We start from the raw sequence: 56,830 nt of genomic DNA, 5'->3' as shown, positions 1-56,830 counted from the left end.
GAGATGAAGCGCGGCGAGGTCGCGGGCGATCTTCTGGGCCGGGGCGGTCTCGGTGTTCGAGAGCACGATCACGGTCAGGCGATCGTCGGGATAGAGGTCGTTGATCGACAGGAAGCCGGGGATCGACCCGGCATGGCCGAAGACGCGGTGGCCGCTCCCCGGCACGCCGGGCTTGCCGAAGGCGCGGGCGACGAACCAGCCGAGGCTGTAGCCGGTGCCGCGGTCGTCGAACATCGCCGCGCGCGAGGCCTCCGACAGCAGACGCGGGCCGGAGAGTGCCTCGTCCCAGGCGAGCAGGTCGTCGACCGTCGCGTAGAGCGCTCCCGCGGCAAAGGCCGAACTGGCCGCCATCGGCACGGCGTTGCGCCACTGCGCCCGGCCGCGGCGGTAGCCGGCCGCCCGCCGCGGCAGGATCACCGTCAGGTCGTCGTAACCGGTCTCCTTCAATCCCAGCGGCGCGAGGATCGTTTCGCGCAAGTAGGCTTCGTAGGATCGGCCGGAGGCGGCCTCGATCACCATGCCGAGCAGCACGTAGTTGGTGTTGCTGTACTCGAAGCGCTCTCCCGGCGGGAACAGCAGCGGATCGCCCGCCGTCAGCGCCACGATCTGCGCCGGCGTGTGATCGACCCGCGCGATCTGGTCGTAGTAGTTCGGCAGCGCCGTGAAGTTGATGATGCCGGAGCGGTGCTGGAGCAGGTGCCGCAGGCTGATCCCGGCCCAGGCCTCCGGAACGGAGGGGACCCAGCGCCGGATCGGGTCGTCGAGGCCGAGCCGGCCGGCCTCCGCGAGCTTCAGGACGGCCGCCGCGGTGAAGGCCTTGGTGAGCGAGCCGATGCGGAAATGGGTGCGCGGCGTGTTGGGGATCTCCCATTCGCGGTCGGCGAGGCCGTAGGCGCGGCGGAAGACCGGCTGACCGTCCTTGGCCACGAGAATGACACCGGAGAACAGGCCGGCCTCGATGTAGGGCGTGACGAGGGCGTGGGCCCGCTCGGCGAAGTCCTCCTCGGCGCGCGCCGGAGCGGCGGCCCCGTGCGCGAGCGCGGCGAACAGGGCGGCGATCAGAACGGCGAGGCGGGACGGCCCGCGGGGCGGTCGGGCGCCGGGCCGCCGGCAGGCCGGTTTCGGGGCGGTCTGGCTCACGGGGCTCCTGTCTCCTCTCGGCCTTCCGTCGGCCTCCGGTCGGCGGGGGCAGCGAGCAGAGGCGGCCTTTGCGGCCGGGGCGTGGCGCGTCCGGCCCGGCCACGGTGCATGGGCCTGCGCCGGGCATGCGATCACGGTTTCGCCGCGACCCGTTGCGAGAAGCGCGCCGCCCGGGGCCGGAGCCGCATCAGGCTGTGCGGAACGGTGCCGGGCGCAGCCGACGAGACATCAGAGGCAAACGATCATGACGATGCTTTCGCGCGCCGTTCGCGCCGCTTCCCTCTCCGCCCTCCTCGCAGGCGCCGTGCTCGCTCCCGGGGCCGCGCTCGCGCAGGCCAAGCCCCCCGCCGCCCCGCAGGACCGCGTGCCCGCCGGCGCGCCGGAGCCGGGCAAGGAGATCGCGCTGACGCAGGTGCAGATCGACGGCCTCCTCGCCGCGCAGCCCGAGCTCGCCAAGCTGTCCGGCGGCGCGCCCGACAAGCCCGATCCGAAGGCGGAGGAACAGGCCCAGGGCCAGGCCGAGGCGATTGTGAAGCGGAATGGATTCGCCAGCCTCGAGGAGTTTCAGGATGCCAGCGACACCGTCGATGCGGTGCTCGGCGGGATCGATCCCGAGACGAAGAGCTATGTCGGTCCGACACCGCTCCTGAAGAAGCAGCTCGCAGCAATCCAGGCCGACAAGGGCATGCCCGCCAAGGAGAAGGCCGAGGCGGTCAAGGAGATCAAGGAGGCGCTCGCGGCGGGCGAGCCGGCCAAGCCGTCGCAAGGCAACATCGCCCTGGTGACGAAGAACTATGCGCGGCTCAGCGCGGCGATGGGCGGCGAGGACAAGAAGTAGAGGCGGCCGCTCTTTCCCTCTCTCTGGCAGGAGAGGGAAAGTGCTCCGTCCCTGAACGTTGACGACAGCCCGTTGAAGACACCGGCATCCGAGCCCGGCCGGCACCGATCCTGAGAGCATTCCCGACCGTGAAACCCTCGCCCCGGCCCTCCCCCGGCAGCCCCGTCTCCGAGGCCGCGCCGGGCGCAACTCCGAGTGTGCCGCCGTGGGTCGGGCCGGGATTTGCCGAATTCGTCGGCATCGTCGCCCTGATGATGGCGGTCACCGCCATGTCGATCGACAACCTGCTGCCGGCCTTCCCGCTGATCCAGGAGCGGTTCGCGGTCGCCGACCCCAACAGCCTGCAGCTTCTCGTCTACGTCTACATGATCGGCTTCGGTGTGGCGCAGATCGTCTACGGGCCGGTCTCGGACGCACTCGGCCGCCGGCCGACGCTTCTGATCAGCCTCGGCATCTACACCGCCGGCTGCATCCTCTCGATGCTGGCGCCGAGCTTCGAGTGGCTGCTCGCCTCCCGCGTCATCCAGGGCATGGGCGCGGCCGGCGGGCGCGTGCTCTCCACCGCGATCGTGCGCGACCGCTTCTCGGGCCGCGAGATGGCGAGCGTGATGTCGCTCATCATGATGGTGTTCCTGATCGTGCCGATGCTCGGGCCGGCGATCGGCGCGACCATGCTGCTGCTCGGCTCGTGGATCTGGGTGTTCGTGTCGATGCTGGCGCTCGGCGGCGTGCTGACGCTGTGGTTCGCCCTGCGGATGCCCGAGACGCTGCACCCGGAATACCGCCGTCCGCTCTCGCTCACGGCAACGGGGCAGGCGCTGCTGACGGTCCTGCGCACCCGCGCGGCGATCGGCTACGCCACGGCCCTCGGCCTGCTGACCGGCTGCATCATGGGCTATGTCGGCTCGGCCCAGCAGGTGTTCGACACCGGGCTCTACCATCTCGGCGGGCTGTTTCCCGTCGCCTTCGGCGTGGTGGCGGGTGCCATGGGCGCGGCGACGCTGATCAATTCCCGGCTCGTGCGCCGGCTCGGGATGCGCACGCTCTCGCATGCCGGCGTCACCGCCTTCACCGCCGTGGGCTTGGTTCAGGTCGGAATCGGCCTGCACTACCAGGGCCATCCGCCGCTGGTGCTGTTCCTCTCGGTGCTGGCGCTCAACCAGTTCCTGATCAGCTTCGCCCTGCCGAACTTCAACGCCCTGGCGCTGCAGCCGCTGGGCGCGATCGCCGGCACGGCCTCGTCGTTCCTCGGCTTCTACACCACGATCCTGGGCGCCTTCTGCGGCTTCCTGATCGGGCACGCCTTCGACGGCACGGTGATGCCGGTGGCCTACGGCTACGCCGTCCTCGGCGGCCTGGCCCTCGTCACCGTCGCCTGGACCGAGCGCGGGCGCCTCTACCGGGCCGGCGTTTCCGGCTGAGACCGGCGGCCCGGATCGCATCCGGGCCGCCGCCATCGATCAGGCGTTCGCGCCGCCATCGACCGTGAGAGTGGTACCGGTGATCTGCCGCGCGGAGGGGCTTGCCAGGAAGGCGACCGCGGCGGCGATATCCTCCGGCCGGCCGTAATGGCCGAGCGCGGTCATGGAGCGCTGAAGGTCCGACTGCGCGCCGTCGGACGGGTTCATGTCGGTATCGGTCGAGCCCGGCTGCACGAGGTTCACGGTGATGCCCTGGGGCCCGAGTTCGCGGGCCAGCCCGCGGGTGAACGACAGCAGGGCGGACTTCGTCATCGAGTAGACCGTCACGCCGGGAAACGGCACCCGCTCGCCGAGGCACGAGCCGATGGAGATGATCCGTCCGCCCTCCCCGAGATGCGGGATCGCTGCCTGCGAGGCGAGCACCACGGAGCGGACGTTCACGGCGAGAAGCGCGTCGATGTCGGCGAGCGCCATCTCCGCCACCGGGCCGCCGCGGGCGATGCCGGCATTGTTGACGAGGATGTCGAGGCCGCCGAGTTCCCCGGCGGCCGCGTCGACCGAGCGCTTCACCGCCGCCGCATCGGCGCTGTCGGCCTGAAGGGCGAGGCCGCGCCGGCCCCGTCCCTCGATCGCCCGCACCACCTCGGCGGCCCGCTCGGCCGAGCGCTCGTAGGTGATCGCCACGTCGGCGCCCCGCTCCGCCAGCGCCAGGGCGATGGCCGCCCCGATCCCGCGGGAGGCGCCGGTGACGAGGGCGCGCTTGCCTGCCAGTTCACTCATCGCTTCATCTTTCTGTATCGAACGACACAGAAATGGCTATGAGCATTGCGAGACCGGGTCAAGCGATTTATAGAACGATCGATGCAGAATTCAGAACCGGCCTCCTCCCCCGGCGCCGCGTCGCCCCGCGGGCGGGGCCGGCCGCGGGCCTTCGACCGAGACGAGGCCCTGACCCGGGCCATGCACCTGTTCTGGCGCAAGGGATTTGCGGCGACCTCGATCGCCGAACTGACCGCGGCGATGGGGATCGGTTCGCCGAGCCTCTACGCGGCCTTCGGCTCGAAGGAAGGGCTCTATGCCGAGGCCGTGCGCCACTACCGCGCGCGGTACGAGGCGCATGTCTGGGGCAACTTCGCCGCGGCTCCGACCGCCCGCGCGGCCGTCGAGGCGCTGCTGATGGACACGGCCGCCGCGCTGACGGACGTGTGCGCGCCCGAGGCGCCGCGCGGTTGCATGGTGACGCTCTCGGCAGTCGGCGGCGAGGGCCAGGCGGAACTCGGTGAGTGCGTGCGGGCGGCCCGCGCCCTCGGATACGAGCAGGTCGTGAAGCGGCTGAGCCGCGCCGTGGCGGCGGGCGAGATCGGCGCCGCGGTCGATGTGCCCGCCCTCGCCCGCTACGTCATGACGGTGCAGGGTGGCCTGTCGCTCCAGGCCCGCGATGGCGCGAGCCGGGCCGAGCTGGAGGCCGTCGCCAGGCTGGCGATGGCGGGATGGGACGCGCGGATCGGCGGCTGACCGCAGCGGCCGTCAGGCGGCCTCGTCCTCGGGGATGACATCGACCTCGACGGTGAGCTTCTGCGCTCCGGCCGAGGCGACGATCCCGTCGATGGGGGCGACGTCGCCGTAGTCGCGGCCCCGCGCCACCACGATGTGGTCGTCGCGCACGACGCAGGCATTGGTCGGGTCGAGGCCGATCCAGCCCCCCTCGCCGATCCCCTCCCCGGCTCCGTGATCCGCGCCGCACCACAAAGCGACCCAGGCGTGGCTGGCATCGGCCCCGCGCAGGCGCGGCCGGCCGGGCGGCGGCCGGGTGCGCAGGTAGCCGCTGACATAGGCGGCCGGCAGGCCGAGGCCGCGAAGGCCCGCGATCATCACGTGGGCGAAGTCCTGGCAGACGCCCGCCCGCAGAGCGAAGGCCTCCGCCAGCGGCGTCGAGACGGTGGTGGCCTTGGCGTCGAACCGGAAATCGTCGCGGATGCGGTGCATCAGCTCGACCGCCGCCCCGTAGGCGCTGCGCCCGGGCGAGAAGCTTGTCCGGGCGTAATCCGTCACCTCGGGCACCAGCGGCACCCGATGGCTTGGGAATTGGAAATGCGCCGGCCCGTCCGGCCCGAGCGAGGGCAGCGCGAGCGCCGCCTCCCGCACCCGTTCCCAGGCGAGGCCGGCCTCGGGCGGCGGCGGGACCGGCCGCTGGATGGTGACCTGGGAGACGGCCTCGACCGAGAATTCGCGGTGAGGCTCGTCCAGCGTCAGGGTCAGGGTGTCGACACCGAAGAAGTCGCGCCGCTCCAGGCGGCGGGTCGGCTCGGGCGTGACGTGAACCGCGCTCTCCAGCACCCGCTGCCCGTCGCCGTCGCGGGGGCGCAGGCGCAGGTTGCAGCGTGCGAAGCGGACGGTCCGCGCGTAGCGGTAGGTCGTCAGGTGACGCAGGGTATAGATCAAGCGAGACCCGTGAGCTTCTCGGGCCGCAGCGCGTCGGGGCCGTTGGGAAAGTAGCGGCCGGCGATCCGGTCGGCGAGGCCCTCCAGATCCGTCTCGAAACGCTCCAGGGCTTCGGCGTCGAACTCGTCGGCTTCCGCCGTCTGGAGCGTCGTGGCGAGGGCCAGCGCCCGGCGGCGGTGCGGCTCGGGCAGCCCGTCGGCGGCGAGCGCCGGCAGGGCGTCGAGATGGGCGGTGATCGCCTGGAGCTGGTAGGCGACGGAGCGCGGATTGTTGGGATCGAGCACCGCCATGTCGCAGACGGCGTTGCGGCTCACACCGACGAGGTAGCGCGCGCCGTAGGCGATCTGCGAATCGGCGAGCGAGAGCATCACGCCGAGATCCTCGGCGCTGGCGTCCTCACGGCAGAAGCGCAGGGCGAAGGTGCAGGTGTTGATCGCCCGCTCGATGCGCCGGCCCATATCGGCGAAGCGCCAGCCGGCGGCGTGGCCCATATTCTCGTGGATCAGGCCGGTCAGCGCGGCGAGATGGCCGAGCGCCCGCTCGGCCTTGCCGAAGAGCTGCGCCTCCGTCGGCGCCCAGGCCTCGGCATAGACCAGGGTGTCGCGCAGGTCGGCCAGCGCCCGCCAGGATTCCTTCGGCAGCCGCTCGCGCAGGGAGGCGGCGATGCGGCGCGCTTCCATCACGTGCGACAGGGCCGAGCCGTGGACGGTCTTGCCGGACAACGCCTCCTGGGCGAGCGCGGCGGGGCCGAGATCGGCGGCGCTGACCGAGCCCCAATCCTTGAGAAGGGCGCGGATGGCGAGCGCCGTCGGCGCGCCCTCCTCGCCCGAGGCGTCGGCGGCGACCGCCTCGCTGAACACGCCGAGATGGGCCTGGACGAGCCGGATCACGGCCTCCGCCCGCTCCAGGTATCGCCCGAACCAGAACAGGTTGTCGGCGGCCCGGGACGGCAGGTGACCGGCGATGCGGCGGATGCGCGGGGTGCTCGCATGCACCAGGGTCGGCGTGTCGACGGGGGTGTCGGACAGGACCCAGACGTCGGCCGAGCGGATGCCGGCGCGCATCTCGCTCGGATCGGCGCCCTCCCGCTCGGCGACGCGGCAGAAGGCGCTCGGCAGCACGCGCCAGCCCTCCGGCGTCGCGGCGGCGAAGACGCGCATCACGAACGGCCGGGCGACCAGTCGCCCATCCTGCCAGGCCGGCATCGTCGAGAGCGGCGCGGGTTCCTGCGCCACCCAGTCGAACGGGCGCTCACGCAAGGCGGCCACGGCCTGGGCGCGGGCGGCGTCGAGGGCCGGGCCGGCGAGCATCGCGTCGCGCTCCGGGCCCCGGACCGGCGTGGCGGCGGGCCGCAGCGTCAGGCGGTCGAGGTTGGCGAGCGCGTGGGCGAGCCCGTCGGCATCGCCGCACCACCACGTGCGCGGGCCGGTGAGCCGCAGCTCCTCGCCGGTGAGCCGCCGGGCAATGGCCGGCAGGTAGGGGCTGAGCGCGGCCGATTCCAGCACGCCGGAGCCCGGCATGTTGCCCATCACCGCCCCGCCCCGGCGCAGCACCTGCAGGATGCCGGGCACGCCGAGGCGCGAATCCGAGCGCAGCTCCATCGGATCGAGATAGTCGGCATCGATCCGGCGCCAGATCGCGTCGGTGCGCTTGAGCCCGGCAATGGTGCGCACGTGCAGCAGTCCGTCGCGCACGACGAGGTCGTCGCCCTCGACCAGGAGGAAGCCGAGATAGCGCGCGAGCGCGGCCTGCTCGACATAGGTGCTGCTGTAGGGGCCGGAGGTGAGCAGGCAGATGCGCGGATCGCTGCGCGCGCAGGAGGCGGCCAAGCCGGCGCGGAACGCCTGGAAGAAGCCGGGCAGGCGCTCGACATGGAGGTCGGCGAACAGATCCGGGAAGGCGCGGGCGAGCACCATCCGGTTCTCCAGCGCGTAGCCGAGGCCGGAGGGGGCCTGGGTCCGGTCGGCCAGAACCTGCCAGCGCCCGTCGGGTCCGCGCCCGACATCGGCCGCATAGATCGGCAGCCAGCGCCCGCCGGGCGGCGCGATGCCGTGGACGGGGCGCAGGAATTCGGGATGCCCGGCCACGACGCCCGCGGGCAGGAAGCCCTCCGCGACGAGCCGGCCGGACCCGTAGATGTCGGCGACGATGCGCTCCATCAGACCGGCGCGCTGGACGATGCCGGCGGACAGCTCCGCCCAGTCGGCGGCGTCGATCACGAGGGGCAGCGAGCCGAGCGGCCAGGGATGCTCGCGCCCGTCGCCGTAGACCCGATAGGAGATGCCGGCGTCGCGGATATGCCGCTCGGCGGAGAGGAAGCGGACGGCGACCTCGCGGTCGTCGAGCGCGGCAAGGCGCTCGAGGAAGCGGGGCCAGCCGCCGCGCAGGGTGCCGTCCGCCTGCATCAGCTCGTCGGCGAGGCCGGGCCGGGGCGCGTAGCCCTCCGTCCAGCGGCGCATGCGCGCGGCCGGGTCGTCGGCCGCCCAGGCGGAGGCGTCGGGCAAGGACCCGTCCGCAAGGGCGGCCGAAGAACTCATCGGGGTGCGGGCGTGCGCAGGTCGAGGGTCAGGGGGAAGTCTCCGGTGCGCTCCTCGGCCGGCATCGCCACGCGGCCGGGGGTGTGGCCCATGGCCTCGAAGCGGGCGAGGCGGCGCCCCTCCGCCTCGTAGGCGTTGACCGGGAAGCTGTCGTAGTTGCGCCCGCCCGGATGGCTGACATGGTAGCGGCAGCCGCCGAGCGCGCGGCCGCTCCAGCTGTCGAGGATGTCGAAGGTCAGCGGCGCGTGCGGCGGGATCGTCGGGTGCAGCGAGGAGGCGGGCTGCCACGCCTTGAAGCGCAGGCCCGCGACCGCCTCGCCGCTGGCGCCGGTCGGCGTCATCGGCAGGCGCCGGCCGTTGCAGGCGATCACGTGCCGGCCGGGGACATAGCCCTCGACCTTCACCTGAAGCCGTTCGACGGATGCGTCCACGAAGCGCACGGTTCCCCCGGCGGTCCCTTCTTCGCCCAGCACGTGCCAGGGCTCCAGCGCCTGGCGCAGTTCGAGGCTCACGCCGCCCTGCTCCACCCGGCCGAAGACGGGGAAGCGGAATGCGGCCTGTGCCGCGAAGGCCTGAGGGTCGAAGTCGTAGCCGCCGGCGCGCAGGTCTTCCAGCACCGAGAGGAAGTCGGCCCAGAGGAAATGCGGCAGCATGAAGCGATCGTGCAGGGCCGTGCCCCAGCGGACACAGCCGCCCGTCTGCGGCTCGCGCCAGAGCCACGCCACGATCGCCCGCAGCAAGACTTGCTGGGCAAGGCTCATGCGCGCGTCCGGCGGCATCTCGAAGGAGCGGAATTCGAGGAGGCCGAGCCGCCCCGTCGGTCCGTCGGGCGAGAACAGCTTGTCGATGCAGATCTCGGCCCGGTGGGTGTTGCCGGTGACGTCGGCGAGGATGTTGCGGAACAGCCGGTCGACGAGCCAGTGCGGGATGTTGGCCTCGTCCGGGCCCGGCACCTGGGCGAGCGCGATCTCCAACTCGTAGAGCCCGTCATGGCGCGCCTCGTCCATGCGCGGCGCCTGGCTCGTCGGGCCGACATAGAGGCCGGCGAACAGGTAGGACAGGCACGGATGCCGCTGCCAGAACAGGACGAGGCTCTTCAGCAGGTCCGGCCGGCGCAGGAACGGCGAGTCGGAGGGGCTCGCGCCGCCGAGCACGACGTGGTTGCCGCCGCCGGTGCCGGTATGGCGCCCGTCGATCATGAACTTTTCCGCGCAGAGGCGCGTCTGGCGGGCCTCCTCGTAGAGGCCGGCGGTGATGTCGACCGCCTCGCGCCAGGAGGCGGCGGGGTGGACGTTGACCTCGATCACGCCGGGATCGGGCGTGACCTTGATGACCGAGAGGCGCGGATCGTAGGCGGGCTCGTAGCCCTCGATATGGATCGGCTGGCCGACGCTCTCCGCGGCGCGTTCCAGATGCCCGACGAGGTCGAGATACTCGTCCACCCGCTCCAGCGGCGGCATGAACACGCACAGCACGCCGTCGCGCGGCTCGACCGCCAGCGCGGTGCGCACCGCCACGCCCTCGATGCCGGCGCCGTTCGCCCGGTCTTTCCCCTTGGGGAGCGGTGCGCCGGGCTCGGCGGGCAGGTCGCCGCGGGCCTCCATCGGGTCCTGCGGGTGGTAATAGGGGTAGGAATCCGGCGGTACGTAGGGAAGCGAGCCGAGCGGCAGGCGGAAGCCCATCGGCGAGTCGCCGGGGCTCAGGTAGGCGCCGCCGCGGCGGAAGGCCCAGGCTTCCGAGATCCAGGCGCGGCCATCGTCCACCGCGAGATTGGCGAGCGGCAGCACGTAGCCGACGGGGGTGTCGAGGCCGCGCCCGAACACGCGCTTGAACCGCGCGTCGGCCTCCGGGCTGCCGGTCTGGGGCGCCGCGGTCGTGACGTTGACCGGCAGCTCGCTCTCGCGGCTCTTCCAGTAGACCGCGTCCTCGTAGGCCGGGAAGACGAAGCGGGCGAGTTCGAGCCGCCCGGCGAGCGCCCCGATCAGGCGCTCGGCATCCGCGATGGTGGCGGTCTTCGGACCGTCCTCCACGGCGATCAGGTCGGCGTTCTTCCAGACCGGCCCGCCGTCCTTGCGCCAGTACAGGGCGAAGGCCCAGCGCGGCAGGCTCTCGCCGGGATACCACTTGCCCTGGCCGTAATGCAGCATGCCGCCGGGGGCGAAGCGGTCCCGAAGGCGGCGAACCAGCGTGTCGGCGAGGCCCCGCTTGGTCGGGCCGACCGCGGCGACGTTCCATTCGGGCGATTCGAAGTCGTCGACCGAGACGAAGGTCGGCTCGCCGCCCATGGTCAGGCGCACGTCCTGCGCGGCGAGATCCGCGTCGATGCGCTCGCCGAGCCGGTCCATCGCCCTCCAGATCTCGTCCGAGAACGGCTTGGTGATGCGCGGGGCTTCAGCCACGCGGCTGATCGTCATCTCGTAGGTGAACTCGACCTTGGCCGGTTCGGCGAGCCCCGAGATCGGCGCGGCGGCGTTGTAGTGGGCGGTGGCCACCAGCGGGATGTGGCCCTCGCCGGTGAGCAGGCCGGAGGTGGCATCGAAACCGATCCAGCCGGCGCCCGGCAGGTAGACCTCGGCCCAGGCGTGGAGATCGGTGAAGTCGGTGCTGGTGCCGGTCGGCCCGTCGACGGCGGTGGTGTCGGGCACGAGCTGGATCAGGTAGCCCGAGACGAAGCGCGCCGCGAAGCCGAGGCGCCGCAGCACCTGCACCAGGAGCCACGCGGAATCGCGGCAGGAGCCGCTTTTCAGCGTCAGCGTCTCGGCGGCGGTCTGCACGCCGGGCTCCATCCGGACGCCGTAGGCGACGTGCGAGCGCACCCTCTCGTTGAGGGCCACGAGGAAGGTGACCGTGTGCGTCTCGTCGGGGATCTCGGCGAGGAAGGCGTCGATTTCCGGCCCCTGCGCCTCGTCGAGCACGAGGTAGGGTGCGAGCGCGACCTTCAGCTCCGCTTCGTAGTCGAAGGGGCGGCGCTCGGCGTAGGGCTCGACGAAGAAGTCGAACGGGTTGATGACCGCGAGGTCGGCGGTGAGATCGACCTCGACGCGCAACTCCGTCGTCTTCTCCGGAAAAACGAGGCGGGCCAGCCAGTTGCCGGCCGGATCCTGCTGCCAGTTGATGAAATGGTTCTCCGGACTGACCTTCAGCGCGTAGGCCGGCACCTTCGTGCGGGCATGCGGCGCCGGGCGCAGACGGATGGTCTGCGGCCCCAGCGCGATGGGCCGGTCGTAGCGGTAATGCGTGACGTGGTGCAGGGCGGCTTGAATCGACACGGAGGCTCCGGACGTTTTCGAGGTCTCTCGACGCGATGGGGGCGGCGCGCTCTGCCGCTGGTTGCGCGCCTTATACATCCCGGTGACCGGAATGGAGGGATTGGAAAAGCAAGAACCATGCAGCCGGCAGGGCGCGCGTGGCCGCTCGGGAGGGTGGAACCTCACCCAGCTCACGACCCTTGGTCTGACTGCGGCCCGGTTCTTGTCTGGTCCCCGCCGCAGCCGGAGCGGGGCGTTCCATGAAGATCTTCCAGTGTCAGGCCTGCGACCAGCCGCTCTCCTTCGAGAGCATGGTCTGCGAGAGCTGCGAGCGCCGGCTCGGCTACGTCTGCGACCGGCACGAGGTTTCGGCGCTCGAGCCCTGCGGCGAGGACGAGCGCGGCGCCCTCTTCCGCGCCTACGCGCATCCGGGCCGGAAGTATCGCCTCTGCGCCAACGCGGCCCATCACGCCTGCAACTGGATGGTGCCGGCGGAGTCCGGGGAACGCTATTGCATCGCCTGCCGCCACAACCGGGTGGTGCCGGATCTCAGCGTGGCGGCCAACCTCGACCGCTGGCGCCAGATCGAGGCGGCCAAGCACCGGTTGTTCTACTCGCTCCTGCGCCTCGACCTGCCGCTGGTGACGCGGGCACAATACTCCGACGGCCTCGCCTTCGACTTCCTCGCCGATTCCGCCGGGCCGCCGGTGATGACGGGCCATCTCGACGGACTCATCACCCTGTCGATCGCCGAGGCCGACGACGTCGAGCGGGAGCGCCGTCGCAAGATGTTCGGGGAATATTACCGCACCCTGCTCGGCCACTTCCGCCACGAGATCGGGCACTATTTCTGGAACCTGCTGGTGCGCTTCGATGCGAGCCTGCCGGCCTTCCGCACGCTGTTCGGCGACGAGAACATGGATTACGGCGCCGCGCTGCGGCGCCATCATGCCGTGGGGCCGCCCGCCGATTGGCAGGAATCCTTCGTCTCCTCCTACGCCACCGCGCATCCGTGGGAGGATTTCGCCGAGACCTTCGCCCACTACCTGCACATCATCGACACGCTGGAGACCGGCAGCGCCTTCGAGATCCGCCTGCGGCCGAAGCTGCGCGGCATGGCCGAGCCGGCGGCGTCCTCGACCTGCGTCGATTTCGATCCCTACGAGACGCCGGATTTCGAGCGGGTGGTCGAGGCGTGGATTCCCCTCACCTACGCGGTGAACTCCCTCAACCGCTCCATGGGCCAGCCGCCGCTCTACCCGTTCAAGCTGACACCCGCGGTGATCGCCAAGCTCGCCTTCGTGCACGAACGGATCTACGCCGCGCGCACGCCCGGCGGCCTCTCGGAGGAGGCGAGCGCCGAGATGCTGAAGGCGGTGATCGCGGGCCTGCGTCAGCGCGTGGCGGCGCCGACGGTCTGACGTCCTTCGGACGCTCTGCGGTTTGTCCGCGACCGCCATTTCCGGGTCCGCGAGGCGGAACCCGGAATCATACGGGCTGTGGTGCGGGGCCGCTTACTGCGCCGGGGCCGGAGCGGCCGGGGCCTTCGGCGCGGCGGGCTTCGGAGCCGGCTTGGCGGCGGGGGCCGGGCCGGTGGTGCCGGTGGCGGCGGGGCCGTTGGCCGTCGCGCCGGGAGCGGTCTTGGGCGCCCACTCGGCGTCGGCGCGGGGGCCGTTCGGCCCGTTGGTCGGGCCGGTGAGCTGGCCCGGCAGGGTGTCGCCGACCTTCTTCCAGGTCTGCGACTGGCACAGGAAGGCGATCAGGCAACCCTTGACCGTCAGCTCCTCCGGCTCATCCGACCAGATCGTGACGTCGTAGAACTTGCCGTCCTCGGCGTTGTAGATCTTGCCCTCGTAATGGGCATCCTCGTTCAGCTTCAGGCCGAGGATGAGCTGGTGGCCGAGCGAGGCGCGGGCGCGCTTCTTCGGATCGGGGTTGCGGAAATCGACCCGCGGCTTGCCCTCGTCGTTGAGCGGGGTCTTCAGCCACACCGCGTAGCCGCAGAGGTTCTTCTCCTGCGGGCCGCACTTCTCGACGCGGATGCGCGCCTTGCCGTCCTGCGTCAGCCACGTACCGCTCGGATCATGCGCCGGAGCGGCGGCCGTGGCGGGAGCCGCCGACAGGACGCCCAGGGCCGCCATGCCGGCGGCGAGGGCCGCGGTGCGGCCGGTGCGGAGGAAAGGCGCGCGTGCACCGATCGGTCCGAAGATCATGCAATCATCCCCACTCGGGCGCGGCGGCACGTGCCGGCCGCGCCGTTCAACCTGACGACCGGGCCGTCCGCTCACGGACCGTTGCCCCTTCGCCGCAGCCATCGAATCGGAAGGTGACCGGATCATGACCGCCGCAGGGCGGTTGCGACGCAATTCGCCGGCGTTTGCGCGGCGCATGCGAAAAGGGCCGGTGCGCGCGGCACCGGCCCTCGTGGACGCGTCCTTTCGGACGATCCTTTCTTACTCGGCCGCGGTGACGTCGGCGGTGAAGTGACCGCACCAATCCTTGGAGGCGACCACCGGCCACAGGCCCTGGCTCTGCGGGTCGGGCTGGCTCACCGGGGGGTTGTACCGGCACAGGCCCTGATCGCCCGCGGCCTGGGCGCCGTTGGTCTTGTGATCGTCGAAGAAGCGGCAGCTCTGGCAGGCGGCGTTGCTCGAGGTGGCCATGATCTCTCTCCGGTTTCCGTTGCGTCGTCCCTGGCGGTCATTTCCGCAGTCCGGATCCTTCCGGCCCCGGTTGCCCCGCCGTCACGGTTCTTAATTAGAACAACTCCAAACTTGCGTCCAGCTCTTTAGAACGATTCCGATTTATGAGCCGGCGTCGGAAGCATCCGGGGTCGGTTCGTTCGAAACAGCAGCAAAGACAGAGGATTAGGATCGGCGGCGCCCTGATCGGAACGAGCGCGACGGGGATCTGCGCCTGTCACGAATGCGTGAAGCGGCGGAGAGTCGTGCCTCTCCGCCGCTCCAACCCCGTCGACGGATGGGCGTGTTCTAGGCCGCAGCGGCTCGGTCGAGGTCGCTGGCGACGAGGCCGGCCAGATCCGCCGCCTCGTTGCGGATGTCGGGCACCGCGGTGCATTCCCACAGGACGCCGCGCAGGAGCGGCCCGAGAATCCAGAGCGGCCCCCCGCCCTCCCCGACCGATCCACCGACGGCCCGGTAATCGGGGCCGGCATCGAGGCCGAGCCCGAACGGGCCGGGGCGCACGAAGCCCCGCTCCAGCAGGCGCCGCAGCAGCGGGTCGCGGCTCTCCCTCAGGTGACTGAATCCGGAGGCGTCGATCATCGCCTGGACGGCGAGACGCTCCGGGCGCTCGGCGCCGCGCAGGCGCAGCGTCACAACCGCCTGCGCCGCCTCGTCCTCGACCGCGAGCAGGCGCCCAGCCCGCACCGTCAGCGCACCACGGGCGATCTCGTCGGCGACTGTCCGCGCCGCGGGTGGGGCGGTGCGGTGGCGGTGCACGTCCCAGAACGGACGCAGGTGCCGCTGGAACCGGGCCTGCTCACGCGGCGGCAGGCTGCGCCAGATCGTGTCGGTGAGCGGACGCAGGGCATCGATGACGCCGTGCCAGCCGATCCCCGCCTCCGCCGCCCGCGCTACCTCCCCGCGGATGCGGGTCAGCAGCCGCCCCAGGGAGGCGAAGTCGGCCGGCGTCAGGTCCGGTGCGGGCCAAAGCGCGGCGGGAGCGTGGGCGTTCGGCAGCAGGCCGCGGCGCGACAGGGCGAGGATGGCGCCGGAGAAGCCCTGCGCCCGCAGGCTCGCCACCGCGTCGAGCATGGTGAGGCCGGTTCCGACGATGAGGACCGGCGCGTGCGGGTGCAGGCGCCCGAAGCTTTCGGGGGCCCAGGGGTCGAGGCTGTGGCGGCTCCTGCGTGCCGCCGCGGCGAGGTTGCCCATGGCGAGCACGGCCCCGGCGACCCGGTGGGCCTGTCCGCCCTCCGTCCGAAGGACGAAGCCCCCGGCCCGGGGTTCCAGATCGACCACCGCGTCGTTGACGAGGCGAAGTCGCGGCACGCCCGGCCCGGTGACGGCCGCGGTCAGCAGATCGGTGAGGTAGCTGCCGTAATGGCCCCGCGCCACGAAGGTGCCCGCCGGGGTCTTCACGATGCCCTCGCCGAGATCGGCCCCGGCCAGCCATTCCTCGAAATGGCCTGGCCGGTCGGGGAAGGCGCTCATATTGGCGGCACGCACGTTGAGGAGGTGGGCCGGGTTGCCGGTGCCGTAGGCCAGCCCCCGGGCAAAACTCCCCGATCGCTCGCACAGCAGGACCGGCCGCTCCGGCGGCAGGGCGGCGAGGAGCTGGAGCGCGGCCATGGTGCCGCTGAAACCCGCCCCGATCACGGCGATGGGGGGCAGGCCGGCCTGACGGGTCATTGTGAGCAGTCCTTCTGCGAGAAACTCCCCACGGTCAGCGCGACGGCGATTCCCAGATCGGCAGGGCGGAGGCATCGACGGCGCGCGGCAGCAGGCCCTCGGCACGGAAGGCGTCGGCAATGGTCTGCTGCTCGACGAGCCCCTCGCGGTTCACCGGCTCGACCCGGTAGGAGCGGCGGGCATTGGCCTGCTTCACGATGTCGGGCTCGATCTTCCACAGGGCGGCCAGCCGCGCGGCGGCCGCGTCCGGGTTGGCCTTCACCCAGAGTCCGGCCTCGCGCAGCTTGGCGACGAGCAGGGTCAGCACGTCGGCGCGCTTTTCCGCGTAGGCGTCGGAGGCGAGATAGTAGCGCTTGTAGGCCGAGAGCCCGGTGCCGTCCTTGAGGATGCGTGCGCCGGCCTGGATCTGCGCGGCGGACAGAAACGGATCCCATGCCACCCAGGCATCGACGCTGCCGCCGGCGAGCGCGCTGCGTCCGTCCGCCGGGGTGAGGTAGGCGGGGGTGATGCTCTTGAACGGCAGCCCTTCCGCCTTCAGCGCGGCGAGCAGCAGGTAGTGGCTGCCGGCGCCCTTGGTCACGGCGACCTTGCGGCCCTTCAGGTCGGCGACCGACTTCAGCGGGGAATCGCCCGGCACCAGGATGGCCTGTGCCTCCGGCGAGGCCGCTTCCTGGGCGATGTAGGTGATCCTGGCATTCGCCGCCTGCGCGAAGACCGGCACGGTGTCGGCGACATCCGCCGAGACGTCGATGCGGCCGACATTGAGCGCCTCCATGATCGGCAGGCCGCTGGTGAATTCGTGCCAGGAGACGGTGACGCCGAGGGGCTTCAGGGCCGTCTCCAGGATCGCATCCTCGCGCAGGAGCGAGATCAGCGCCGAGGAGCGCTGATAGCCGATGCGCAGGGGGGTGTCCTCCGCGAAGGCCGGGTTGCGGCCGAGGGCGAGGCTGAGCGCGAGGCCAGCGAGGACGAGGCGGGCGGCGGACCGGCGGTTCATGGGAGATTTTCGGTTCTCGGAGGACGCGGACGGGTGGGGCTGCTTCTCCCGCGAGGGGAGGAGCGGTGTTCTCAGCTGCCGGGCTTGCGCACGGCGCCGGCGATGTCGACCGGCTTCGGCACGAGCTTGAGCCCGTGGAAGGTGTCGGCGATGCGCTGCTGCTCCCGCGTCACCGCCTCGTCGAGGGGGCGGATGCCGTAGGTCTGGCGCTGGAGCGCGACGCTCAGGATCGGCGCCGGGATTCCGACGGAGGGCGCCAGTTCCTTGGCCACCGCGTCGGTGTTGGCCTTGGCCCAGGCATCGAGTTCGGCGATGGCCTCGACGATGGCGTCGACCACTGCGCCGTTCCCGGCCGCGAAGCTCTTGGACGAGAGATAGAACTGGTGGTTCGGCACGAGGCCGGTGCCGTCGGCGAGCACCCGGGCGTTGCCGCCGGCCTCGGCGGCGGCGAAGTACGGGTCCCAGATCACCCAGGCATCGATCGCGCCGCGTTCGAACGCCGCCCGCGCGTCGGCGGGCGCGAGGTAGAGGGGGGTGATGTCGGCGAGGCTCAGGCCCGCCGCCTCGACGGCGCGCACCAGTAAATAGTGGACGTTCGAGCCCTTGTTGAACGCGACCTTCTTCCCCCGCAGATCGGCGACCGATTGGATCGGACTGGCCTTGGGCACCAGGATCGCCTCGCCCCTGGGCGCCGCCGGCTCGTGGGCGACGTAGATCAGCGCATCGCTCGCAGCCTGGGCGAAGATCGGCGGGGTTTCGCCCGCCGAGCCGAAATCGACGGCACCCGCGTTCAGCGCCTCCATCAGCGGCGGGCCGGAGGGAAACTCCGACCATTGCACCCGGTAGCCGAGCGCCTTCAGCCGCGGCTCGAGCGTGCCGCGGCCCTTCAGCAGGACCAGCGTGCCGTATTTCTGGTAACCGACCCGCACCGTGCGCTCGGTCTGTCGGTTTTCTTGCGCGTGCGCGGCCAGCGTCAGGCTGGCGAAGATCAGCGCGGCGAGCGCCAGCCAGAGGCGCGGCAGCAGCGACGGTGTGATGGCAGCGGGGCGGGCGCGGACAGTCATCGCGAAAAGCCTTCCCGCTCAGTGGGCGCCGACGCGGCGGGTCGGCACGATGTCGTTGGCGATCACCTCGCCGAACGGACCGTTGTTGCGGGCGGTGCTCGGCGCCGTGCCGGTGGTCGCGCGCAGGGGGAGCTTGGGGAAGACCAGCTCGGCGAAGCGGTAGGCCTCCTCCAGATGCGGGTAGCCGGAGAGGATGAAGCGGTCGATGCCGAGATCGATGTACTCCTTCATCCGGTCGGCGACCTGATCCGCCGAGCCGACGAGCGCCGTGCCCGCCCCGCCGCGCACGAGGCCGACGCCGGCCCAGAGGTTGGGCGAGACCACGAGCCTGGATCGGTCGCCGCCGTGCAGGGCCATCATCCGGCTCTGGCCGACGGAATCCTGGCGCTTCAGGGTCGCCTGCGCCTGGGCGATGGTGGCGTCGTCGAGCCGCGAGATCAGCCGCTCCGCCGCGTCCCAGGCCTCGCCTTCGGTCTCGCGCACGATCACGTGCAGGCGGATGCCGTAGGAGAAGGTTTTGCCTTTTTTCTCGGCCGCCTCGCGTGCCTTGGCAAGCTTCTCGGCGACGCCGGCCGGGGGCTCGCCCCAGGTGAGATAGACCTCGCAATGCTCGGCCGCGACCTCGATCCCGGCGGGCGAGGAGCCGCCGAAATAGAGCGGCGGATAGGGCGCCTGCACGGGCCGGAAGATCACCCGGCCGTTCTCGGTGCGCAGGTGACGTCCCTCGAAGTTCACGGTCTCGCCGGCCATCAGCCCGCGCCAGATGTGCAGGAACTCGTCGGTGACGACGTAGCGCTCGTCGTGGTCGAGAAAGACGCCGTCGCCCTTCAGTTCGACGGGGTCGCCGCCGGTCACGACGTTGATGAGCAGGCGCCCGTCGGAGATCCGGTCGAGCGTCGCGGCCATGCGCGCGGCGACGGATGGCTCCTGCAGGCCGGGACGCACGGCGACGAGGAATCGCAGGCGCTGCGTCAGGGGGGCGAGCGCCGAGGCGATCACCCAGGAATCCTCGCAGGAACGGCCGGTCGGCAGCAGCACGCCGTAGTAGCCGAGGTCGTCCGCGGCCTGCGCGATCTGGCGAAGATAGGGCAGCGAGACGTCGCGGGCGCCTTCCGAGGCGCCGAGATAACGGCCGTCGCCGTGGGTGGGCAGGAACCAGAGAACGTCGGTCTTGCCGTCGGCGGGGGGGCGGCTCTGGGCGGTCATGGAAGAGGCTCCGAAGATTGAAAAAGAAGTCAGGCGCGGTGGCCGAGCAGCCGCTCGAGGATGCGGCCTTCGAGCTCGGCGAGCGCCGGGTCGCCGCGGCGGCGGGGGCGCGGCACGTCCACATCGACGTCCAGCGCGATGGTGCCCTCCTCGACCACGAGGATGCGGTCGGCCATCGCCACCGCCTCGCCGACATCGTGGGTGACGAGGATCGCGGTGAAGCCCTGGTCCTGCCAGATGCGTTCGATCATCTCCTGCATCTCGATGCGGGTGAGCGCGTCGAGGGCGCCCAGCGGCTCGTCCAGCGCCAGCAGCGCCGGACGGCTGACGAGCGCGCGGGCGAGCGCCACCCGCTGGCGCTGACCGCCGGACAGCGTCGCGGGCCAGTTGCCGGCCTTCTCCGCCAGCCCGACCTCGTCGAGGACGCCGAGCGCGCGGGCACGCCGCTCGGCGCGGGGCGTCTCGCGCCCGAGGCCGACCGCGACGTTGTCGGCGACACGGGCCCAGGGCAGCAGCCGCGGCTCCTGGAACATGATCCTCTTCGAGCTCCGGTCGCCGCTGATGGTGATGCGGCCGGCGCTCGGCGCCTCGAGGCCGAGGATCAGGCGCAGCAGCGTGCTCTTGCCGCAGCCCGAGCGGCCGACCACGGCCACGAACTGGCCGGCGGGCACGTTGAGGTCGAGGCCCCGGATGACGGGGGCACCTCCGTCGAAGCTCTTCGAGAGGCCGCGCAGGGAGATGGCGAGGCCGGCATCGGGACGGCTCGTGGACCGATCCTCGACGCGCAGGGCGGTGGCAGCGGACATGGGACTCGCTCGCGGGAAAGGGATCAGGCGTTGCGGTAGGCCGGGTTCCAGGCGAGGCAGGTACGCTCCAGCGCCCGGGTCAGGCTGTCGGCGAGCTTGCCCAGGGCGGCGTAGATCAGGATCGCCAGCACCACGACGTCGACCAGCATGAACTCGCGGGCCTGCATCGCCATGTAGCCGAGGCCGGAATTGGCCGAGATCGTCTCGGCGACGATCAGCGTCAGCCACATGATGCCGAGCGCGTACCGGATGCCGACGAAGATCGAGGGCAGCGCACCGGGCAGCACCACGCGCCAGAACAGCTCGCGCCGGTTCATGCCGTAGACCCGGCCCATCTCGATCAGTTGCGGATCGACCGAGCGGATGCCGTGCAGGGTGTTGGCGTAGATCGGGAAGAACACGCCGAGCGCCACGAGGAAGAGCTTGGCCCCCTCGTCGATGCCGAACCACAGGATCACCAGCGGGATCAGCGACAGGTGGGGCACGTTGCGCACCATTTGCAGCGTGGTGTCGGTGAGCTTCTCGGAAAGGTTCGACAGGCCGTTGGCGAGGCCGAAGGACAGGCCGATGCCGCCACCGATGAGGAAGCCGCAGGCCGCGCGGGCGAAGCTCACCCAGAGGTTCTCCCAGAGCTCACCGGTCTGGGCGAGGCGCCAGCCGGCGGCGGCGACGTCCAGCGGCGCCGGCATGAACCGGGTCGAGACGAGGCCGAGCGAGGCCGCCGCCTGCCAGCCGACGATGACGAGCGTCGGCAGAAGCCAGGGCAGCAGCTTGGCCGTCGGCAAGCGAAGGGGATTGGGCTGTAGGGGGGCAGCGGCCTCGGCGCGGTGCGTGCGGCCGGGGAGCGATCGGATCGCGGCGGAATCGGCCATGGCTCGGCTCACCCGTTGTTCTGGGTCTTGTTGGGGGTCTCGGGCGGCGTCCAGACGATGTCGGACACCCGCACCGGGCGGGGGATCACGCCGATGGCGTGAAAGCGGTCGGCGATGCGCTGCTGCTCGGCGGTGACCGCCGCATCCATCGGCGCGATGACGAAGCGAATGCGCTCCACCGCGCGGCGCGTGGCGGCGAGCGGCACGCCGGTGATCCTCGACAGGCTCGCCGCGACGCTGGGTCGGTTGCCCTCGCACCAGACCGCGACCTCGCCGAGCGCGGCGATGGCCGCCTTGAGCACCTCGGGCCGCTCCCCGGCGAAGGCCTTGTTCGCCAAGAAGAAGTTGTTGGTGGGGGTGATGTCCGAGGCCTGCACGAGGATGCGGGCGCTCTGCCCCTCCTCGGCGATGGCGAAGTACGGGTCCCACACCGTCCAGGCGTCGATCGTGCCGCCGGCGAAGGCCGCCGCGCCGTCGGCCGGCGCCAGCAGGACCGGCGTGATGTCGCGGTAGGTCAGGCCCGCCCGCTCCAGGGCGGCGACGGTGAGGTTGTGCGCGCTCGACCCCTTGGCGAAGGCGACGCGCTTGCCCTTGAGGTCGGCGAGGGAGGCGACGGCCGAGCCCTTCGGCAGCAGGATCGCCGAGCCCGAGCCGCCCTTCGGCTGGGCCGCCGCGTAGACGAGACCCGCGCCGGCGGCCTGGGCGAAGATCGGCGGGGCGTCGCCGGTCTGGCCGAAATCGATCGCGCCGAGGTTCAGCGCTTCCAGCAGCGGCGGGCCGAACGAGAACTCGACCCAGCGCACGGAAACGTTCCGCGGCTTCAGCGCGGCCTCGATCGCCGCCTGCTCCCGGGCGACGGCCAGGATGCCGTTCTTCTGGTAGCCGATGCGCAGCACGCCCGGCTCCACGGCGCGGGCGCGTCGGAGCGGGAGCGCGGTGCCGGCCGCGACGAGGCCGGCGGCAAGGAACTGGCGGCGGTCGAGCATCGCGGCCTCAGCGGGCGGCGCTCGCCAGCGGCGCCGGGGCCGCGGCGGAGACGTTCGCACCCTGCGCGACATCGAGGAGCCGGGCGAGTTCGCCCGCGGCCTGGGCGACGCGAGCCCGCACGATCTCGTCGGCGACCCGGCCCTCGCTGATCTCGGTATCGCCGGCATAGACCGCGGTCGGCGCGGCCTGCGCCGAGAAGAAGCCGAACAGGGGCCGCAGGGAGTGCTCGACCACGAGCGCGTGGCGCGGGCCGCCGCCAGTCGCCGTCAGCACCACCGGCTTGCCGATCAGCGCCTCGGGGGCGACGAAGTCGATCAGGTGCTTGAACAGCCCGGCGTAGCTGCCCTTGTACACCGGCGAGCCGACGATCAGCGCATCGGCCGACTCGATCCCCTCCACGATCCGCGCCGCCGGAAGCGGTAGGGCCGAGCGGCTCGCCACCGCGATGCCGGTGCCGGCGTCGACGAGGTCGTAGACCTTCAGGTCGATCGGGCGCAGTCGCGACAGTTCGGCGGCCACCGCCTCGACCAGGGTGCGGGTACGGGAGGGGCGGTGCGTGTTGCCGGAGAAGGCAACGATCCGTGCGGGCATCGCGAAGCATCCGAAGGCAAGGCCGCAGCCAAGGAAGACCGCCCCCCGAATCTCCGACAGGAGATGTTCGAGGCTTCGATATTCACAAGATCTGCGGAGCGTTGTTGAGACGTTGTTGCTATGAAATTTAGAGACTTAGGGTGGGGCAAATCAACGGATTGTTTTTGCGTTGTTTCTCCAAGGTGGAGAACGGTCCTATTGCTGCGCCCGGTAGTGCCGGGAAAATCTTTTTGTCCGCGAGGGCCGGTCCTCGGCTCAGCCAGGGCGTCCCTGCGGCGCCGGCCGCCCTGACGTGAGCGCAGGGCTGCCTCCCGGTCACGCGGCTGTCGCGCGTGCCGTGGATGAACATGGTGCGGCGCTCATCTTGCGGCGCAGCAAAAGCGCCGCCTCGGAGCATCCTGCATGGTTTCCCTGCCGATCCTCGCGCTCGCTGTCGCCTCCTTCGGCATCGGCACGACCGAGTTCGTCATTATGGGCCTCCTGCCGGAGGTGGCACGCGACTTCGGCGTCACCATCCCGCAGGCGGGCCATCTCGTCTCGGGCTACGCGCTCGGCGTGGTGATCGGCGCGCCGATCGTGGCGATGGCGACGGCGCCGCTGCCGCGCAAGGCGGCGCTGCTCGCGCTGATGGCGGTGTTCACCCTGGGCAACCTCGCCTGCGCCCTGGCGTCGAGCTACGAATGGCTGATGGCCGCGCGGGTCGCCACCGCTTTCGCCCACGGCGCCTTCTTCGGCATCGGTGCCATCGTCGCCCGCAACCTCGTGCCGCGGGAGAAGCGCACCCAGGCCGTCTCGCTGATGTTTGCCGGGCTGACGCTCGCCAACGTGCTGGGCGTGCCGCTCGGCACCGCTCTCGGTCAGGCGCTCGGCTGGCGCTCGACCTTCTGGGCCGTGGTCGGCATCGGTCTGGCGGCGGGGGTGGCCATCGCGCTCGCCCTGCCGGGCGGCATGCCGGGCACCCGCGGCGGCCTCGCGAAGGAATTCCGGGCGCTCGGGCGCTGGCCGGTGCTGCGGCCGATGCTGGTCTCGACCCTGTCCTCGGTGAGCTTCTTCACCGTCTTCACCTACATCGCGCCGTTCCTGCTCACCGTGACGCATCTGACGCCCGGCGGCGTGACGGGGGCGCTGTTCGCGGCCGGTGTCGGGCTCACCGTCGGCAATCTCGCCGGCGGCTGGCTCGCCGACCGCAGCCTGATGCGCACCGTCCTCGGCAGCTTCGTCGGGCTGATCGCGGTGCTCGCCGCCTTCGCGCTGGTCGCGCCCTATGCCGGTCCGGCGCTGGCGGTGCTGGTGCTGTGGAGCGGGCTCGCCTTCGCCCTGGTCTCGCCGCTCCAGGTCTGGGTGGTGGAGGCGGCGAGCGACGCGCCGAACCTCGCCTCGACCCTCAACCAGGGCGCGTTCAATCTCGGCAACGCCCTCGGGGCCTGGCTCGGCGGCACGGCGCTGACGCTCGGCGCGGGCTATGCGGAACTGCCGGCCCTGGCGGCCTTCGTCTCGCTGCTCGGGCTCGGCCTTGCCGCCACGGCTTTGGCCCGGCCGCTGTGGCCGTCCCTGGCGGGAAGCCAGGGACGGTCGTGAGTCCGCTTACATCGGCGGGGTGAGACCGTCCTTGCCCACCGCGACGAGCTTGCCCGCGAGCTTGCCGCCGTCCTTGGCCGCGACCACGAAGATCTTGCCGCCCGGCGTCAGGATCGTCGTGTCGGCGGGCTCGAAGGCGACGATCGGCGCCTTCGGCGGCACCACGATCGTCTTCGAGCCGTCCTTGTCGTAGGTCACGGTCAGCGTGCGCTCGCCGCCCGTGCCGGAGCCGGCGGTGCTGCTGGCCACGGTGGCGTTGGTCATCGAACTCTTGACCTTCGGCGCGCCGCCCGCGCCGGCGCCGCCGGCGGCCTTCACGGTGCCGTTGGTCATCGAGCTCTTCACCACCGGGCCGCCGCCGCCCGTCGTGTGGTCGGGGATCGCGTCCCAGCCGTAATGGCCTTCCGCCGTGCCGCGCATGGATTCGGGGAACAGCACCACTTCGAGCGCCGTCATCGGGTTCTCGCCCTTGGTGGCGGTGCCGATGAAGGTGCCTTCCTTGATCTGGTCGAGGCTCGACTTGACCACCCAGGCGAACTTGGCGCCGCCGAGCTGAACCGTCTCGGACGCGCCGTCGGTGGTCTTGATCGTCACCGAGCCGGCATCGCTGCTCTCGATCGTGCCGCGCACCCGCTGCAGATCCGCGGCCTGGACCGCACCGGCCAGGGTGGTCAGGGCGGCGATCGCGATGGCGGTCCGCATCGTGTGGAACATGGACTTCCCTCCGTTCTGAGTCGGAGGGTTATGGAGCAGGCTCCATCGGCGGACAGATTTGCGCACAATCAAGTGATGCGCAAAGTGCCTTATTCTCCGCTTAGCGCGCCGCGTCCCGCCGACGATCCGCGCCGGTGATCCCCGTCAGTCCTCGATCCCTTCCGCCCGTCGCCGGGCGGCGCGGATCTTCTCCATGCGGGCGACCGAGAACACGGAGGCCTCGTAGAGGAGCAGCATCGGGATCGCCAGCGAGAGCTGCGAGATCACGTCCGGCGGCGTCAGCACCGCGGCGGCGACGAAGACGAGCACGATGGCGTAGCGCCGCTTCTCCCGCAGGAAGGCCGCGTCGATCACGCCGATCTGGCCCAGAAGCGTGAGGATCACCGGCATCTGGAAGGCGAGCCCGAAGGCGAAGATCAGCGTCATGATCAGCGAGAGGTACTCGTCGACCTTCGGCAGCAGCCGGATCGTCGCCTCGCCCGGCTGCCCGATCTGCTGGAGCGAGACCGAGAACTGGATCAGCAGCGGCATCGCCAGGAAGTAGACGACCAGCGCGCCGAGCAGGAAGAAGATCGGCGTGGCGACGAGATAGGGCAGGAAGGCCTGCCGCTCGTTGCGGTAGAGGCCGGGCGCGACGAAGGCGTAGACCTGCGTGGCGATGACCGGAAAGGCGAGAAAGCCCGCCCCGAACACGCTGAGCTTGATGTTGGTGAAGACCTGTTCGAGGAAGTGGGTCGCGATCAGCTCGGCGTTCTGCGGCCCCACGATCGAGACGTAGGGGTGCACCAGCACGTTGTAGATCTGCTTCGAGAAGAAGAAGCAGCCGAAGAACATCACGATGAACGCGAGCAGCGACTTGATGAGTCGCGAGCGCAGTTCGATCAGGTGCTCCAGAAGGGGTGCCCGCGAGGCCTCGATCTCGGCCTCATCGCGCTCGTCGCTCATGGAGTCGGGCCTGTTTCGGTCTTGGTGCCGGAGGTGGCGGGAAAGGCCGCGGCGGTGGAGCCCGCCGGCGTGCCTTCCATCGGAGCGTCGTGCATCTGGGCGGCTTGCTGTTCGGCGGTCGGCCGCGGCACGTCGAAGCTGCCGGTATCCTTCGCCCCCGACTCCTTCGAGCCGCCGCCGGGACGGCTCTCGACCGCGCTGCGGATCTCGTTGCGGATGGTGTCCACGGGATTGAAGCTTGGGCGCGCGGCATCCACCGTGCGCTTGACGCCCTCGACGTCGCGGCGGACCTCTTCCAGCTCCGCCTCGCGGATCGCCTCGTTGAACTGCGACTGGAACTCGCCGGCCATGCGCCGGACCTTGGTGGTGATCTGGCCCAGCGTGCGCAGGGCCTTCGGCAGGTCCTTGGGTCCGATGACGATCAGGGCGACGCCGCCGATCAGCATCACCTCGCCCCAGCTCATGTCCAGCATTGCGTCGTCCGTCCCGCGGGGCCGCGCCTGATGAGGACGGGCGCGCGGCCCGCGCTATCCTGCCCGGAGCCGATCTTCAACCGTGCCCGACCACCGTTCAGCCCGTGCGTGCCGCTGTTCAGACGGCCTTGTGGTCGCCGGCCGGCACGTGCGTCTGCTGCGGGGCCGTGCCCGGCGCGCCCTGGTGCGGCAGCGTGCGGACCGGATCGTTCGGCCCCACCGGCGTGGTGGTGTTCACCGTCTGGTTCGGCTGGGTCTCGTCGTCGGCCATGCCCTTCTTGAAGGCCTTGATGCCCTTGGCGACGTCGCCCATCAGCTCCGACACCTTGCCGCGGCCGAACAGCAGCATGACGACGACCGCAACGATGACCCAGTGCCAGACACTCATGCTGCCCATGGCAACCTCCTGCGCCGCACCAACTGCGGCGGCGCCTCCACTTGAATTGGGGCGAACCTAGGGATCGACTGGCGCGAACACAAGCAGCGCAGGGCGCACAAGCGGGCAAAGGCCGCGCAGCCCTTGCCCATCTTTGTCGCACTCCGCCTCGTTGTCGGGCTGAGCGTCAGGCGGTCGGGAAGGCCGCGTCGAACCGGGCACGGGCTGCGGCCAGGTCGAGGGCGTCCGGCGGCGCGAGGCGGGCGAGAGCGGCCTCGGCGCGGCGCGCGCCCTCCCCGGCCAGATCGGGCGTCGCCTCGGCCACTGCCCGCATCTCGTCCATGCGTCCGTTGCAATGGAGCACCACGTCGATGCCGGCGCGATAGGCCGCCGCGGCGCGCTCCCGGAACGGACCCTGGAGCGCGTGCATCGACAGGTCGTCGGTCATCAGCAGGCCGTCGAAGCCGATCTCGCCGCGAACGATCTCGCCGATCACCCGCTCCGACAGGGTGGCGGGCCGCTCCGGATCGAGGGCAGTGAAGACCACGTGGGCGCTCATCGCCAGCGGCAGGTCGGCGAGTGCCCGGAACGGACGGAAGTCGCTGCGCGACAGCTCCTCCCGGTCGGCCTCGACCACCGGCAGGTCGAGATGGCTGTCGCAGGTCGCCCGGCCGTGGCCGGGGATGTGTTTGATCACCGGCAGCACGCCGCCCGCCATCAGCCCCTCGGCCACGGCGCGGCCGAGTTCGATCACCCGCTCCGGCGTGTCGCCGTAGGCCCGGTCGCCGATGATGTTGTCGGAGCCTGCCACGGGCACGTCGAGCATCGGCGCGCAATCGACGTTGATGCCGACATCCGAGAGATCGTGCGCCATCAGCCGGGCGCCGAGCCCGGCGATCTCCGCCGCCCCGTCCCCGAGGGCCCGGAAGCGCCCGCCGGCCGGGTATTTCGGCCAATGCGGCGGACCCATGCGCTGCACCCGTCCGCCCTCCTGGTCGATCAGGATCGGCGCGTCCGCCCGGCCGACCGTCTCGCGCAGCGAGGCGGTCAGCGCGCGGACCTCCTCGGGGGTGCCGATGTTGCGCTTGAACAGGATGAAGCCCCAGGGCCGCAGGTCGCGGAAGAACGCGCGCTCCTCGGTCGTCAGCACCGTGCCGGAACAGCCGAGGATGACGGCGCGGGGCGTGGAGGCTGAGGTCATGGGACCGGCATTCCTCGAATCGGCGGGTCAGGCGGGAAGGCTTGGCGTCATTCGGGCGATGGCCAAGCACGGCTTCGATCCGACCCGCGCCCCCGTTCGGAAATGCCGCGAGGCGGCCTCGGCGGATCTTCCAGGGATCGCGGTGGATCCGTCGAGGCCGGCCGACGCGGACATCTCAGGCCGGGGAAGCGGATGGGATGAGTAGGACCGGGCCGGCCGAGGGCCGACCGCGTCCTCGGCTCGGTTCCTCGGCGCTCCGTTATTCGGCTGTCAGTTCTTCGGCTGTCAGTTCTTGGCGACGAAGCACTGGCCGCCCGCACCCTGGAGCGCGCTGCACAGGCTGGAGGCCTCGTTCTTGGCGAGCGGCCCGACGCGGACGCGGAACAGGGTCTTGCCGTTGACCTCGGCCTGACGGATCAGCTCGGGCTTGCCGGCGAGCTGGCTGTACTTGCCCTGCATCTCACGGAAGGCGGCCCGCGCCTCGCTCTCGCTGCCGCGCACGCCGAGCTGCACCGAGTAGCCGCTGACCGGCGCGGTGAGCGATGCGGAGGTGGCCGCCGGCTCGGTGGTGCTGGCCGTGGTCTCGGGCGAGACCGAGGCGACGCGCTGCGGGGCCTTCGGACGCGCGGCCTGCGGCTCCTCGGCCACGGGCGTGGTCGCCGCCGGGGCCGGGTTCGAGGCCAGGGTGCGCGAGGGCGGCGAGGTAGGCCGGCGGGCCTCCGCGGCGGGCGTCGTGGTGCCGCCGGAAGCGTCGGGCATCGTCATGGTCGGGATCGGCGAGGTCGGGGCCTGGGCATGAGCCTGGGCATGAGCCTGGGCATTCGCCTGGGACTGGGCGGTCTCGGCCGGCGGCTGGAGGACCGGCGTATCCGGCTTGACCGAAACGGTGCGCACCCGACGCGGCTCCCCGAACGTGTCGGAGAGCATACCACCCTGGCCCGGCGTCGCCCCGCCCTGCCCCGGCTCCGCACTCTCGCTGCGCGCCGCGGCGGTGCGGGCGGCCTGGTTGACGTCGAGCGGCTGCTCCTCGCGGTTCACGATCTTGATCTGACCGTCCTTGGCATTGCGGTCGTAGATCTGCTTGTTCTGGTCGGGAATCTCGACGCCGTCGGTGGCCGTCGGCTGCACCTTCAGCGGGGTCTTGTCCGCGAGCACGGTGATCGGACCGCCGCCGCCGACGCCGTGGGTGCCGCGCCAGGCCAGCGCTCCGCCGACACAGACCGCCACCACCGCGAGGCCGGCCCCGACCTGGACGAGGCGGTTGCGCCCGCGCGGAGCCTCAGCGCGGCCGGTCCGGTAGCCCTCGTCGGCCTGGGCGAAGGCGGCGGGATCGGTCGGGCCGTCGGCGTACATGCCCTGCTCGACGGAGGCGAGATACTGGTCGAAGGCGTCCGCCGGGCTCTGGGACTGACCCTGCATCTGCCCGTGTGCCGGGCTGGGAGGAGGCGCATCGACGAAGGTCGGCTCGACCCGCGCCGGCCGGCCCGTCTCGGGCGCACGCGCCGCGGAAGCCGGCGCGTCCTGCGCCGCATTCTTCTCCCGCGCCTCCAGCAGGGCGCGGAAGGGATCGTCCTGCCCGACGATGCGGGCGAGCTCGGCGAGCGGGTCGCCCTTGGGGGCGGCCTGCGGCGCCTTCGCCCGGATCGCCTCCTGCGACGTCTGACGCAGCTCCCGCTCGAAGGCATCGAAATCGACCGTCGCGCGCGAAGCGTGTCCCGTCATGGCCTCATCCTCTCAACAGCCGTCCTCGGTCACCGCATCTCGTCGGGTGCGGAGACGCCCAAAACCGCGAGGCCGGAGGCGAGAACGCCGCCCAAAGCCTCCACGAGGGCCAAGCGGGCCCGAGTGGACTTTCTGTCGGTTGGATTAACAATCCGTAATTGCGGCAAGTCTTTGCCCTTGTTCCAGAAACTATGAAGCGAGCTGGCCGTTTCATAGAGGTAGAACGCGATTCGGTGCGGCTCGTGCGCCGCTGCCGCTGATTCGAGCACCCGTGGATACTGAGCAATCAGCCGCATCATCTCGATCTCGCCGGGATCGGTGAGGCTCGAGAGATCCGCGTCGGCCAGGAGCGCCTCCCGCGAAAAATCCTCGGCCGGCAGCGCCTCGCGGGCCTGACGCAGCACCGAGAAGCGGCGGGCGTGGCCGTACTGCACGTAGAAGACGGGGTTGTCCTTCGATTGCTCCACGACCTTGGCGAGGTCGAAGTCGAGCGTCGCGTCGTTCTTGCGGTAGAGCATCATGAAGCGGATCGCGTCGCGCCCGACCTCGTCGATGACGTCGCGCAGGGTCACGAACTCGCCCGCGCGCTTCGACATCTTCACCGGCTCGCCTGCGCGCAAAAGCCGCACGAGCTGGCAGAGCTTGACGTCGAGCCGGGCCTGCCCGTCGCTGACCGCCTTCACCGCCGCCTGCATGCGCTTGACGTAGCCCCCGTGGTCGGCGCCGAGCACGTCGATGAGCTCGTTGGCGCCGCGCAGCCACTTGTCGCGGTGATAGGCGATGTCGGAGGCGAAGTAGGTGTAGGAGCCGTCGGACTTCAGCAGCGGCCGGTCGACATCGTCGCCGAACTGGGTCGAGCGGAACAGGGTCTGCTCCCGGTCCTCCCAATCCTCGGGCAGCTGCCCCTTGGGCGGCGGCAGGCGCCCCTCGTAGACGAGGCCCTTCTCACGCAGGGCGGAGAGCAGTTCGGCGACGCGGTTGCCCCCTTGCCCGCCCCCTTGGCCGCCGTTCTCGCCCTGGAGGGTGGCTTCGGAAAAGAACACGTCGTGGCGAATGCCGATCGCCGCGAGATCCTCGCGGATCGTGTCCATCATCGCATCGATGGCGAAGCCGCGCACCAGCGGCAGCCATTCCTGCTCCGTCTTGTCGAGCAGCGCCCGGCCATGGATGTCCGCGAGCTTCGCGCCCACCGGCTTGAGGTAGTCGCCGGGATAGAGGCCCTCGGGGATCGTGATCGTCTCGCCGAGCGCCTCGCGGTAGCGCAGGAAGGCGGAGCGGGCGAGCACATCGACCTGCGCGCCGGCATCGTTGATGTAGTACTCGCGCGTCACCGGCCGGCCGGCGGCGGCGAGCAGGTTGGCGAGCGCGTCGCCGAACACCGCGCCGCGGCCGTGGCCGACATGCATCGGCCCGGTGGGGTTGGCCGAGACGTACTCGATGTTGACCGGACCGCCCGGCATCTTTCCGCGCCCGAACGCCTCGCCCTCGCGGAGCGCCGCCCTGATCACCGCATGATAGACGTCAGGCGAGAGCCGCAGGTTGATGAAGCCGGGGCCGGCCACGCTCGCCTCGACGATGCGGGGATCGGCGCGCAGTTCGCCTGCCAGCGCCTCGCCGAGCGCCTTGGGGTTCTGCCGGGCCTCCTTCGCCAGCACCAGGGCGGCATTGGTGGCCAGATCCCCGTGCGAGGGGTCGCGCGGCGGCTCGACCACGACCCGCGACAGGTCGAGGCCCTCCGGCAGCAGGCCGGAGCGGGTGAGCGATTCGAGCGCCTCGCGCACGCGCGTCTCGAAGAGGGCGAAGATGTTCATGGGGCTCAGGTGTTCGTCGTTTCAGCGCGCCGGCTGGCCCGCGCGTCGGGCGGCCGGACCCGTCGCGGGCGGCATAGCAACGGCGGGCGGGAGTGTCACGGCGCCTCGGCTCCGCCGGGCGCGAGTTCCGCCAGCACCGCCCGCAGCCGCTCCGGCAGCGGCGCCGGCCGCCGGGTCTCCCGGTCGACGGTGACGTGGACGAAGTGTCCCTGGGCGGCAGCCTCGGCCTCGTCGTCGCGAAAGATCGCGATCTCGTAGCGCACGCTGGTGCGGCCGAGACGGGCTACCCGCATCCCCGCGGTGATCCGGTCTGGGAAGGAGACCGGCGCGAAGTAGTGGCAGCCCGTCTCGACCACGAGGCCGATGACGGGCGAGCGGGCGATGTCGAGGGCGCCCGCCTCCACCAGGATCCCGTTCACCGCCGTGTCGAAGAAGGCGTAGTAGACGACGTTGTTGACGTGCCCGTAGACGTCGTTGTCGCCCCAGCGCGTCGTCAGCGGCACGAGCCGGGGATAGGCGGTGCGGCTCTCGCGCGGGGCTCGGTGTTCGGGGCTCAATCGGTCCTCCGCAGGCTGTCGTCGTCGGGTCCCGCGGCGTCGTTCGCGCGGGGACAAGGCGTCGTCTCGGTAGAATGCAGCGTTGCACGCAAGGCGCGAAGGCGGCGTTGTCGCGGGTGAGATCCTCCACGGAGACGGCCCGATGAAGTCCTTTGCCCTTACCGCCACGGCTGTTGCCGCCCTGATCCTCCTGCCCGCAACGGGCGAGGCCCGCGATTTCGGCGGTCAAGGTGGTTATGTCGGCGGCGGCCGTCACCATGGCGGCTACGGCCATCACGGCTACGGCGCACGTCTCGGATATGCCGGCCGCTTCGGCAGGTATCGCGGCGGCTATGGGCACCGTGGTTACGGTTTCCGGGGCGGCTACGGCTATCGCGGCTACGCCGCGCGCGGCGTCTACGGCCGCGGCTACGGCCGGGGTGTCGGACCGGGTCTCGCGGGAGCCGGAATCGGCCTCGCCGGCGCCGGGCTCGGGCTGGGCCTCGGACTGGCCGGCGGCGCGCTGGCTGGCGGGTACGGTTACGGCGGGTACGCGGCGCCCACCTACGGCTACAGCTACGGCTACGCGCCGGTCACCACGGGCTACGCCCCGGTCTACAACACTGGCTACGGTTCGAACTGCGTTTGCTACTGAAACCCTGGAGTCTGCCGCCGTCGGCGCCTCACGGCTCCGTCAGCGGCAGGCCTCGGCTCGGCGGGCTCCAGTGCAGGTCGGGCGTCGCCGGAAACAGGCGTCCGTGCTCCAGCACCGCGTAGGTGTCGGTCATGCCGGCGATGTAGTCGGCGATGCGCCGAGCGACGCGCGCCTCGCCCGCACCCTCCAGCCCCTCCGACCACTCGGCGGGCATCCGCGCCGGATCGGCGCGGAAGGCCGAGAACAGGTCGTCGACGATGGTCGCGGCCTTGGCCCGCACGGCCATCACCTCGGGATGGCGGTACATCCGCGCGAACAGGAAGCGCTTGATGTCGGCATCCGCCGTCGCGATGGCGGGCGAGAAGGCGATCACGGGTTCGGACGCGGCGCGGATGTCGCCGACGCTCGCCGGCGCCAGGGCGGCGATGCGCGCCTCTCCCTCGCGGATCACGTCCTCCACGAAGCGGGTGATGACACGCCGCGCCAGCTCGTGAATTTTTCGCGATGGCTCCAGGCCCGGATGCAGGGCGTCGATTTCCGCGAGGAGCCCGTTCAGGAACGGCACGGCAGCAAGGTCGGCGAGGTCGAACAGCCCGGCTCGCAGCCCGTCATCGAGGTCGTGGGCGTCGTAGGCGATGTCGTCGGCCAGTGCGGCCGCCTGAGCCTCCGGGCCGGCGAAACGCGACAGTTCGAGGTCGTTGCTGGCGTTGTATTCGAGCACCGCCGCCGGGATGCCCTCAGTGGCATAGCGCGGGACCGGCGCGCCCGACGCGTCGAGGAGCGGGCCGTTGTGCTTGACCAGGCCCTCCAGCGTCTCCCAGGTCAGGTTGAGCCCGTCGAAACCGGCGTAGCGCCGCTCCAGCCGGGTGACGATGCGCAGCGCCTGGGCGTTGTGGTCGAAGCCGCCGTAAGCGGCCATGCAGGCGTGGAGCGCGTCCTCGCCGGTATGGCCGAAGCAGGTGTGGCCGAGGTCGTGGCTGAGCGCCAGCGCCTCCGCGAGATCCTCGTCGAGGCCGAGCGCGCGGGCGAGCGCCCGGGCGATCTGGCTGACCTCCAGGCTGTGGGTGAGCCGGGTGCGGTAATGGTCGCCCTCGTGATGGACGAAGACCTGCGTCTTGTGCTTCAGCCGCCGGAAGGCGGTGGAGTGGATGATCCGGTCGCGGTCGCGCTGGAAGTCGCTGCGTGTCGGCGAGAACGCCTCGGGAATCAGACGCCCGCGGGTCGCCGCCGGATCGGTGGCGTAGGGCGCCCGCCAGCGCTCGCCGTTCTGCCGCACCTGCACAGCCCGTCCCCTTCCTGGCCGCGTTGCGGCCGGCCCTCGCGCCCCATATCTTGTGTGGGGTGGCGCCCGCGGCAATCGCCGGGCGCCCGACCCGCACGACACCGGTTCACCAAACGGGGCCGCACCACGATGGCCGATATCATCCTCACCGCCCGCGCCGCCAAGCGCATCAACGAGATCATGGGCTCCGAGCCCCCCGGCTCGTCGCTGCGCATCAGCGTCAACGGCGGCGGCTGCTCGGGTTTCTCCTACGCCTTCGACATCACCAGCGCCCGCGAGGGCGACGACATCGTGATCGAGCGCGACGGCGCCACCGTGCTCGTCGACCCCGTTTCGCTCGAATATATGGGCGGCGCGACCATCGATTTCGTCAACGATCTCATCGGCCAGTCCTTCAAGATCGAGAACCCGCTCGCCACCGCCTCCTGCGGTTGCGGCACCTCCTTCGCGATCTGAGGGGCCGGGCTCGAACACCGGAGGCGAAGCGTCTGCTCCGTGGCGCGGGCGCAATTGCCACGCCTGTGGAAAACCGGCAGGGATGGTGGGCTCACGGCCCACCCCCGATCACCCGCCAGCCTGCGATCCGATCCAGCCATGATGTCATCGACGCGCCGTCCCGTTCTCATGCGGGCACTGCTCGCCTCGGCCTGCGCGGTGGCGCTGCTGGCCGGGCCCGCGCCGTCGGCGCCGGCCGCCGCGCAGGAGGCGGCCTCCGCGGTTCAGGATCTCGTCCTCGACAATGTGAGCCTCGCCTTCGGCGACACGCTCGTCACCGCGCCGAAGGTCACGGTGAGCGGGACGCGCCTCTCCCGTGACGACCTGCTCGCGATCCTCAAGGCCGATTCCAAGGATGCGAAGGAGCCGGCCAAGGATGCGTGGCCGGCCCGGCTGCAGCGCCTCGACGCCGGCAGCCTCACCATGCCGGAATTGCGGGTCGAGCGTCGGGACGGCGAGAAGCGGCAGGTCGTGACCTACCGCGACGTGGCGGCGCGCACGATCCGGGCGGGGCGTATCAGCGAACTGACCGCGGCCGGCGCGACGCTCTCCGTCGAGGGCGCGCCGCAGGCCGGCAGCGGCAGCTACGGCCGGATCCGCGCCGAGGAGGTCGATCTCACCGCGCTGGCGCGCCTCTACAGCGAGGCCGGAACCGCCGGCAGCCCGTTCCAGCGCCTCTACGCGTCGCTGGCCGTCGAGACCATCGCCTTCATCGACGAGCGCGGCACCACGGTGTCGATCGCCCGCCTCACCGGCCGCGACCTCTCCGGACGCCAGACCCCGGCGACCTGGCGCGGCGCCGTGGAGGCTCTGGGCGACGGCGGCCTCGCCGAGGACGACCGGGCCAAGCGCGCCCGCGCCGCCGGCCTGCTCGCGGATCTCGCCGAATCGGTCTCGGTCGGCAGCCTGGAGGCGACGGACCTGACCGTGAAGGAGGTGAAGGGCGAGGATCCGCTCTCCTTCACCATCGGCCGCATCAGCTATGCCGGGGGCGCCGAGGCCGGCGTCACGCTTGCCGAGATCGGCTTCGGCGCGAAGGAGGCGCAGGGGAAGGTCGGGCGCCTCAGCCTCACCGGATTCTCCCTGGAGCCGACCATCGCCGCCCTGCGCCGCCTCGCTCAGGCGCCGCTGCCCGCCGGCGCGAATCCGGCGAAGGGAGCCGCTCCGGTGCCGGACCAGCAGGAGGCGGAGCTGCGCCGCCTGACGCCGGTCATCGGCACGCTGACGCTGTCCGATCTCGGGCTCGATCTGGCGCAGGCCGGGATGGTGCCAGGGCCGGTCGCCTCGGGCGATCCGCTCAAGGCCGCGAAGCTCGTTCCGCTGCCGCCGATCCGGATCGGCCTGCGCGGTGCCAGCATGAGCTTCGGGCCGCCGCAGGACGGCGTGCCGACCCAGACCCGCTTCAGCCTGACCGGCCTCACCATGCCGGCCTCCGCCGTCGAGGGCGTTCCCGGTCTCGGCTCGCTCGGCCTCTACGGCTACCGCGACCTCGATCTCGATGCCACGGCCGATACCGCCTGGAACGGCGAGAAGCGCGAACTGAGCTTCCGGGAGCTGTCGCTCTCCGGCAAGGATATGGGCCGCCTCCACCTCAACGCCACGCTCGGCGGCATCGGCCCCGAAGTGTTCGATCCGGATGCGGCGGTCTCGGGCTTCGCCATGCTCTCGGCCACCGCCAAGGCGCTCGACCTCACCCTGGAGAATGGTGGCCTGTTCGAGCGCTTCATCGACGCCCAGGCGAAGGTGCTGAGCCTCAAGCCCGACGAGCTGCGCAAGGAATACGTCACGGCGAGCGTGATCGGCGTGCCGGTGATCCTCGGCAACTCGGCCGCCGCTAAGGCGATCGGCGCGGCGATGGGCAAGTTCGTGGCCCGGCCCGGCACCCTCTCGATCAGCGCCAAGGCGAAGAACGGTGAGGGCCTCGGCATGGTCGATGTCAGCACCGCTCCGACCCCGGCAGCGGTGCTCGACAAGCTCGATGTGAACGCCAAGGCCGAGTAGGCGCGTCGGATCGAGCCACCGCCTTCGGACGCCGGCTCGCATGTCGCGCCGTCAGTTCGCCGCCGCCACCTGCGAGCGCTTCGGCTTGCCGCCCGATGAGCCGGGACCTTGGGCGACGGCCGTCTTCCCGGAAGGTTTGGCCGCGGATTTCGCGCCCGCCGCCGGAGTGGCGCCGGCGAGCTTGGCGATCGCCTGTTTCGAGGTGGCGGGCATCGCAGCCATGCGCGGGGCAGGCTCGGCGGCCATGGTCCGGCCGGCAGGCTTGAGCGCGCCTTTGGGAGCACCGGCGGCCACCTGCTGAACCGGCGCGGCCTTCATCGCGGCCGGCTTGATCGGCGCCTGCGCCGTTCGGACCGGGACGGCGGTGTCCTTGGCCGGCGCGGCGGCCAGGCGCGTCAACGTCGCCGGAACGGGGGCGTCCTTGTGCCGGCCGGGAGCCGGCGGGGCGGAACGGCCGGCCTCGGCCACCATGCGGCGTGACTCGGTCGGCTTGGCGGGGGCGGCCTGCGCGGGGGCGGCGGCGAGGACTACCGGACCCGGGCGGAACGGAGCGGCGCGGGCGGCGGTCGGTTGCAGGGCCGCCGGGACGGCGACCGCGGCGCTCGCCAGAACGACCGGCGCCGGCCGGCTCGGACGCGCGGCGGGGCTCGCCGTCTCCGGTGCCTCGTCGTCGCGCTCGCCCGCCGGGCGGAAGGCGAGCGCGCGGGAGGCGCGTTCGAGCCGCTCGGGCGCAGGATCGGGCTCGGAGGGGCCGAGATCGGCCATCATCACCGGCGCCCGTCCGATCGCGGCGGGGCTTCCGTCAGTGCGCAGGGTCGCAAGCAGCTTGCGGTCGTCGCTGCCGGCGATCGAGGCCTTCCCGGCATATTCGACGCGCACCCGCGCCGTGCCCCGGCGGTGGAAGTCGAGCGCGCGGGCCGCCTCCTCCGACACGTCCATCAGGCGGCCGGCATGATAGGGGCCGCGGTCGTTGACGCGCAGGATCATCGAGTGGCCGTTGTCGAGGTTCGTCACCCGGACATAGCTCGGCAGCGGCAGGGTGGGGTGCGCGGCGGCGATGGAGTGGCGGTCGAAGACCTCGCCATTGGCGGTGACGCGGCCGTGGAAGGCGCTGCCGTACCAGGAGGCTAGACCCTCGCGCACATAGCCGCGGGCGTCCTCGCGGGGCACGTAGGTCTTGCCCGCCACCACGTAGGGTTTGCCCGAGAAGCGCCGGCCGCCACCCTTCGGGATCACGTCGCCCTCGTTGTAGAGGCGGCGGCTCGCCTTCACGCCGTATTTCGGATCGATGCCGTTGCCCGACGAGGACGCACCGCCCGCGAGCTTGGCCGGATTGTTGGCACAGTTGGCGGTGGTCAGCGCGACCGCACAGACCGCCAGGAGCTGCAGGGCCGGTCTGAGGACCGGCCGCGCGCCTTGCGCCGGATCCTCCGGAGTCTTCCTGCCCCGCGCCAAATCCCGTGGCATGACATGGGTCATGTCGCCCGCCCGCTCCCCGCCTACGCCACAGGTTCCCTCGAGACCGCGGAAAGCTGGGTCTCAGGGGATCACGCTACGCTCAAGGCCGGAAGACGCCCGGCCGTCCCCAGAGGATCGTCCAGACGCGGTAAAGGAAGGCTGAACGGTGTGTCGGCGGGCACAGGTGTGGAGACGCCGCGCGAGCGACGTCTCACAAATCGTTTCAGGGCCGGGCAAAAGGCCGAACGGCGTGTCCCGTAGGCCGGTCGACTCAATCGGCTTGGCGGGCATCTCGCGCAAGGCTTCGGAGAGGCGAACGGCCTCGCGCGGCGAAGCCCGATCGCCGCCTGCGGCTCAGCGCGGGTTCTCGCCCATCACCTGCTCGATCGAGCGGGCCCCGCGCTGCTTGAACAGCAGGTCGAGCGCTTCGAGCATCAGGGCGTGCATCTTCGTGCGCTCGGCGTAAGCCAGATCCCGCAGCTGGTCGTAGACCGGCGGCTCCAGATAGACCGACATCTGCTTGGCGCGCTCCTTGAGCGTTCCGGCCCGGGCCGCGGACGCGTCCGATGCCGCGAGATCGAGCTGGACGATCTCCCCGCTCGCGGGCGGGTTCGCCTTCGCGGCCGGGCGAGCCGATGCCTTCCGTGTTGCGCCGACGGGACCGGCGGCGGCGACGATCGAGGCGAGGTCGAGCTTAGGCGGCCTTGACATGCTTTCTCGCGTCCTTGCCCATCGCTCCGGCCGCAGCCTTGGCCGGCCGCTGTCCCGTCGCCTGCATGCGGCGCTCGATCCAGCTCCACAGGCGGCGCACCTCGCCGGCGGCCTGACCCTTCGGATTGAACTCGGTGACGCCCTGGCCGACGCCGATGGCGTCCTGGTGGTCGTTGCGCGCGACGATGTTGACGTCGGGCAGGATGCCGAGCACCGCGAGCCCGTCGGCGGCGTCGCGGATGCGGTAGGAGCGCGGCGGGGTTTGGTTCAGGACGAAGGCGAACTTCTTCTCCAGGCGATAGACGGCGGCGAGCGTCGGCTTGAAGGCGCGCAGGTCGGCGGGGGTCGGCCGGCACGGGATGATGCACAGATCCGCGGCGCGGATGGCCGAGAGCGTGCCGTTCGAATCGACCCCGGGGGTGTCGATGAACACGTAGTCGTAGGCGGACTCGGCCAGACGCTCCATCACGAGGTCGATCTGCGTGGCGTCGATCTGCGCCACCTCGGGCCCGTCGGCGGTGCGGTGATCGAGCCAGTCGGTGATCGTGGCCTGCCGGTCCATCTCGAGGATGCAGACCGTGTGTCCGGCTTCCTGCGCGGCGACCGCGAGCGAGATGCACAGGGTGCTCTTGCCGCTGCCTCCCTTCTGCGTGACGAACGTGATCGCTTTCATGCCGGCCAACCCCCACCGTTCTCGGCGTTCTGCGGGCCGTCCGGTCCTGTGATGCCGGGATGCCCAGATCCCGGATTTCGCCCAACATAGTTAACCGGCCGTTAAAGGCGGGCGCGTCCGCCGAGGAGCGTGTTCACTTGAGGTTGGCTTTTATCGGATTTGCCACCTGAGGCCTTTACCGGTCCGACCGAGTCGGATTAACATAACTTAAGGCTGGTACGGCCGCAGAAATTTACCTCAGATTGTTTCGGTGCTCGGGTGGCCGCGACGGCCGCCGGCCTCGGGTGAATCCCGGTACGCGACGGAGCGCCGGGCTGCGGCCGTTCGTGCCCGAAGACGATTCGCCGGTGTCCGAGATGACGGCTTTTGAACCTGACCTGCCCTCCGCTTTCGCCGGTTCCGCCTGTCTCGGAGCCTGGGCTCACGATCCGGCCTCCGATCGGCTCGCCCTGTCGCCGATCCTGGCCCGCCTGCTGTCCGTGCCGGAGAGCACGGCGGCGGGGACGCCTCTGACGCGGGCGCTGGCGGCCGTGGAGGCCGAGGACGCTGTCCGCCTGGAGAGCGTGCTGCGCGCGGCCGGGGAGGATGGCCGCCCCTTCGAGGCGGAGTTCCGCACGCGCCCCGGACCCGAGGGGACACGCTGGCTGCGCCTGATGGGACGCTGCAGACGCGATCCCGCAACGGGCGCGCTCACGACGCAGGGGCTCGCCTTCGATCTGACGGAGGAGCGCCGTCCCGCCGGCTCGGAAGGGGGGCAAGCTCAGCGGCAGGCCAATCGCCTCGCCGATCATGCCGCCGCGATGAAGGGGCTGGTCGCCGGCCTGCGCAATCCGCCGCTGGCCCGCCTCGTCGACGAGGTTGCCGTCGAGATCGGTCACGAACTCGCCCGCCGCCTGCGCGGCAGCGGAGGGCGGCAGGTGCATTGAGCGGGGCGACCACCGGAGCCCCGTTCCGACGGGAGAGTCATGGCGGCAGAGCGGAGGCCTCGAGCGCCGGACGAGGGCGGGTCGGTGCTGCGGGGAACAGAAGCGGATGCAGGGCCTGCGCCGCCTCGCCCGTCGGACGCGACAGGGCGGCCGCGAAGGCCTTGCGCAGGCCCGAGCAGCCGCGTCCCCGGATTGGCGCTGACCCCGCTGCCGCCTCGAGGGTATCCCGCCTCGCCGGATCGCCTCCGAGCGCGGCGTCGGGCGCCGGCGCTTCCTCCGCCGCCCGCAAGCCCAGCGCGCGCGTCAGGATCGCCCGGCCGGCGGCGAGCTGCGTTCGATCGAGGCGCGGCCGGGTCAACACGGCACCCGCCCCTTCCCGGGCCGCTGCGCAGATGCCCGCGCGACCGGGGCTCGAGCGCCGTATCGCCTGAAGAATCGTCCGGCCGAGTTCGACCAGGGTTTCCGGATCCGCGTCGGCGAGGCTTCGCCCCACGGCCTGCGCGGCCATCCGGCGGACGCCCTCCACCGCCTGCCCTTCCGGGCGGCCCCGTTGGTAACCGTCGAGGTACCACGCCGCGATCGGCGCGATCGTTCCCGGAGCGCCCGCCTCCACGGCATCGAGAAGGGGCACGTCGTGCAGAACCACGGCACGGGCCCGCTCCGGGTCGGCGCCGTCGTCGAGGGTGGAATCGGGAAAGCGGTCGGCATCGGCGATGCCGCTGGCCACACCGGCCTGCACCAGCGTGCCGGTGTCCGGAATCATCAGATCGTCCGGGCGGACCCTGAGGGCGGCGTCGACGAAATCCGCCCGAATCCCGGCGGCGAGATAGGCGGCGCGCTCGGGGGCGCTGTCGACCGCGATCTCGAGACCGGCCGGGTCGGTCTCGTAGGGCGCGTGAAAGCCGAGGCGCGCATCCGCCCGGACGAGCCGCTCGCGTCCGCGCACGAAGGCCAGGGTGCAGGCCGAGACGCAGTAATCCGGCACGTAGGTGACGAGACCCCGTTCCGCGATCAAGGCGCCGATGGCCGCGCCCTCATCGACCAATCCGCCCTCGCTGGTGAGATGGATGCGCTCGACCCGCCGATGGGCATCGAGGAGCCGGGCGAGGCGCTCGGCCGCCCCTTCGGTCAATTCGCCGGACAGGCGTATGTCGCGGCCCTCCGGACCGAGAAGGATCCGGGTCGGTGCTCCCTCCGGTGCAGCGATCGGGTCATCGACGCGGGCGATGAGGCCGATGCCGGCCGGATCGAGGGCTACGCGCGGAACCGCCTGCCGATCCTGTCCCGGAAACAGGAATCCGGCGATCAGGGCGCCGGCCAGGCCGATCGACGCACAAGCCGCACCGCGCACGGCCCGCCGCGAGCCAGCCGCCATATCTCGCCCCCAAAGGATGGTCCGGATTCTCGTTCGACCGGTGGAATGTCCATCGCCGGAACGGCGAAGCAAGGCCCCTGCCAGGGCGAAAGAAGGGCCGGAGGCCATTCTTGTCGTCGCAGGGAAGGGAGCCAAAGAAATTCGCTCCGACAGACGCAGGGCGTGGAGATGCCCTTTCCTGGCCTGACACTATGCCGCAGCGCGGGAGCGAGCCGGGCGGGGTCTCAGGCCTGCGGTTTCAGCAGCAGGTAGATGTCCATGATCCATCCGTGGCGGGCGCGGGCCTCCGCGCGCACCCGGCGGATTTCCCCTGCGACGTCGCCGAGCCGGCCCGCGACGAGCCGTTCGTCCGGCGTACCGAGATAGGCGCCCCAGTGGATCGTCAGATCCGGGTCGAGCCCCTCGAAGCGCGGGTCGCCGTCGAGCATCACCACGGTGGCGCCGGGCGCATCGTCCAGCCCGTTGCGCAGGCGGCGGCCGGTGGTGATCCGCACCGGCTCGCCGATGCGGTGGAGCGGAATACGGTGAGCGGCGGCGAGTGCCTGCACGCTGGTGATGCCGGGGACGACGTCGTGGGTGAAGCCGACGCGCCCGCGGGCGAGCACCCGCTCGAGGATGCGCAGCGTGCTGTCGTAGAGCGACGGGTCGCCCCAGACGAGGAAGGCGCCGCGCTCATCCTCGCGCAGATGCTCGACGATCAGATCCTCGTAGAGCGCCGCGCGGGCGGCGTGCCAATCGTCCACCGCCGCGCCGTAATCCGCGGGACGGCGGTCGCGTTCCGGATCGGACGCCTCGACGAAGCGGTAGGGCCGGCCCTCGATGTAGCGGTCGCAGATCTGCCGGCGCAGATTGAGCAGCCCGGCCTTGGCGTCCCCCTTGTCGAGGGCGAAGACGGCGTCGGTGGCCCGCAGCGCGCGGACGCCCTGAAGTGTCAGGTGCTCCGGATTGCCGGTCCCGATGCCGATGACGTGGATATGTCGCACGGTTCACGCTTCCGGCCGGGGTCGGTCCCGGCGACATCCCCGCGGAGCGGACCGCGAAGGGGAGAGAGGGAAGCGGCTTCTTAACGGATCCGGGCCATAAGGGGAGCGTCCGGACCGAAAAGGCTTCAGCCCACCAGCGCCGTCAGGCAGGTGCCGAACAGGGTGACGAAGGTCATCGTCGCCATGAACTTGATGTCTTCGATGCGCTGGCTCATCGCCTGAACTCCGTTGCGGCTCCTTCGTGGCCGCCTCGATCCGTTAAATAACCCCTAACCTTGTGCAGGGGGATTGCGCGGTGCGTTTCGTCACCGTTGCTCACGCAATCCCACTGAGAGGCGGGAGAAACATCCTTAACGACAACTTGCCGGTTGACTGTTGCCGCCCGAGTGATCTCGGACATGCTGAACGCGGAGTTACGTCCATGGTTGCACCGACCGGCGGTCTGCCGGTCGCGCGCAAAGGAAAGCCCCGCCGTGGCGACCACGGCGGGGCTCGTTCCTGAAACCAGCTGGCGCGGGCGTCTTACTTCGGCGCGGCGTTGGCGGCCGGAGCGGCGGGAGCCGGGGCGGCGCCGGACGAGCCCTGCTGCTCCAGCTTCTTGCGCATCTCCTCGCTGCGCTTCTCCATCTCGGCCTGGAGCTTCTTCTGCTGCTCCTCGAGAACCTTCGGGTCGATGGCCGGCCCGTCGAAGGCCTTGCCGAAGCCGGCGAGCGGCACCGCGAACACCACCTCGCGCTGGGTCTGGTTCTGGACCCGGACGTTGAGCGTGGTGCCCTTCTTGAAGCCGTTCAGCAACTCGTTGGAGACGCCGCCGGCCTCGGCGAAGCAGCCGTTCGGGAAGCAGACCGCGAACTTGCCGCCGGTCACTTCCTTGCCGTCGACGTCGAAGCGCATGCCGGGGGCCAGCATCAGGCCGAGCGGCAGCAGGAAGCGGACGACCTTCACCTCCTGCTTCGTGGAGGCGTTCTTCATGTCGTAGAGCGCGACCGCCAGCACCGGCTGGCCGGAATCCGACACGAAGTCGCGGGTGGTGTAGCAGACGTCGGTGCCGGAACCCTGATCCTTGCCGCAGACCTTGGTCCAATCGGCTTGGCTCGGCTCGGACTTCACGTTGATGAGCTGCGGGCCGTTGCCCTGGGCCTGCTGCTGGGCGGGCGCGGCGGGCTGAGCCTGCGCGGGAGCGGGGGTCGGTGCCGGAGCGGCCGGCTTCTTCGCCTGAGCGAGCGCGGTGCCGCCCAGGCCGGCGCCCAGGCCCGCCATGGCGAGGAACGCGGCCACGCGCAGCGGGCGCGCAGAAGGCTTGGCCATGGAAGACTTGGCAAGGAACATCGGCGTTATGACCCCTTCAACGGATTGCGCGCAAAAAATCTGACGCGGTGCTCTCTCGGGCCGCCGCAGCCCCGCGGGATGGCAGGTCCGGCCGGTCGGTCCGAGGCGCGGCCGTCCTGGCGCGGTGCGCCGGATCGCCGTGCGCGGCCTCGGGCGCAGCATGTTCCTGCCCGAACGAGACGGCGGCCTGCTTCCCCGTGGAATGCGGCGAAGGCATGACGCCTGCGCCGTACACCCCTGCATGCGATGCCTCAAGTCGTTTGCTCACATCGCGCGATCGATCGCGGGGCAGCGGCTCAATCCAAGTCACGCAGATGCCGCGCCGCCACCGCCGAGGCCGCCGTGCGATTCTCGACGCCGAGCTTGGCGTAGATGCCTTCCAGGTGCTTCGTCACGGTGCGGGGGCTCAATCCCAGAATCTCGCCGATGTCACGGCTCGACTTGCCGCGGGAGAGCCAGAGCAGCACCTCCGCCTCGCGGCCGGTGATCGGCAGCCGCTCGCGCAGGCGCTCCAGGCCGGCCGCGGTGGGATCGCCGGACAATCTCAGCAGGATCTCGGGACCGGTGCGGCCGATGAAGCTGAGCGAATGGGCGCGGCCTCCCGCATCGGTCAGCGCCAAAGGCGCCGTGCTCTGGCCGGCGAGGCAGCGTTGCAGCCAGTCGCGCCCGCTCGGCGGCAGCCCCAGGGGTTCCGGTCCGCCGAGGGCGGCCAGCACCTGAGCCGCCTGCGGCGTGCACCAAAGGACCGAGCCGGCGGCATCGACCGCGAACAGCGTGCGCCCGGCGGTGTCGAGCGCGGCCCGCGCGCTCTGGGCCGAGCGCGCATTGGCCAGATGCACGCGGATGCGCGCTAGAATCTCGTCGAGAGCGATCGGCTTCGTGACGTAATCGATCCCGCCGGCGCCCAATCCCTTCACGATGTGCTCGGTCTCGGAGAGTCCGGTCATGAAGATGACGGGCACGTGGGCGAGCCGGCCCTTGGCCTTGAGGCGGCGGCAGGTCTCGAACCCGTCCATGCCCGGCATCACCGCGTCGAGCAGGATGATGTCGGGGGTGATCTCTTCGACGAGGTCGAGGGCGAGGTCGCCGCCGACCGCCACCAGAACGGTGGCGCCGGAACGTTCGATCGCCTCGGTGAGGAAGCTCAGGGTATCGGGCGAATCATCGACGACGAGGACGATATCGCGCTGCGCCTCAGGCATCGCGGGCGAGTCCCTCCAGCACGCCGACGTAGCGGCGCATGTCGTAGGCCGCCACCAATCCGCGCATCCGCGCGACGAAGGCGGGCGGCACGGTCGTGTCGCTCTCCAGTTCGGCGAGCTTGGCCTCGATGCCGCGCACGTGGCCGATGCGGCCGAGGCGCAACAGCGCGGCGATGTGCTCCGCCGGCACCGTCTCCCCGCCCGCTCCCTCCGCGGCCCCGGCCGGACGCTCGGGGCGCACGATCGGGCGCAGCTCCGCGGTGGATGCGGGCAGCGGGCGGGCGGTACCGAGCAGCGCCGTGATCCTTTCCAGAAAATCCTGCATGTCGAACGGTTTGGCGATGATGTCGTCGTGCGGGGCGTCGGCGCCCCGGCTCGGGCTGATCTCGTGGACATTGGCCGACATCATCGCGATGCGGGCGGTGAAGCCGGTCTCACGCAACGTCCTTGCCACCTCCCAGCCGGTCATGCCCGGCATGGCGATGTCGAGCAGGATCAGGGCCGGTTCGCACGTGCCTGCGAGCACGAGGCAGGCCGGGCCGTCCGACGCCTCGGCCACCGTGAAGCCGAGCGGCTCCAGGATCTCGCGCATCAGGGCGCGGTGGGCCGGGTCGTCGTCGGCGACGAGGATGGTCCGGCCGGGCTCCGCCAGGGCGGGCCGCGCCACCGCCGCCGGAGCCGGTATCGCGGCGGGCGCCGGGCGGTTCACCGAGGCCAGCATCAGCCGCACCCGGAAGCAGGTGCCCTCCCCGACCCGGCTCTCGACGGTGATCTCGCCGCCCATCACCTGCGCCAGCAGACCCGCGATGGTGAGCCCGAGCCCGGTGCCCGGCGCCGCCCGGGCGGCGGGCATCGAGCCGCGCTCGAACGGCTCGAAGATCCGGCCGAGATCGTCCGCCGGAATGCCGAGCCCGGTGTCGCGGATCGTGAACACGGCGACCTGGCCGCGATAGGTCATCTCGAGCGCGACCTCGCCCTTCGCCGTGAACTTGATGGCGTTGGAGAGGAGGTTGAGCAGGATCTGGCGCAGGCGCTTCTCGTCCGTCGCCACCACCGCCGGCAGGATCTCGGGCCGGGTGAAGCGGAAGCTCAGGCCGGCGCCCTCCGCCTGCAGGCGCACCATGTCGACGATCTGGGTCAGGAAGTCGGCGAGCCGGATCTCGTTGCGGTAGGTCTGGAGCCGGCCGGCCTCCATCCGCGAGATATCGAGCAGGCCGTCGATCAGCCCGGAGAGGTGCTGGGCGCTGCGGCGGATCACCCGGATCCCGTTCCGGCGCGGCTCCGGGATGCTGGGGTCGCCTTCCAGCAACTGCGCGTAGCCGAGCACCGCGTTGAGGGGCGTGCGCAGTTCGTGGCTGATGCCGACCACGTAGCGGCTCTTGGCGAGGTTGGCGGCCTCCGCCGTCTCCTTGGCCTGCTGCAGCTTGGCGTCGGTGACCTTGTGGGCGGCGATCTCGGCCTCGTAGAGGGCGGTCTGTCGGGCGGTCTCCTCCTGCGCCACCCGGCGGCTCTCCTGCGCCAGCACGAACAGCCACGCCACGACGCCGAGGATGACGATCAGGATGAAGAACAGGCTGGTGAGCGCGGCGCGCAGCGTCTCGGTGTGCTCCGGATGCCCGGCGGCGGCGCTGGCGTGGACGATGACGAGGATCAGCCCGATCACCGTGACCAGGGTCAGCATCAGCGCGAGGTAGCGGCCGAGCGGGGCGCCGATCCAGGCGGCGGTGCGGGCGGGCAGGACGCGGGTCAGCGTCTCGCGGGCCTGCGCCTCCAGGCGTCCATGCGGCTTGCACAGGTCGCCGCAGCGGGCATCGAGGGAGCAGCACAGCGAGCAGATCGGTCCGGAATAGGCCGGGCACTGCGCCATGTCCTCGGCCTCGAACGGGTGCTCGCAGACGCGGCAGGTGATCTCCGGCCGGTCCCAGTCGGTCCGCGGTTCGCGGGCAAGGTAGCGCTTGCCCCCCGTGGCGAGGGCGATGGCGGGCGCCGCGGCGAAGGCAGTGGCCAGCGCCAGCATCGGCGCGAAGGGCTGGAGCGCGTCGCCGAGAAGGCCCGCATGGATCAGGCCGCCGGCGATGAGCGAGAGCACCATCGCCCCCGTGCCGACGGGGTTGATGGCGTAGAGATGCGCCCGCCTGAACTCGATGCCTGGCGGCGACAGGCCGAGCGGCTTGTTGACGGCGAGGTCGGCGGCGAGGGCGCCGACCCAGGCCGAGACCACGCAGGCGTAGAGCGGCAGGGTGCTCTCGATGGTCTTGTCGATGCCGAGTTCCATCAGCAGCAGGGCGATGGCGACGTTGAACACGAGCCAGACCACCCGCCCCGGATGGCTGTGGGTGAGGCGCGAGAAGAAGTTCGACCACGCGATCGAGCCGGCATAGGCGTTGGTCACGTTGATCTTGAGCTGCGAGATCACCACGAACAGGCCGGTGAGCGCCACCGCGACACCGGGCGAGCCCGAGACGTAGCCGAAGGCGACGGCGTACATCTGCGTCGGCTCCGCGGCCCGCTCCGGCGAGATGCCGTGGCCGAGCGCCAGAACGGTGAGGAAGGCGCCGAGCAGGATCTTCAGCATGCCCGGCACGATCCAGCCGGCGCCCGCCGAGAGCACCCCGGTCCACCAGCGCCAGTCGCCCTTGCCTTGAGGCGGCGGCATGAACCGCAGGAAGTCGACCTGCTCCCCGACCTGCGCCAGCAGCGCCAGCAGGATGCCGGAGGCGAGCCCGAACAGGCGCAGGTCGAAGCCCGCGCCCGCCGCCTCCAGGCCGGGATAGCCGGTGAAGGCCTCGAACGGCACCGGCCCCGAGAGCCAGATGCAGACGAGCGGCAGCAGGTTGAGGCCGATCCAGAGCGGCTGGGTCCAGAGCTGGAAGCGGCTGATCAGGCGGATGCCGTAGATGACGAGCGGAATCACCGCCCCCGCGCTGACGATGTAGCCGATCCACAGCGGCAGGCCGAAGCAGAGCTGCAGCGCCAGCGCCATGATCGCCGCTTCGATGGCGAAGAACAGGAAGGTGAAGCCGGCATAGATCAGCGAGGTGATGGTCGAGCCGAGATAGCCGAAGCCCGCCCCGCGGGTGAGGAGGTCGATGTCGACCCCGTAGCGGGCGGCGTAGATCGTGATCGGCGCGGCGGTGGCGAAGATGATGAGCCCGACGGCGAGCACCGCGGCGAAGGTGTTGGTGAAGCCGGTGGCGAGCACCAGCGTGCCGCCGATGGCCTCCAGCGCCAGGAACGACAGCGAGCCCAGCGCCGTCTGCGCGATGCGGAAGGGCGACCAGCGCCGCGCCTTCTTGGCGGTGAAGCGCAGGGCGTAGTCTTCCAGGGTCTCGTCGGCGACGAAGCGGTTGTAGTCGCGACGGATCGGGATGATGGACCGGGCGCTCAGGGGGCCGTCCTCACGATGGGCGGATCACCGGTCTGCAACGGAGATGCCGGCGCAATGTCCGCCACTGCGCGGCACCAGACATCCCGAGCGCATCGTGCTGGATATCGGATCCAGCACGATGCGCTCGGGATCTGTTTCTGCATCATCTTTTTCCGAAAGCCGCAAACCACCTTTCGGGATGATGCTCTAGCCCGAGGCTCTCACGGAATCGAGAGCGGCACGGTACGGTCCGGGCTGTCCGGCGGACATACGCAAAACAGCGTATAGGGTGCATCGCACAATCAAGCCTAGCCTCCACCCTGTCCGAGCACGGCCGCCGACCGGCAGAGCCGCGCCGACGCCAGATCAGGGGTTCAGGCACGATGGCTGAAGACAAGGGGAAGGGCCTGGAATCGGCCCTGCGGCGCAAGCTTCTCATGGGCCTCGCGGGTTTGCCCGCGTTGGCGATGATGCCGCGGGGAGCGTTCGCCGCCGCTCCGACTTCGGCCGTCAACACGACCGGGCTCGCGGTCACCGATACCGAGGTCACGGTCGGCATCCTGCACTCGGCCACCGGCACGATGGCGATCTCCGAGACCGGCTCGATCCAGGCCGAGAAGCTCGCCATCGCCCAGATCAACGAGATGGGCGGCGTGCTCGGCCGCAAGATCAAGGTGATCCAGGAGGACGGCGCCTCCGACTGGCCGACCTTCGCCGAGAAGGCCAAGAAGCTCCTCGTCAACGATCACTGCGCCGCGGTGATGGGCTGCTGGACCTCGGCCTCGCGCAAGGCCGCGCTGCCGGTGTTCGAGCAGTATAACGGTCTGCTCTACTATCCGACCTTCTACGAAGGCCTGGAGCAGTCCAAGAACGTGATCTACACCGGCCAGGAAGCGACGCAGCAGATCCTCGCCTCCCTCGACTGGGTGGCCAAGGAGAAGGGCGCGAAGTCGTTCTTCATGGTCGGCTCGGACTACATCTGGCCGCGCACCTCGAACAAGATCGCCCGCAAGCACATCGAGAACGTGCTCAAGGGCACGGTCGCCGGCGAGGAGTACTTCCCCCTCGGTCACACGCAGTTCAACTCGGTCATCAACAAGATCAAGCTGAAGAAGCCCGACGTGATCTTCGCCGACGTCGTCGGCGGCTCGAACGTCGCCTTCTACAAGCAGCTCAAGGCGGCCGGCATCGATCTCTCGAAGCAGACCCTGCTGACGATCTCGGTGACCGAGGACGAGATCGACGGCATCGGCGGCGACAACATCGCCGGCGCCTATTCCTGCATGAAGTACTTCCAGTCGCTGAAGAACCCCAACAACGAGAGGTTCGTCTCCGCCTTCAAGAAGATGTGGGGCGACAAGACCGTCATCGGTGACGTGACCCAGGCCGCCTATCTCGGGCCGTTCCTGTGGAAGATGGCGGTGGAGAAGGCCGGCTCCTTCGATGTCGACAAGGTGGTCGCCGCCTCGCCCGACATCGAGTTCAAGGAGGCGCCGGAAGGCTACGTGAAGATCCACCCGAACCATCACCTCTGGTCGAAGACCCGCGTCGCCAAGGCTCTGCCGACCGGCCAGTTCGAGGTGGTCTACGAGAGCCCCGAGTTGATCGAGCCGAACCCCTTCCCGAAGGGCTACCAGTAGTCGCGACATTCCGGTCCCCTCCCCCCGCGAGAGGGGACATCCGCGAAATGACGGGCGTGGCCCGACACTTGCTGCGCCCTCCCAGAAAAATCCGCCGGGGACACCGATCATGTTCGGCGACTACTCGCTCGCAGACCTCAGCTCGATCTTCGTGATGCAGGGCTTCGCAGGTCTGATCCTGTTTTCCGTCTACGTCCTGATGGCTTTGGGCCTGGCGATCATCTTCGGCCAGATGGGCGTCATCAACATGGCCCACGGCGAGTTCATGATCCTGGGCGCCTACGTCACCTATCTCTGCTCGACCTTCTTCCAGACCTACCTGCCCTCGCTCTTCGGCGGCTACTTCTTCGTCGCCATGGCACTGGCCTTCCTCGCATCGGGAGCGATGGGGATGCTGGTGGAATGGGCATTGATCCGCCACCTCTACAAGCGCCCGCTCGACACCTTGCTCGCGACCTGGGGCCTCTCGCTGATCCTGCAGCAGGCCTACCGCACGATCTTCGGCCCACGCGAGGTCGGCGTGGAACTGCCCTCGTGGATGATGGGCTCGATCCCCGTCACCGACTCGATCGAGGTCCAGATCAACGGCCTGTTCGTGATCGCGGTCACCACGGTCATCACGCTCGGCGTCGCGGTGCTGATCTATCGCTCGCGCTTCGGCGCGCAGATCCGCGCGGTGATGAGCAACCGCTCGATGGCGGGCGCCGTCGGCATCGATACTGAGAAGGTCGACCGCACCACCTTCGGCCTCGGCTGCGGCATCGCCGGCATCGCCGGCTCGGCCTTCACCATGATCGGCTCGACCGGCCCCACCTCCGGCCAGCTCTACATCGTCGACACCTTCCTGATCGTGGTCTTCGGCGGCGCGGCCAGCCTGCTCGGCACCATCGCCTCGGCCTTCTCGATCTCGCAGACCCAGTCGACCCTCGAATTCTTCCTCTCCGGCTCGATGGCCAAGGTGCTCACCCTGCTCGCGGTGGTGGCGATCCTGATGCTGCGGCCGCAGGGCCTGTTCACCCTCAAGGTCCGTCGCTGAGGAGCGCGCCCCGATGACGAGCCCAGTTCAGTCCCTGTCGAAGGCGGTCACCGTCAACGACAACCCCTTCATGAAGCCGGTCGAGTGGGTGAGCCTGCTGCTGCTGGCCGGCGTGATCCTGGTGGTCCTGCCGCTCATGCTCGACGGCTTCCGCCTCAACCTCGTCGGCAAGTACCTCACCTACGTCTTCGTCGCCCTCGGCCTCGTCATCTGCTGGGGCTATGCCGGCATCCTCTCGCTGGGCCAGGGCGTGTTCTTCGGCCTCGGCGGCTACTGCATGGCGATGTACTTGAAGCTTGAGGCATCCAGCGTCGAGAACACGAAGATCCAGTCGACGCCGGGCATTCCCGACTTCATGGACTGGAACCAGATCACCGCGCTCCCCTGGTTCTGGCAGCCCTTCCACTCCCTGCCGCTGACGCTCCTCCTCGTCGTCGCGGTGCCGGTGGCCTTCGCCTTCATCATCTCGGTGGCGATGTTCAAGCGGCGCGTGGGCGGTACCTACTTCGCCATCATCACCCAGGCGATCGCCGCGATCCTGACGATCCTGATCGTCGGCCAGCAGGGCTACACGGGGGGCATCAACGGCATCACCGACCTGCGCACGCTCAACGGGTGGGACATCCGCACCGACCACGCGAAGTTCATCCTCTACTTCGTCAACGGCGGGCTCCTCATCGGCTGCATCCTGATGGCGCAGTACGTGAAGAAGTCGAAGCTCGGGCGCATCCTCGTGGCCATGCGCGAGAAGGAGGACCGGGTCCGGTTCTCGGGCTACTCGGTGGCGGGCTTCAAGGTCTTCGCCTTCTGCCTCGCGGCCGGCTTCGCGGCGATCGGCGGCGCGATGTTCACCTTGCAGGTCGGGTTCATGTCCCCGTCCTTCGTGGGCATCGTGCCCTCGATCGAGATGGTGATCTACGCCGCCGTCGGCGGACGCCTCTCGCTCTTCGGCGCGGTCTGGGGGACGCTGCTGGTCAACTGGGCCAAGACGAGCTTCTCCGAGTCCTTCCCCGACCTCTGGCTGTTCGGCCTCGGCGGCCTGTTCATCGCCGTGGTGCTGATCTTCCCCAACGGTCTCGCGGGCATCTGGCGCGAGCACATCGAACCCCGCCTGTTCCGCAAGGCCAAGGGTCTGGCCCCCGTCGCCAGCCCCGCCCTGCCCCACGGCACTCCGGCCGAGTGAGGAGACATCCATGAACGCGGCCATCCTCCCCTCCCCGGCCCCCATCGGCACGCCCGCCGACGAGAAGGACTTCCTGCTGGCGGTCGAGGCCCTCACCGTCTCCTTCGACGGGTTCAAGGCGGTCAACGACGTCTCGTTCTACGTCGATCCGGACGAGATCCGGGTCATCATCGGCCCCAACGGCGCCGGCAAGACCACGGTGCTCGACCTGATCTGCGGGCGGACGAAGGCCAGCTCCGGCTCGATCAAGTACAAGGGCCAGGAATTGACCAAGCTGTCCGAGAGCGCGATCGTCCAGGCCGGCGTCGGGCGCAAGTTCCAGACGCCCTCGATCTACGACGACCTGACGGTGTTCGAGAATCTCGAGATCTCGTTCCCCCGCGGGCGCTCGGTGTTCGGGGCGCTGACCTTCAAGCGCGACGCCGAGGTACGCGACCGCATCCACGAGATCGCCCAGACCATCTTCCTCAAGGACCAGCTCGACGAGCGCGCCGAGTTCCTGAGCCACGGCCAGAAGCAGTGGCTGGAGATCGGCATGCTGCTGATCCAGGACCCGGAACTGCTGATGCTCGACGAGCCGGTGGCCGGCATGAGCGTCGGCGAGCGCATCAAGACCGCCGAACTCCTCAACCAGATCATCAAGGGCCGCTCGGTGCTCGTCATCGAGCACGACATGAAATTCGTCGAGGACATCGCCCACCGGGTCACCGTGCTCCACCAGGGCAAGGTGCTGTCGGAAGGGTCGATGGAGCGGGTCAAGAACGACCCGAAGGTCATCGAAGTCTATCTGGGCCACTGAAGGCGTATCGATCATGCTCCAGACCGCCGCCTCTCCCTCCCCCGTCGTGCCGCCGGTCATGACCGGCGCGCAGCCGATGCTGGCGATCTCCGACCTCCACGCGGCCTACGGCCAGAGCGAGGTTCTGCACGGCATCGACATCAACGTGGCGCCCGGCGAGATCGTCGCCGTGATGGGCCGCAACGGCATGGGCAAGTCGACGCTCATGAAGACGCTCATGGGCATCGTGCCGACCAAGTCGGGCACGATCACCGTGGACGGCACCGACGTCACCACCCTGAAGAGCCATACCCGCGTGGCCAAGGGGCTCGCTTACGTGCCGCAGGGCCGGATGATCTTCTCCACCATGACGGTGCAGGAGAACATCGAGACGGGGCTCACCGTCACCGGCTCGCGCAAGGTGCCGCAGGACCTCTACACGATGTTCCCGGTGCTGCTGGAGATGAAGGGCCGGCGCGGCGGCAATCTCTCCGGCGGCCAGCAGCAGCAGCTCGCCATCGCCCGGGCACTCGCGAGCAACCCGAAGGTTCTGCTTCTCGATGAGCCGACCGAGGGCATTCAACCCTCGATTATTCGTGAAATGGGGCGTACGCTGAAGAAGATTCGCGACGAGCGCGGTCTGTCGATCGTCGTCTCGGAGCAGGTCCTGAGCTTTGCCATGGATGTGGCCGACCGGGTTCTCGTGATCGAGAACGGTGCGATCGTCCACGAGAGTTTGCGCGCCGACATCGACGAGGCGCAGGTCGCCCGCTTCCTCTCGGTCTGAGGGCTTTTCGCGATGGCCGATTACGAGATCTTCGAACTCGGTGACGTCGTCCTGCAGTCGAAGCAGACGATCCGCGGCGCGCGCCTCGCCTACAAGACCTACGGCACGCTCAACGCGGCACGAGACAACGTCATCGTCTATCCGTGCTGGTATTCCGGCACGCATCTCGAGAACGAGTGGCTGATCGGGCCGGGCAAGGCGCTCGATCCGGAGCGGTACTTCATCATCGTGCCGAACATGTTCGGCAACGGGCTGTCGTCCTCGCCGAGCAACACGCCCGCGCCCTTCAACGGGCCGCGCTTCCCCAAGGTCACGGCCTACGACAACGTGGTGCAGCAGCACCGGCTGGTGACGGAGAGGTTCGGCATCGAGCGGGTCAAGCTCGTCACCGGCTGGTCGATGGGGGCGCTCCAGACCTTCCACTGGGGCGCGCTCTTCCCCGACATGGTCGAGCGCATCCTGCCCTTCCAGGGCTCGGCCAAGTGCTCGCGGCACAACTTCGTCTTCCTGGAGGGCGTCAAGGCCGCGCTCCAGGCGGATGCCGCCTTCGCCGACGGCTTCTACGCCGAGCAGCCGCAGAAGGGCCTGCGCGCCGCGGCCCGGGTCTATGCCGGCTGGGGCTTCTCGCAGACCTTCTACCGGGTCGAGGCCGACCTGAAGCAGATGGGCTACGCCTCGCTCGAGGACTTCCTCGTCGGCTTCTGGGAGGGCTGGCTGCTCGAAAAGGACGCCAACAACCTGCTCGCCATGCTCTGGAGTTGGCAGAACGGCGACATCTCCGCCAACGACCTCTACGGCGGTGATCTCAAGAAGGCGCTCGGGGCGATCAAGGCCAAGGCCTTCGTGATGCCGGCCTCCACCGACCTGTATTTCCCGCCGGAAGACAGCGCCATCGAGGTCGAGCACATGCCGAACGCGGAGCTGCGCACGGTCGAGACCTATTGGGGCCACTTCGCGGGCGGCCCCGGCACCTCGCCCGACGACATCGCGGTGCTCGATGCGGCTTTGAAGGAGCTGCTCGCGACCTGAGCCATCGGCGGGGCGCCCCGGCGGCCCGCCCGACCCGATCCGGCGCTCACCGGCGCCGGATGAACGAAGAACGACAACAACGATCCACGGGGGCGGCCGGACTCATGCCGGACACGCAACGGGGACGGCTGCCCGAATTCTGGACGCTAAAAGGAGCTGCGAAGGAAATGCCCGAGACCCTGATCAAGGTCGATCTCACGCAGTCGGCCTACGACAACGACATGGTGCACAACCGCTGGCACCCGGACATTCCGATGGTCGCGACCGTGAAGCCCGGCGACGATTTCATCGTCGAGACCTATGACTGGACCGGCGGCTTCATCAAGAACAACGATTCCGCCGACGACGTGCGCGATATCGACCTGTCGATCGTGCACTTCCTCTCCGGCCCGATCGGTGTCGAGGGCGCCGAGCCCGGCGACCTGCTCGTGGTCGATCTGCTCGATATCGGCGCCAAGCCCGAGAGCCAGTGGGGCTTCAACGGCTTCTTCTCGAAGAACAACGGCGGCGGCTTCCTCGACGAGCACTTCCCTCAGGCCCAGAAGTCGATCTGGGACTTCGAGGGCATGTTCACCAAGTCGCGCCACGTGCCCGGCGTGCGCTTCCCCGGCCTGATCCATCCCGGCCTGATCGGCTGCCTGCCCGATCCGAAGATGCTGGAGACCTGGAACACCCGCGAAAAAGCGCTCTACGACACCAATCCGAGCCGGGTGCCGGCGCTGGCCACCCTTCCCTTCGGCCCGACCGCGCATATGGGCCGCCTGAAGGGCGAGGCGAAGGAGAACGCCGCGGCGACGGGCGCCCGGACGGTGCCGGGGCGCGAGCACGGCGGCAATTGCGACATCAAGGATCTGTCGCGCGGCTCGAAGATCTACTTCCCCGTCTACGTGCCCGGCGCCGGCCTCTCCATGGGTGACCTGCATTTCAGCCAGGGCGATGGCGAGATCACCTTCTGCGGCGCCATCGAGATGGCGGGCTGGGTCCATCTCAAGGTCAGCCTGATCAAGGACGGCATGGCCAAGTACGGGATCAAGAACCCGATCTTCAAGCCCTCGCCCGTCACGCCGAAATACGACGATCACCTGATCTTCGAGGGCGTCTCCGTCGACGAGTACGGCAAGCAGCACTACCTCGACGTGACGGTCGCCTACCGTCAGGCCTGCCTCAACGCGATCGAGTACCTGAAGAAGTTCGGCTATTCGGGCGCCCAGGCCTACTCGATCCTCGGCACCGCCCCGGTCCAGGGCCACATCTCCGGCGTCGTCGACATCCCGAACGCCTGCGCGACCCTCTGGATTCCGACCGGCATCTTCGACTTCGACATCAACCCGTCCGCGGCCGGGCCGACGAAATTCCTGGACGGCTCCGTCCAGATGCCGCTCTCGCCGGACCTCTGATCATGCCGGTCTACGATTACGCCTGCGAGAGCTGTGGTCCGTTCACGGTGCTGCGCCCGATGGCGCAGTTCAAGGACCCGCATGACTGCCCGGATTGCGGCGGGGAATGCCAGCGCGCCTTCCTCACCGCCCCGCGGATCTCCGGCATGGATGCGGGCCTGAAGGCCGCCCACGCCACCAACGAGCGCAGCCGCCACGAGCCGCGGCGCTCAGGCTCTCATGGGGCCGGCTGCGGCTGCTGTTCGCCGAAGAAGACGGCGGCCGCCCCCGCGGCGGCCAAGAGCTTCCCGAACGCGCGGCCCTGGATGATCAGCCACTGAGCTGAGCACCCCTCGCGGCGGACGCGCCCGGTGCGCCCGCCGCCACGCTTCCGGAGGAAGCAATCGACTGAAAATCGCTCCGCGAGGGAGCCGCCGGCCGCGACACGACAAGCGGGACGAACCCTGTGGGGCAGCCGGTGCAGAGGACGGGTTGGGGACTGACGATGACTGAAGGAATGACACGGACGACGAGGGGGCGGGCCCGCCGCGGCGTCAGGATCGGAACGGCCGGCGCGCTTGTTGCGGCGAGCCTAGCGGGGGTCCCGTCGGGGGCGCTGGCGCAGCAGCCCTCGGCCGCGGGCCAGTTCAACGATCAGACCCAGCC

General features: G+C 70.3%; 49 protein-coding genes (1 of these 49 cut by a window edge). 17 read left to right on the top strand and 32 right to left on the bottom strand.

Annotated features, from left to right (window positions below; genetic code table 11):
• Positions 1–1,140 carry the 5' portion of a serine hydrolase gene (locus tag HNR01_RS22785; protein ID WP_309236233.1) on the bottom strand. Its footprint begins 693 nt before the window's first position, so only the first 1,140 of its 1,833 coding nucleotides appear in the window; the start codon lies at positions 1,138–1,140; its stop codon lies off the left edge, out of view.
• Between the two features lie 244 nt (positions 1,141–1,384).
• On the opposite strand from HNR01_RS22785, the gene HNR01_RS22780 reads away from it, so the two are divergent.
• Positions 1,385–1,978 (top strand): hypothetical protein, encoded by a 594-nt coding sequence (locus HNR01_RS22780; RefSeq protein WP_183670025.1) that lies wholly within the window; start codon positions 1,385–1,387, stop codon positions 1,976–1,978.
• 254 nt (positions 1,979–2,232) lie between these two features.
• The gene (locus HNR01_RS22775; RefSeq protein ID WP_026105840.1) at positions 2,233–3,399 is read left to right on the top strand and encodes a multidrug effflux MFS transporter; all 1,167 of its coding nucleotides are present in this window, start codon (positions 2,233–2,235) and stop codon (positions 3,397–3,399) included.
• Between the two features lie 39 nt (positions 3,400–3,438).
• Here the strand turns inward: HNR01_RS22775 and HNR01_RS22770 are convergent, their stop codons facing one another.
• Complete coding sequence (locus tag HNR01_RS22770) at positions 3,439–4,179, bottom strand: SDR family oxidoreductase (protein WP_183670023.1); 741 nt, start codon at positions 4,177–4,179, stop codon at positions 3,439–3,441.
• Between the two features lie 81 nt (positions 4,180–4,260).
• Here HNR01_RS22770 and HNR01_RS22765 point away from each other — a divergent pair, with 81 nt between their 5' ends.
• The gene (locus HNR01_RS22765; RefSeq protein ID WP_017486616.1) at positions 4,261–4,914 is read left to right on the top strand and encodes a TetR/AcrR family transcriptional regulator; all 654 of its coding nucleotides are present in this window, start codon (positions 4,261–4,263) and stop codon (positions 4,912–4,914) included.
• Positions 4,915–4,926: 12 nt separating this feature from the next.
• On the opposite strand, the gene HNR01_RS22760 is transcribed toward HNR01_RS22765, so the two are convergent.
• The 3 genes from HNR01_RS22760 to HNR01_RS22750 are packed head-to-tail and all read right to left on the bottom strand — an operon-like array spanning position 4,927 to position 11,647.
• Positions 4,927–5,841, bottom strand: coding sequence for a transglutaminase family protein (locus HNR01_RS22760; RefSeq protein WP_183670021.1), 915 nt, complete (start codon positions 5,839–5,841; stop codon positions 4,927–4,929).
• The gene (locus HNR01_RS22755) at positions 5,838–8,378 is read right to left on the bottom strand and encodes a circularly permuted type 2 ATP-grasp protein (RefSeq protein WP_183670020.1); all 2,541 of its coding nucleotides are present in this window, start codon (positions 8,376–8,378) and stop codon (positions 5,838–5,840) included. Before HNR01_RS22755 ends, HNR01_RS22760 begins: the two co-directional genes overlap by 4 nt.
• Complete coding sequence (locus HNR01_RS22750; protein ID WP_183670019.1) at positions 8,375–11,647, bottom strand: transglutaminase family protein; 3,273 nt, start codon at positions 11,645–11,647, stop codon at positions 8,375–8,377. The genes HNR01_RS22755 and HNR01_RS22750 overlap by 4 nt, the downstream gene beginning before the upstream one ends.
• A gap of 239 nt (positions 11,648–11,886) precedes the next feature.
• Here HNR01_RS22750 and HNR01_RS22745 point away from each other — a divergent pair, with 239 nt between their 5' ends.
• Positions 11,887–13,047: a zinc-binding metallopeptidase family protein gene (locus HNR01_RS22745; RefSeq protein ID WP_153875486.1), complete on the top strand. Its 1,161-nt coding sequence runs from the start codon at positions 11,887–11,889 to the stop codon at positions 13,045–13,047.
• Between the two features lie 93 nt (positions 13,048–13,140).
• On the opposite strand, the gene HNR01_RS22740 is transcribed toward HNR01_RS22745, so the two are convergent.
• The 10 genes from HNR01_RS22740 to msuE all read right to left on the bottom strand — a co-directional run bounded on the left by HNR01_RS22740 (position 13,141) and on the right by msuE (position 22,522).
• A complete protein-coding gene (locus HNR01_RS22740) occupies positions 13,141–13,839 on the bottom strand; it encodes a DUF2147 domain-containing protein (protein WP_017486611.1) in 699 nt (232 codons plus the stop codon).
• Between the two features lie 240 nt (positions 13,840–14,079).
• The gene (locus HNR01_RS22735; RefSeq protein WP_017486610.1) at positions 14,080–14,289 is read right to left on the bottom strand and encodes a hypothetical protein; all 210 of its coding nucleotides are present in this window, start codon (positions 14,287–14,289) and stop codon (positions 14,080–14,082) included.
• A gap of 327 nt (positions 14,290–14,616) precedes the next feature.
• The gene (locus tag HNR01_RS22730; RefSeq protein WP_183670016.1) at positions 14,617–15,999 is read right to left on the bottom strand and encodes an FAD/NAD(P)-binding protein; all 1,383 of its coding nucleotides are present in this window, start codon (positions 15,997–15,999) and stop codon (positions 14,617–14,619) included.
• A 34-nt stretch (positions 16,000–16,033) separates the two neighbouring features.
• Positions 16,034–16,996 carry an aliphatic sulfonate ABC transporter substrate-binding protein gene (locus HNR01_RS22725; protein WP_183670014.1) on the bottom strand — a complete coding sequence of 321 codons (963 nt, stop codon included), beginning with the start codon at positions 16,994–16,996 and terminating at the stop codon, positions 16,034–16,036.
• A 71-nt stretch (positions 16,997–17,067) separates the two neighbouring features.
• Entirely contained in the window at positions 17,068–18,060 is a 993-nt protein-coding gene (locus tag HNR01_RS22720) for a sulfonate ABC transporter substrate-binding protein (RefSeq protein ID WP_183670012.1), read from the bottom strand.
• 18 nt (positions 18,061–18,078) lie between these two features.
• Positions 18,079–19,266, bottom strand: coding sequence for an FMNH2-dependent alkanesulfonate monooxygenase (gene ssuD, locus HNR01_RS22715; RefSeq protein WP_183670009.1), 1,188 nt, complete (start codon positions 19,264–19,266; stop codon positions 18,079–18,081).
• Between the two features lie 29 nt (positions 19,267–19,295).
• A complete protein-coding gene (locus tag HNR01_RS22710; protein ID WP_183670007.1) occupies positions 19,296–20,072 on the bottom strand; it encodes an ATP-binding cassette domain-containing protein in 777 nt (258 codons plus the stop codon).
• Positions 20,073–20,095: 23 nt separating this feature from the next.
• Complete coding sequence (locus tag HNR01_RS22705; RefSeq protein ID WP_183670005.1) at positions 20,096–20,944, bottom strand: ABC transporter permease subunit; 849 nt, start codon at positions 20,942–20,944, stop codon at positions 20,096–20,098.
• An 8-nt stretch (positions 20,945–20,952) separates the two neighbouring features.
• Complete coding sequence (locus HNR01_RS22700) at positions 20,953–21,930, bottom strand: aliphatic sulfonate ABC transporter substrate-binding protein (protein WP_183670003.1); 978 nt, start codon at positions 21,928–21,930, stop codon at positions 20,953–20,955.
• 7 nt (positions 21,931–21,937) lie between these two features.
• A complete protein-coding gene (gene msuE / locus HNR01_RS22695; protein WP_183670001.1) occupies positions 21,938–22,522 on the bottom strand; it encodes an FMN reductase in 585 nt (194 codons plus the stop codon).
• Positions 22,523–22,924: 402 nt separating this feature from the next.
• Here msuE and HNR01_RS22690 point away from each other — a divergent pair, with 402 nt between their 5' ends.
• On the top strand, positions 22,925–24,100 hold the full coding sequence (locus HNR01_RS22690) for an MFS transporter (RefSeq protein ID WP_153875491.1): 1,176 nt from the start codon (positions 22,925–22,927) through the stop codon (positions 24,098–24,100).
• Between the two features lie 6 nt (positions 24,101–24,106).
• Here HNR01_RS22690 and HNR01_RS22685 read toward each other — a convergent pair whose 3' ends face one another.
• From HNR01_RS22685 to HNR01_RS22650, 8 genes are all read right to left on the bottom strand, one after another.
• Positions 24,107–24,814: a metal ABC transporter permease gene (locus tag HNR01_RS22685; protein ID WP_183670000.1), complete on the bottom strand. Its 708-nt coding sequence runs from the start codon at positions 24,812–24,814 to the stop codon at positions 24,107–24,109.
• A gap of 144 nt (positions 24,815–24,958) precedes the next feature.
• Positions 24,959–25,759: a twin-arginine translocase subunit TatC gene (gene tatC, locus HNR01_RS22680; protein WP_017486599.1), complete on the bottom strand. Its 801-nt coding sequence runs from the start codon at positions 25,757–25,759 to the stop codon at positions 24,959–24,961.
• On the bottom strand, positions 25,756–26,232 hold the full coding sequence (gene tatB / locus HNR01_RS22675; protein WP_183669998.1) for a Sec-independent protein translocase protein TatB: 477 nt from the start codon (positions 26,230–26,232) through the stop codon (positions 25,756–25,758). The genes tatC and tatB overlap by 4 nt, the downstream gene beginning before the upstream one ends.
• A 118-nt stretch (positions 26,233–26,350) precedes the next feature.
• A complete protein-coding gene (locus HNR01_RS22670) occupies positions 26,351–26,629 on the bottom strand; it encodes a twin-arginine translocase TatA/TatE family subunit (protein WP_017486597.1) in 279 nt (92 codons plus the stop codon).
• A 166-nt stretch (positions 26,630–26,795) separates the two neighbouring features.
• On the bottom strand, positions 26,796–27,809 hold the full coding sequence (gene nagZ, locus HNR01_RS22665) for a beta-N-acetylhexosaminidase (protein WP_183669996.1): 1,014 nt from the start codon (positions 27,807–27,809) through the stop codon (positions 26,796–26,798).
• Between the two features lie 285 nt (positions 27,810–28,094).
• Positions 28,095–29,531: an SPOR domain-containing protein gene (locus tag HNR01_RS22660; RefSeq protein ID WP_183669994.1), complete on the bottom strand. Its 1,437-nt coding sequence runs from the start codon at positions 29,529–29,531 to the stop codon at positions 28,095–28,097.
• Between the two features lie 29 nt (positions 29,532–29,560).
• Complete coding sequence (gene argS, locus HNR01_RS22655) at positions 29,561–31,342, bottom strand: arginine--tRNA ligase (RefSeq protein WP_183669992.1); 1,782 nt, start codon at positions 31,340–31,342, stop codon at positions 29,561–29,563.
• Positions 31,343–31,437: 95 nt separating this feature from the next.
• On the bottom strand, positions 31,438–31,899 hold the full coding sequence (locus tag HNR01_RS22650; protein ID WP_183669990.1) for an acyl-CoA thioesterase: 462 nt from the start codon (positions 31,897–31,899) through the stop codon (positions 31,438–31,440).
• Between the two features lie 142 nt (positions 31,900–32,041).
• Between HNR01_RS22650 and HNR01_RS22645 the strand changes: the two genes are divergently transcribed.
• Positions 32,042–32,533, top strand: a complete 492-nt coding sequence (locus HNR01_RS22645; protein ID WP_183669988.1) for a hypothetical protein — start codon at positions 32,042–32,044, stop codon at positions 32,531–32,533.
• Between the two features lie 28 nt (positions 32,534–32,561).
• Here HNR01_RS22645 and HNR01_RS22640 read toward each other — a convergent pair whose 3' ends face one another.
• A complete protein-coding gene (locus HNR01_RS22640) occupies positions 32,562–33,815 on the bottom strand; it encodes a deoxyguanosinetriphosphate triphosphohydrolase (protein ID WP_183669986.1) in 1,254 nt (417 codons plus the stop codon).
• Positions 33,816–33,944: 129 nt separating this feature from the next.
• Between HNR01_RS22640 and HNR01_RS22635 the strand changes: the two genes are divergently transcribed.
• Positions 33,945–34,271 (top strand): HesB/IscA family protein, encoded by a 327-nt coding sequence (locus HNR01_RS22635; RefSeq protein ID WP_017486589.1) that lies wholly within the window; start codon positions 33,945–33,947, stop codon positions 34,269–34,271.
• Positions 34,272–34,409: 138 nt separating this feature from the next.
• Entirely contained in the window at positions 34,410–36,311 is a 1,902-nt protein-coding gene (locus HNR01_RS22630) for an aq_1923 C-terminal domain (protein WP_183669985.1), read from the top strand.
• Between the two features lie 51 nt (positions 36,312–36,362).
• Here HNR01_RS22630 and HNR01_RS22625 read toward each other — a convergent pair whose 3' ends face one another.
• The 3 genes from HNR01_RS22625 to HNR01_RS22615 all read right to left on the bottom strand — a co-directional run bounded on the left by HNR01_RS22625 (position 36,363) and on the right by HNR01_RS22615 (position 39,153).
• Positions 36,363–37,790 (bottom strand): septal ring lytic transglycosylase RlpA family protein, encoded by a 1,428-nt coding sequence (locus HNR01_RS22625; RefSeq protein ID WP_183669983.1) that lies wholly within the window; start codon positions 37,788–37,790, stop codon positions 36,363–36,365.
• A gap of 333 nt (positions 37,791–38,123) precedes the next feature.
• A complete protein-coding gene (locus HNR01_RS22620; RefSeq protein WP_183669981.1) occupies positions 38,124–38,480 on the bottom strand; it encodes a ribbon-helix-helix domain-containing protein in 357 nt (118 codons plus the stop codon).
• Complete coding sequence (locus tag HNR01_RS22615; protein WP_026105838.1) at positions 38,464–39,153, bottom strand: division plane positioning ATPase MipZ; 690 nt, start codon at positions 39,151–39,153, stop codon at positions 38,464–38,466. The genes HNR01_RS22620 and HNR01_RS22615 overlap by 17 nt, the downstream gene beginning before the upstream one ends.
• Before the next feature lie 356 nt (positions 39,154–39,509).
• On the opposite strand from HNR01_RS22615, the gene HNR01_RS22610 reads away from it, so the two are divergent.
• Positions 39,510–40,079 carry a hypothetical protein gene (locus tag HNR01_RS22610; protein WP_026105837.1) on the top strand — a complete coding sequence of 190 codons (570 nt, stop codon included), beginning with the start codon at positions 39,510–39,512 and terminating at the stop codon, positions 40,077–40,079.
• 37 nt (positions 40,080–40,116) lie between these two features.
• On the opposite strand, the gene HNR01_RS22605 is transcribed toward HNR01_RS22610, so the two are convergent.
• The 5 genes from HNR01_RS22605 to HNR01_RS22585 form a co-directional block, all read right to left on the bottom strand.
• Positions 40,117–41,454, bottom strand: a complete 1,338-nt coding sequence (locus HNR01_RS22605) for a COG3904 family protein (protein WP_183669979.1) — start codon at positions 41,452–41,454, stop codon at positions 40,117–40,119.
• A 224-nt stretch (positions 41,455–41,678) separates the two neighbouring features.
• Positions 41,679–42,437 (bottom strand): precorrin-6A synthase (deacetylating), encoded by a 759-nt coding sequence (cobF, locus tag HNR01_RS22600; RefSeq protein WP_183669977.1) that lies wholly within the window; start codon positions 42,435–42,437, stop codon positions 41,679–41,681.
• A gap of 522 nt (positions 42,438–42,959) precedes the next feature.
• On the bottom strand, positions 42,960–43,766 hold the full coding sequence (locus HNR01_RS22595) for an invasion associated locus B family protein (protein WP_153875501.1): 807 nt from the start codon (positions 43,764–43,766) through the stop codon (positions 42,960–42,962).
• 296 nt (positions 43,767–44,062) lie between these two features.
• Positions 44,063–44,968: a response regulator transcription factor gene (locus HNR01_RS22590; protein WP_183669975.1), complete on the bottom strand. Its 906-nt coding sequence runs from the start codon at positions 44,966–44,968 to the stop codon at positions 44,063–44,065.
• Entirely contained in the window at positions 44,961–48,170 is a 3,210-nt protein-coding gene (locus HNR01_RS22585; protein WP_183669974.1) for an ATP-binding protein, read from the bottom strand. Before HNR01_RS22585 ends, HNR01_RS22590 begins: the two co-directional genes overlap by 8 nt.
• A 548-nt stretch (positions 48,171–48,718) precedes the next feature.
• Here HNR01_RS22585 and urtA point away from each other — a divergent pair.
• The 8 genes from urtA (at position 48,719) to HNR01_RS22545 (ending at position 56,505) form a co-directional block, all read left to right on the top strand.
• Positions 48,719–49,975 carry an urea ABC transporter substrate-binding protein gene (gene urtA / locus HNR01_RS22580; protein ID WP_183669972.1) on the top strand — a complete coding sequence of 419 codons (1,257 nt, stop codon included), beginning with the start codon at positions 48,719–48,721 and terminating at the stop codon, positions 49,973–49,975.
• 109 nt (positions 49,976–50,084) lie between these two features.
• The gene (urtB, locus tag HNR01_RS22575; protein ID WP_012455436.1) at positions 50,085–51,011 is read left to right on the top strand and encodes an urea ABC transporter permease subunit UrtB; all 927 of its coding nucleotides are present in this window, start codon (positions 50,085–50,087) and stop codon (positions 51,009–51,011) included.
• Between the two features lie 13 nt (positions 51,012–51,024).
• Complete coding sequence (gene urtC, locus HNR01_RS22570; RefSeq protein WP_183669968.1) at positions 51,025–52,194, top strand: urea ABC transporter permease subunit UrtC; 1,170 nt, start codon at positions 51,025–51,027, stop codon at positions 52,192–52,194.
• 10 nt (positions 52,195–52,204) lie between these two features.
• A complete protein-coding gene (gene urtD, locus HNR01_RS22565; protein WP_183669967.1) occupies positions 52,205–52,993 on the top strand; it encodes an urea ABC transporter ATP-binding protein UrtD in 789 nt (262 codons plus the stop codon).
• A 76-nt stretch (positions 52,994–53,069) separates the two neighbouring features.
• A complete protein-coding gene (urtE, locus tag HNR01_RS22560) occupies positions 53,070–53,759 on the top strand; it encodes an urea ABC transporter ATP-binding subunit UrtE (RefSeq protein ID WP_096487909.1) in 690 nt (229 codons plus the stop codon).
• A 12-nt stretch (positions 53,760–53,771) separates the two neighbouring features.
• Positions 53,772–54,788, top strand: a complete 1,017-nt coding sequence (locus tag HNR01_RS22555) for an alpha/beta fold hydrolase (protein WP_183669966.1) — start codon at positions 53,772–53,774, stop codon at positions 54,786–54,788.
• Between the two features lie 167 nt (positions 54,789–54,955).
• Positions 54,956–56,185 (top strand): formamidase, encoded by a 1,230-nt coding sequence (fmdA, locus tag HNR01_RS22550; RefSeq protein ID WP_096486246.1) that lies wholly within the window; start codon positions 54,956–54,958, stop codon positions 56,183–56,185.
• Between the two features lie 2 nt (positions 56,186–56,187).
• The gene (locus tag HNR01_RS22545) at positions 56,188–56,505 is read left to right on the top strand and encodes an FmdB family zinc ribbon protein (protein ID WP_183669965.1); all 318 of its coding nucleotides are present in this window, start codon (positions 56,188–56,190) and stop codon (positions 56,503–56,505) included.
• Positions 56,506–56,830 lie beyond the last annotated feature (325 nt).

The organism is Methylorubrum rhodesianum (assembly GCF_014199985.1).
GTDB lineage: Bacteria > Pseudomonadota > Alphaproteobacteria > Rhizobiales > Beijerinckiaceae > Methylobacterium > Methylobacterium rhodesianum.
This window is presented reverse-complemented; position numbering and strand designations above follow the sequence as displayed.

Coding starts and splice junctions, on each gene's coding strand:
- HNR01_RS22780 (WP_183670025.1), top strand. CDS start 1,385: ATGACGATGCTTTCGCGCGCCGTTCGCGCCGCTTCCCTCTCCGCCCTC.
- HNR01_RS22775 (WP_026105840.1), top strand. CDS start 2,233: ATGGCGGTCACCGCCATGTCGATCGACAACCTGCTGCCGGCCTTCCCG.
- HNR01_RS22770 (WP_183670023.1), bottom strand. CDS start 4,179: ATGAGTGAACTGGCAGGCAAGCGCGCCCTCGTCACCGGCGCCTCCCGC.
- HNR01_RS22765 (WP_017486616.1), top strand. CDS start 4,261: ATGCAGAATTCAGAACCGGCCTCCTCCCCCGGCGCCGCGTCGCCCCGC.
- HNR01_RS22755 (WP_183670020.1), bottom strand. CDS start 8,378: ATGAGTTCTTCGGCCGCCCTTGCGGACGGGTCCTTGCCCGACGCCTCC.
- HNR01_RS22745 (WP_153875486.1), top strand. CDS start 11,887: ATGAAGATCTTCCAGTGTCAGGCCTGCGACCAGCCGCTCTCCTTCGAG.
- HNR01_RS22740 (WP_017486611.1), bottom strand. CDS start 13,839: ATGATCTTCGGACCGATCGGTGCACGCGCGCCTTTCCTCCGCACCGGC.
- HNR01_RS22735 (WP_017486610.1), bottom strand. CDS start 14,289: ATGGCCACCTCGAGCAACGCCGCCTGCCAGAGCTGCCGCTTCTTCGAC.
- HNR01_RS22730 (WP_183670016.1), bottom strand. CDS start 15,999: ATGACCCGTCAGGCCGGCCTGCCCCCCATCGCCGTGATCGGGGCGGGT.
- HNR01_RS22725 (WP_183670014.1), bottom strand. CDS start 16,996: ATGAACCGCCGGTCCGCCGCCCGCCTCGTCCTCGCTGGCCTCGCGCTC.
- HNR01_RS22720 (WP_183670012.1), bottom strand. CDS start 18,060: ATGACTGTCCGCGCCCGCCCCGCTGCCATCACACCGTCGCTGCTGCCG.
- ssuD (WP_183670009.1), bottom strand. CDS start 19,266: ATGACCGCCCAGAGCCGCCCCCCCGCCGACGGCAAGACCGACGTTCTC.
- HNR01_RS22710 (WP_183670007.1), bottom strand. CDS start 20,072: ATGTCCGCTGCCACCGCCCTGCGCGTCGAGGATCGGTCCACGAGCCGT.
- HNR01_RS22705 (WP_183670005.1), bottom strand. CDS start 20,944: ATGGCCGATTCCGCCGCGATCCGATCGCTCCCCGGCCGCACGCACCGC.
- HNR01_RS22700 (WP_183670003.1), bottom strand. CDS start 21,930: ATGCTCGACCGCCGCCAGTTCCTTGCCGCCGGCCTCGTCGCGGCCGGC.
- msuE (WP_183670001.1), bottom strand. CDS start 22,522: ATGCCCGCACGGATCGTTGCCTTCTCCGGCAACACGCACCGCCCCTCC.
- HNR01_RS22690 (WP_153875491.1), top strand. CDS start 22,925: ATGGTTTCCCTGCCGATCCTCGCGCTCGCTGTCGCCTCCTTCGGCATC.
- HNR01_RS22685 (WP_183670000.1), bottom strand. CDS start 24,814: ATGTTCCACACGATGCGGACCGCCATCGCGATCGCCGCCCTGACCACC.
- tatC (WP_017486599.1), bottom strand. CDS start 25,759: ATGAGCGACGAGCGCGATGAGGCCGAGATCGAGGCCTCGCGGGCACCC.
- tatB (WP_183669998.1), bottom strand. CDS start 26,232: ATGCTGGACATGAGCTGGGGCGAGGTGATGCTGATCGGCGGCGTCGCC.
- HNR01_RS22670 (WP_017486597.1), bottom strand. CDS start 26,629: ATGGGCAGCATGAGTGTCTGGCACTGGGTCATCGTTGCGGTCGTCGTC.
- nagZ (WP_183669996.1), bottom strand. CDS start 27,809: ATGACCTCAGCCTCCACGCCCCGCGCCGTCATCCTCGGCTGTTCCGGC.
- HNR01_RS22660 (WP_183669994.1), bottom strand. CDS start 29,531: ATGACGGGACACGCTTCGCGCGCGACGGTCGATTTCGATGCCTTCGAG.
- argS (WP_183669992.1), bottom strand. CDS start 31,342: ATGAACATCTTCGCCCTCTTCGAGACGCGCGTGCGCGAGGCGCTCGAA.
- HNR01_RS22645 (WP_183669988.1), top strand. CDS start 32,042: ATGAAGTCCTTTGCCCTTACCGCCACGGCTGTTGCCGCCCTGATCCTC.
- HNR01_RS22635 (WP_017486589.1), top strand. CDS start 33,945: ATGGCCGATATCATCCTCACCGCCCGCGCCGCCAAGCGCATCAACGAG.
- HNR01_RS22630 (WP_183669985.1), top strand. CDS start 34,410: ATGATGTCATCGACGCGCCGTCCCGTTCTCATGCGGGCACTGCTCGCC.
- HNR01_RS22625 (WP_183669983.1), bottom strand. CDS start 37,790: ATGACCCATGTCATGCCACGGGATTTGGCGCGGGGCAGGAAGACTCCG.
- HNR01_RS22620 (WP_183669981.1), bottom strand. CDS start 38,480: ATGTCAAGGCCGCCTAAGCTCGACCTCGCCTCGATCGTCGCCGCCGCC.
- HNR01_RS22615 (WP_026105838.1), bottom strand. CDS start 39,153: ATGAAAGCGATCACGTTCGTCACGCAGAAGGGAGGCAGCGGCAAGAGC.
- HNR01_RS22610 (WP_026105837.1), top strand. CDS start 39,510: ATGACGGCTTTTGAACCTGACCTGCCCTCCGCTTTCGCCGGTTCCGCC.
- HNR01_RS22605 (WP_183669979.1), bottom strand. CDS start 41,454: ATGGCGGCTGGCTCGCGGCGGGCCGTGCGCGGTGCGGCTTGTGCGTCG.
- HNR01_RS22595 (WP_153875501.1), bottom strand. CDS start 43,766: ATGTTCCTTGCCAAGTCTTCCATGGCCAAGCCTTCTGCGCGCCCGCTG.
- HNR01_RS22590 (WP_183669975.1), bottom strand. CDS start 44,968: ATGCCTGAGGCGCAGCGCGATATCGTCCTCGTCGTCGATGATTCGCCC.
- urtA (WP_183669972.1), top strand. CDS start 48,719: ATGGCTGAAGACAAGGGGAAGGGCCTGGAATCGGCCCTGCGGCGCAAG.
- urtB (WP_012455436.1), top strand. CDS start 50,085: ATGTTCGGCGACTACTCGCTCGCAGACCTCAGCTCGATCTTCGTGATG.
- urtC (WP_183669968.1), top strand. CDS start 51,025: ATGACGAGCCCAGTTCAGTCCCTGTCGAAGGCGGTCACCGTCAACGAC.
- urtD (WP_183669967.1), top strand. CDS start 52,205: ATGAACGCGGCCATCCTCCCCTCCCCGGCCCCCATCGGCACGCCCGCC.
- urtE (WP_096487909.1), top strand. CDS start 53,070: ATGCTGGCGATCTCCGACCTCCACGCGGCCTACGGCCAGAGCGAGGTT.
- HNR01_RS22555 (WP_183669966.1), top strand. CDS start 53,772: ATGGCCGATTACGAGATCTTCGAACTCGGTGACGTCGTCCTGCAGTCG.
- fmdA (WP_096486246.1), top strand. CDS start 54,956: ATGCCCGAGACCCTGATCAAGGTCGATCTCACGCAGTCGGCCTACGAC.
- HNR01_RS22545 (WP_183669965.1), top strand. CDS start 56,188: ATGCCGGTCTACGATTACGCCTGCGAGAGCTGTGGTCCGTTCACGGTG.